The sequence below is a fragment of the Rhizobium sp. RU20A genome (genome assembly GCF_900155885.1).
Classification (GTDB): domain Bacteria; phylum Pseudomonadota; class Alphaproteobacteria; order Rhizobiales; family Rhizobiaceae; genus RU20A.
In genome coordinates this window covers 168,870-223,121 of record NZ_FTMB01000003.1, presented here as the reverse complement: position 1 = coordinate 223,121, position 54,252 = coordinate 168,870, and the positions used below count along the sequence as shown (strand labels likewise).

58 protein-coding genes and 2 tRNA genes (2 of these 60 running past the window's edge) are annotated in these 54,252 nt (G+C 63.8%); 24 read left to right on the top strand and 36 right to left on the bottom strand.

From position 1 onward, the window contains the following. From F3H41_RS11540 to F3H41_RS11520, 5 genes are all read right to left on the bottom strand, one after another. Positions 1–546: the 5' portion of a trimeric intracellular cation channel family protein gene (locus F3H41_RS11540; RefSeq protein WP_149738824.1), read on the bottom strand. The gene continues 90 nt to the left of window position 1, outside the view; the window shows 546 of its 636 coding nt (coding positions 1–546); its start codon is at positions 544–546; the stop codon falls past the left edge of the window. Beyond that, positions 543–1,349 (bottom strand): YdcF family protein, encoded by an 807-nt coding sequence (locus F3H41_RS11535; RefSeq protein ID WP_149738823.1) that lies wholly within the window; start codon positions 1,347–1,349, stop codon positions 543–545. Before F3H41_RS11535 ends, F3H41_RS11540 begins: the two co-directional genes overlap by 4 nt. 51 nt (positions 1,350–1,400) lie before the next feature. Further along, complete coding sequence (locus F3H41_RS11530) at positions 1,401–2,570, bottom strand: TMEM43 family protein (RefSeq protein ID WP_149738822.1); 1,170 nt, start codon at positions 2,568–2,570, stop codon at positions 1,401–1,403. A 144-nt stretch (positions 2,571–2,714) separates the two neighbouring features. After that, entirely contained in the window at positions 2,715–3,047 is a 333-nt protein-coding gene (locus F3H41_RS11525; protein ID WP_149738821.1) for a DUF6665 family protein, read from the bottom strand. 87 nt (positions 3,048–3,134) lie between these two features. Continuing rightward, positions 3,135–4,514, bottom strand: coding sequence for a nicotinate phosphoribosyltransferase (locus F3H41_RS11520; RefSeq protein ID WP_149738820.1), 1,380 nt, complete (start codon positions 4,512–4,514; stop codon positions 3,135–3,137). Positions 4,515–4,834: 320 nt separating this feature from the next. Here F3H41_RS11520 and F3H41_RS11515 point away from each other — a divergent pair, with 320 nt between their 5' ends. Then, positions 4,835–6,637, top strand: coding sequence for a hypothetical protein (locus tag F3H41_RS11515; RefSeq protein WP_149738819.1), 1,803 nt, complete (start codon positions 4,835–4,837; stop codon positions 6,635–6,637). 99 nt (positions 6,638–6,736) lie between these two features. Here F3H41_RS11515 and rpsA read toward each other — a convergent pair whose 3' ends face one another. Further along, positions 6,737–8,440, bottom strand: a complete 1,704-nt coding sequence (gene rpsA / locus F3H41_RS11510; protein WP_149738818.1) for a 30S ribosomal protein S1 — start codon at positions 8,438–8,440, stop codon at positions 6,737–6,739. A gap of 174 nt (positions 8,441–8,614) precedes the next feature. Beyond that, on the bottom strand, positions 8,615–9,244 hold the full coding sequence (gene cmk / locus F3H41_RS11505; protein WP_149738817.1) for a (d)CMP kinase: 630 nt from the start codon (positions 9,242–9,244) through the stop codon (positions 8,615–8,617). Between the two features lie 192 nt (positions 9,245–9,436). Between cmk and F3H41_RS11500 the strand changes: the two genes are divergently transcribed. The 4 genes from F3H41_RS11500 (at position 9,437) to F3H41_RS21265 (ending at position 10,554) form a co-directional block, all read left to right on the top strand. Further along, entirely contained in the window at positions 9,437–9,826 is a 390-nt protein-coding gene (locus F3H41_RS11500) for a TIGR02300 family protein (protein WP_149738816.1), read from the top strand. 28 nt (positions 9,827–9,854) lie between these two features. Continuing rightward, positions 9,855–10,016, top strand: a complete 162-nt coding sequence (locus F3H41_RS21270; protein WP_188129433.1) for a hypothetical protein — start codon at positions 9,855–9,857, stop codon at positions 10,014–10,016. A 1-nt stretch (position 10,017) separates the two neighbouring features. Further along, positions 10,018–10,093 (top strand) — tRNA-Ala (locus tag F3H41_RS11495). 302 nt (positions 10,094–10,395) lie between these two features. Next, the gene (locus tag F3H41_RS21265) at positions 10,396–10,554 is read left to right on the top strand and encodes a hypothetical protein (RefSeq protein ID WP_188129432.1); all 159 of its coding nucleotides are present in this window, start codon (positions 10,396–10,398) and stop codon (positions 10,552–10,554) included. Positions 10,555–10,572: 18 nt separating this feature from the next. On the opposite strand, the gene F3H41_RS11490 is transcribed toward F3H41_RS21265, so the two are convergent. Continuing rightward, a complete protein-coding gene (locus tag F3H41_RS11490; protein ID WP_149738815.1) occupies positions 10,573–11,199 on the bottom strand; it encodes a ribonuclease D in 627 nt (208 codons plus the stop codon). A 115-nt stretch (positions 11,200–11,314) separates the two neighbouring features. Here F3H41_RS11490 and F3H41_RS11485 point away from each other — a divergent pair, with 115 nt between their 5' ends. Then, the gene (locus F3H41_RS11485; RefSeq protein WP_149738814.1) at positions 11,315–11,644 is read left to right on the top strand and encodes a hypothetical protein; all 330 of its coding nucleotides are present in this window, start codon (positions 11,315–11,317) and stop codon (positions 11,642–11,644) included. A gap of 107 nt (positions 11,645–11,751) precedes the next feature. Next, on the top strand, positions 11,752–12,783 hold the full coding sequence (locus F3H41_RS11480) for a hydroxyacid dehydrogenase (protein ID WP_149738813.1): 1,032 nt from the start codon (positions 11,752–11,754) through the stop codon (positions 12,781–12,783). 41 nt (positions 12,784–12,824) lie between these two features. On the opposite strand, the gene F3H41_RS11475 is transcribed toward F3H41_RS11480, so the two are convergent. From F3H41_RS11475 to F3H41_RS11455, 5 genes are all read right to left on the bottom strand, one after another. Continuing rightward, a complete protein-coding gene (locus tag F3H41_RS11475; RefSeq protein ID WP_149738812.1) occupies positions 12,825–13,916 on the bottom strand; it encodes an HD domain-containing phosphohydrolase in 1,092 nt (363 codons plus the stop codon). A 142-nt stretch (positions 13,917–14,058) separates the two neighbouring features. After that, a complete protein-coding gene (locus tag F3H41_RS11470) occupies positions 14,059–16,311 on the bottom strand; it encodes an ATP-binding protein (RefSeq protein WP_244616168.1) in 2,253 nt (750 codons plus the stop codon). Further along, a complete protein-coding gene (locus F3H41_RS11465) occupies positions 16,308–16,820 on the bottom strand; it encodes a molybdopterin-dependent oxidoreductase (RefSeq protein ID WP_149738811.1) in 513 nt (170 codons plus the stop codon). The genes F3H41_RS11470 and F3H41_RS11465 overlap by 4 nt, the downstream gene beginning before the upstream one ends. A gap of 525 nt (positions 16,821–17,345) precedes the next feature. Then, positions 17,346–17,430: transfer RNA gene (locus F3H41_RS11460), tRNA-Leu, on the bottom strand. Positions 17,431–17,562: 132 nt separating this feature from the next. Then, the gene (locus F3H41_RS11455; protein WP_149738810.1) at positions 17,563–17,913 is read right to left on the bottom strand and encodes a SelT/SelW/SelH family protein; all 351 of its coding nucleotides are present in this window, start codon (positions 17,911–17,913) and stop codon (positions 17,563–17,565) included. A gap of 217 nt (positions 17,914–18,130) precedes the next feature. On the opposite strand from F3H41_RS11455, the gene F3H41_RS11450 reads away from it, so the two are divergent. From F3H41_RS11450 to F3H41_RS11440, 3 genes are all read left to right on the top strand, one after another. Continuing rightward, on the top strand, positions 18,131–18,550 hold the full coding sequence (locus tag F3H41_RS11450; protein ID WP_188129443.1) for a DoxX family protein: 420 nt from the start codon (positions 18,131–18,133) through the stop codon (positions 18,548–18,550). A gap of 99 nt (positions 18,551–18,649) precedes the next feature. Beyond that, on the top strand, positions 18,650–19,399 hold the full coding sequence (locus F3H41_RS11445) for a type 1 glutamine amidotransferase (protein ID WP_149738808.1): 750 nt from the start codon (positions 18,650–18,652) through the stop codon (positions 19,397–19,399). Positions 19,400–19,467: 68 nt separating this feature from the next. Beyond that, positions 19,468–20,130: an OmpA family protein gene (locus F3H41_RS11440; RefSeq protein WP_149738807.1), complete on the top strand. Its 663-nt coding sequence runs from the start codon at positions 19,468–19,470 to the stop codon at positions 20,128–20,130. A gap of 42 nt (positions 20,131–20,172) precedes the next feature. Here F3H41_RS11440 and F3H41_RS11435 read toward each other — a convergent pair whose 3' ends face one another. Both F3H41_RS11435 and epmA read right to left on the bottom strand, forming a co-directional pair. Then, on the bottom strand, positions 20,173–21,237 hold the full coding sequence (locus F3H41_RS11435; protein WP_149738806.1) for a lysine-2,3-aminomutase-like protein: 1,065 nt from the start codon (positions 21,235–21,237) through the stop codon (positions 20,173–20,175). Then, the gene (gene epmA / locus F3H41_RS11430; RefSeq protein WP_149738805.1) at positions 21,234–22,292 is read right to left on the bottom strand and encodes an EF-P lysine aminoacylase EpmA; all 1,059 of its coding nucleotides are present in this window, start codon (positions 22,290–22,292) and stop codon (positions 21,234–21,236) included. The genes F3H41_RS11435 and epmA overlap by 4 nt, the downstream gene beginning before the upstream one ends. A 161-nt stretch (positions 22,293–22,453) precedes the next feature. On the opposite strand from epmA, the gene efp reads away from it, so the two are divergent. Further along, positions 22,454–23,023 carry an elongation factor P gene (gene efp / locus F3H41_RS11425; RefSeq protein WP_149738804.1) on the top strand — a complete coding sequence of 190 codons (570 nt, stop codon included), beginning with the start codon at positions 22,454–22,456 and terminating at the stop codon, positions 23,021–23,023. A gap of 143 nt (positions 23,024–23,166) precedes the next feature. Next, positions 23,167–24,159: an iron exporter MbfA gene (gene mbfA, locus F3H41_RS11420; RefSeq protein WP_149738803.1), complete on the top strand. Its 993-nt coding sequence runs from the start codon at positions 23,167–23,169 to the stop codon at positions 24,157–24,159. Positions 24,160–24,231: 72 nt separating this feature from the next. On the opposite strand, the gene F3H41_RS11415 is transcribed toward mbfA, so the two are convergent. Together F3H41_RS11415 and F3H41_RS11410 are read right to left on the bottom strand one after the other, a co-directional pair. Continuing rightward, positions 24,232–24,852, bottom strand: coding sequence for a transglutaminase-like cysteine peptidase (locus F3H41_RS11415; RefSeq protein ID WP_149738802.1), 621 nt, complete (start codon positions 24,850–24,852; stop codon positions 24,232–24,234). A 197-nt stretch (positions 24,853–25,049) separates the two neighbouring features. Further along, complete coding sequence (locus F3H41_RS11410) at positions 25,050–25,850, bottom strand: alpha/beta hydrolase (RefSeq protein WP_149738801.1); 801 nt, start codon at positions 25,848–25,850, stop codon at positions 25,050–25,052. A gap of 234 nt (positions 25,851–26,084) precedes the next feature. Between F3H41_RS11410 and infC the strand changes: the two genes are divergently transcribed. The 7 genes from infC to F3H41_RS11375 all read left to right on the top strand — a co-directional run bounded on the left by infC (position 26,085) and on the right by F3H41_RS11375 (position 32,753). Next, complete coding sequence (gene infC / locus F3H41_RS11405) at positions 26,085–26,621, top strand: translation initiation factor IF-3 (RefSeq protein ID WP_149738800.1); 537 nt, start codon at positions 26,085–26,087, stop codon at positions 26,619–26,621. A 254-nt stretch (positions 26,622–26,875) separates the two neighbouring features. Then, positions 26,876–27,079 carry a 50S ribosomal protein L35 gene (gene rpmI, locus F3H41_RS11400; RefSeq protein WP_102020677.1) on the top strand — a complete coding sequence of 68 codons (204 nt, stop codon included), beginning with the start codon at positions 26,876–26,878 and terminating at the stop codon, positions 27,077–27,079. A 35-nt stretch (positions 27,080–27,114) separates the two neighbouring features. Continuing rightward, on the top strand, positions 27,115–27,519 hold the full coding sequence (gene rplT, locus F3H41_RS11395; protein ID WP_149738799.1) for a 50S ribosomal protein L20: 405 nt from the start codon (positions 27,115–27,117) through the stop codon (positions 27,517–27,519). Between the two features lie 90 nt (positions 27,520–27,609). Then, the gene (locus F3H41_RS11390) at positions 27,610–28,497 is read left to right on the top strand and encodes a serine/threonine protein phosphatase (protein ID WP_149738798.1); all 888 of its coding nucleotides are present in this window, start codon (positions 27,610–27,612) and stop codon (positions 28,495–28,497) included. After that, a complete protein-coding gene (pheS, locus tag F3H41_RS11385) occupies positions 28,494–29,582 on the top strand; it encodes a phenylalanine--tRNA ligase subunit alpha (RefSeq protein WP_149738797.1) in 1,089 nt (362 codons plus the stop codon). Before F3H41_RS11390 ends, pheS begins: the two co-directional genes overlap by 4 nt. A gap of 18 nt (positions 29,583–29,600) precedes the next feature. After that, entirely contained in the window at positions 29,601–32,027 is a 2,427-nt protein-coding gene (gene pheT / locus F3H41_RS11380) for a phenylalanine--tRNA ligase subunit beta (protein ID WP_149738796.1), read from the top strand. 90 nt (positions 32,028–32,117) lie between these two features. Continuing rightward, positions 32,118–32,753 (top strand): hypothetical protein, encoded by a 636-nt coding sequence (locus F3H41_RS11375; RefSeq protein WP_149738795.1) that lies wholly within the window; start codon positions 32,118–32,120, stop codon positions 32,751–32,753. A gap of 291 nt (positions 32,754–33,044) precedes the next feature. On the opposite strand, the gene F3H41_RS11370 is transcribed toward F3H41_RS11375, so the two are convergent. Next, a complete protein-coding gene (locus F3H41_RS11370) occupies positions 33,045–34,040 on the bottom strand; it encodes an aldo/keto reductase (protein WP_149738794.1) in 996 nt (331 codons plus the stop codon). A gap of 156 nt (positions 34,041–34,196) precedes the next feature. Here F3H41_RS11370 and F3H41_RS11365 point away from each other — a divergent pair, with 156 nt between their 5' ends. Beyond that, on the top strand, positions 34,197–35,099 hold the full coding sequence (locus F3H41_RS11365) for a LysR family transcriptional regulator (protein WP_149738793.1): 903 nt from the start codon (positions 34,197–34,199) through the stop codon (positions 35,097–35,099). Here F3H41_RS11365 and F3H41_RS11360 read toward each other — a convergent pair. Further along, positions 35,075–35,524, bottom strand: coding sequence for a GNAT family N-acetyltransferase (locus F3H41_RS11360; protein WP_149738792.1), 450 nt, complete (start codon positions 35,522–35,524; stop codon positions 35,075–35,077). The genes F3H41_RS11365 and F3H41_RS11360 overlap by 25 nt on opposite strands. Before the next feature lie 104 nt (positions 35,525–35,628). On the opposite strand from F3H41_RS11360, the gene F3H41_RS11355 reads away from it, so the two are divergent. Further along, positions 35,629–36,618 carry a Gfo/Idh/MocA family oxidoreductase gene (locus F3H41_RS11355; RefSeq protein WP_149738791.1) on the top strand — a complete coding sequence of 330 codons (990 nt, stop codon included), beginning with the start codon at positions 35,629–35,631 and terminating at the stop codon, positions 36,616–36,618. A gap of 140 nt (positions 36,619–36,758) precedes the next feature. Here F3H41_RS11355 and F3H41_RS11350 read toward each other — a convergent pair whose 3' ends face one another. Both F3H41_RS11350 and F3H41_RS11345 read right to left on the bottom strand, forming a co-directional pair. Then, positions 36,759–36,983 (bottom strand): hypothetical protein, encoded by a 225-nt coding sequence (locus F3H41_RS11350; protein ID WP_149738790.1) that lies wholly within the window; start codon positions 36,981–36,983, stop codon positions 36,759–36,761. Positions 36,984–37,292: 309 nt separating this feature from the next. After that, the gene (locus F3H41_RS11345) at positions 37,293–37,556 is read right to left on the bottom strand and encodes a hypothetical protein (RefSeq protein WP_149738789.1); all 264 of its coding nucleotides are present in this window, start codon (positions 37,554–37,556) and stop codon (positions 37,293–37,295) included. Positions 37,557–37,690: 134 nt separating this feature from the next. Here F3H41_RS11345 and xseA point away from each other — a divergent pair, with 134 nt between their 5' ends. Both xseA and F3H41_RS11335 read left to right on the top strand, forming a co-directional pair. After that, entirely contained in the window at positions 37,691–39,319 is a 1,629-nt protein-coding gene (gene xseA / locus F3H41_RS11340) for an exodeoxyribonuclease VII large subunit (protein ID WP_149738788.1), read from the top strand. Further along, on the top strand, positions 39,319–39,909 hold the full coding sequence (locus F3H41_RS11335; RefSeq protein ID WP_149738787.1) for an NAD(P)H-dependent oxidoreductase: 591 nt from the start codon (positions 39,319–39,321) through the stop codon (positions 39,907–39,909). Before xseA ends, F3H41_RS11335 begins: the two co-directional genes overlap by 1 nt. A 67-nt stretch (positions 39,910–39,976) precedes the next feature. Here F3H41_RS11335 and F3H41_RS11330 read toward each other — a convergent pair whose 3' ends face one another. From F3H41_RS11330 to F3H41_RS11300, 7 genes are all read right to left on the bottom strand, one after another. Further along, positions 39,977–40,801, bottom strand: coding sequence for a hypothetical protein (locus F3H41_RS11330; protein ID WP_149738786.1), 825 nt, complete (start codon positions 40,799–40,801; stop codon positions 39,977–39,979). Between the two features lie 162 nt (positions 40,802–40,963). After that, complete coding sequence (locus F3H41_RS11325; RefSeq protein ID WP_149738785.1) at positions 40,964–41,392, bottom strand: plastocyanin/azurin family copper-binding protein; 429 nt, start codon at positions 41,390–41,392, stop codon at positions 40,964–40,966. A gap of 150 nt (positions 41,393–41,542) precedes the next feature. Beyond that, complete coding sequence (locus tag F3H41_RS11320; protein WP_149738784.1) at positions 41,543–42,796, bottom strand: aminopeptidase; 1,254 nt, start codon at positions 42,794–42,796, stop codon at positions 41,543–41,545. Positions 42,797–42,885: 89 nt separating this feature from the next. After that, entirely contained in the window at positions 42,886–43,359 is a 474-nt protein-coding gene (gene ybaK, locus F3H41_RS11315) for a Cys-tRNA(Pro) deacylase (protein WP_149738783.1), read from the bottom strand. 5 nt (positions 43,360–43,364) lie between these two features. Next, complete coding sequence (locus F3H41_RS11310) at positions 43,365–43,718, bottom strand: ArsC family reductase (protein ID WP_149738782.1); 354 nt, start codon at positions 43,716–43,718, stop codon at positions 43,365–43,367. 80 nt (positions 43,719–43,798) lie between these two features. Further along, entirely contained in the window at positions 43,799–44,443 is a 645-nt protein-coding gene (locus F3H41_RS11305; RefSeq protein ID WP_149738781.1) for a YitT family protein, read from the bottom strand. A 14-nt stretch (positions 44,444–44,457) separates the two neighbouring features. Then, positions 44,458–45,627: an amino acid aminotransferase gene (locus tag F3H41_RS11300; protein ID WP_149738780.1), complete on the bottom strand. Its 1,170-nt coding sequence runs from the start codon at positions 45,625–45,627 to the stop codon at positions 44,458–44,460. 165 nt (positions 45,628–45,792) lie between these two features. Here F3H41_RS11300 and F3H41_RS11295 point away from each other — a divergent pair, with 165 nt between their 5' ends. Beyond that, on the top strand, positions 45,793–46,266 hold the full coding sequence (locus tag F3H41_RS11295) for an Lrp/AsnC family transcriptional regulator (RefSeq protein ID WP_149738779.1): 474 nt from the start codon (positions 45,793–45,795) through the stop codon (positions 46,264–46,266). Positions 46,267–46,368: 102 nt separating this feature from the next. Here the strand turns inward: F3H41_RS11295 and F3H41_RS11290 are convergent, their stop codons facing one another. The 8 genes from F3H41_RS11290 to F3H41_RS11255 form a co-directional block, all read right to left on the bottom strand. Further along, a complete protein-coding gene (locus F3H41_RS11290; protein ID WP_149738778.1) occupies positions 46,369–46,680 on the bottom strand; it encodes a metalloregulator ArsR/SmtB family transcription factor in 312 nt (103 codons plus the stop codon). 754 nt (positions 46,681–47,434) lie between these two features. Then, on the bottom strand, positions 47,435–48,997 hold the full coding sequence (gene guaA / locus F3H41_RS11285; RefSeq protein ID WP_149738777.1) for a glutamine-hydrolyzing GMP synthase: 1,563 nt from the start codon (positions 48,995–48,997) through the stop codon (positions 47,435–47,437). A 225-nt stretch (positions 48,998–49,222) separates the two neighbouring features. Further along, a complete protein-coding gene (locus F3H41_RS11280) occupies positions 49,223–49,870 on the bottom strand; it encodes a 5'-methylthioadenosine/S-adenosylhomocysteine nucleosidase (protein WP_149738776.1) in 648 nt (215 codons plus the stop codon). Then, the gene (locus F3H41_RS11275; RefSeq protein ID WP_149738775.1) at positions 49,867–50,319 is read right to left on the bottom strand and encodes a PaaI family thioesterase; all 453 of its coding nucleotides are present in this window, start codon (positions 50,317–50,319) and stop codon (positions 49,867–49,869) included. The genes F3H41_RS11280 and F3H41_RS11275 overlap by 4 nt, the downstream gene beginning before the upstream one ends. Before the next feature lie 128 nt (positions 50,320–50,447). After that, positions 50,448–50,900: a TspO/MBR family protein gene (locus F3H41_RS11270; RefSeq protein ID WP_149738774.1), complete on the bottom strand. Its 453-nt coding sequence runs from the start codon at positions 50,898–50,900 to the stop codon at positions 50,448–50,450. Between the two features lie 64 nt (positions 50,901–50,964). Continuing rightward, positions 50,965–52,044, bottom strand: a complete 1,080-nt coding sequence (locus F3H41_RS11265; RefSeq protein ID WP_149738773.1) for a DUF1513 domain-containing protein — start codon at positions 52,042–52,044, stop codon at positions 50,965–50,967. Positions 52,045–52,079: 35 nt separating this feature from the next. Continuing rightward, positions 52,080–53,072, bottom strand: a complete 993-nt coding sequence (gene corA / locus F3H41_RS11260) for a magnesium/cobalt transporter CorA (protein WP_149738772.1) — start codon at positions 53,070–53,072, stop codon at positions 52,080–52,082. Between the two features lie 204 nt (positions 53,073–53,276). Beyond that, positions 53,277–54,252: the 3' portion of an imelysin family protein gene (locus F3H41_RS11255; RefSeq protein WP_149738931.1), read on the bottom strand. The gene runs 188 nt beyond the window's last position; the window shows 976 of its 1,164 coding nt (coding positions 189–1,164); its start codon lies beyond the right edge, outside the window; the stop codon is at positions 53,277–53,279.

Genomic DNA, 54,252 nt, shown 5'->3' with positions numbered 1-54,252 from the left:
GGCGGCGATGACACCGGCAAGGCTGGACGGCACCTGCGTGGCGCCGAGTGCCATCAGCACCGTATAGGTGCCGGCGCCGGCCAGCGCCGCGGTCACATAGATTTCCGGCCGCAACAGCACGGAGGGTTCGCCTGCGATGATGTCGCGCAGGATGCCGCCGAAGGTGGCGGTGAGCACGCCCGTGACCACGGCGACAGCCAGCGAGCCCGTCGCCGCAAACCCCTTTGCAGCGCCCATCACGCAATAGGCCGAGAGTCCCACCGCATCCAGCCAGACCAGCACTCGGTAGCGCGATTCCAGAAGGCGTGCCGCGAAAAAGACAGCAAAGCCGACGGCGGCCGAGACCACGAGATATTCGGGGTTGCGCACCCAGAAGACCGGCGTCGCCCCCAGCACGAGGTCGCGCAGCGTGCCGCCGCCGATCCCGGTCACGGAGGCCAGAAACATGTGGCCGATGATGTCGAGCTGCTTTCGCGCTGCCGCAAGCCCGCCGGTGGCGGCAAATACGGCAACGCCGGCATAGTCGAGCCAGTCGAGGATCGTCATGGGGTCTGCCCGCCCTGGTGCGGGAACACCGTATGGGTGCGGCCGGCGAGATAGTAGGCGAGAAGGCCGACCCACTCCCGCGCGGCAGTGGTCGCGAGCTGTGCGTTCAGCGAGGGCTGCGTGAAATCGAAGCCCAGGCGGGCTCGTCCCGTCGTCCGGTAGTCGGTCGGCCAGGCCCGCGCGCCGACGCCCATCTTGCGAAACAGGCCCACCGCACGTGGCATGTGGAAGGCGGAGGTGACGAGCAGGCAGTCATCCAGCCCTTCGCGGCGCAGGAGTTCCACCGTATTGGATGCATTTTCGGAGGTCGTACGCGACGTCCCTTCTTCGATGATCCGGTTGGGATCGATGCCGAAGCGACCGAAGAAATCCCGCGCGACGGCGGCATCGCCCTGATAGGCCCCCGAGAAGGAGCCGTCGCCGCCGGAGACCAGAATGCGTGCGGCCGGATTCTCCCGCGCCAGCAGCACGGTTTCCACGAAGCGGTCGCCTGCCTGGTTGAGCTCGATGCCGCCGCGCGCGGCGATGACTTCATTCTCAAAAGCGCCGCCGAGCACGATGATGCAGCGCTCGCCGGCGGCAAGCGGCGCCTGTCGCTGAAAGCGGTTTTCCAGTGCCTGGAGTGCCACCGTCCCGCTCGTTGTGAAGAGGGTAACGAAGAGAACGAGCGTGGCGAGTACGATGATGCCGACCCCGCTGCGGCCAAGGCCGAGACGCATGAAGATCAATCCGCTGACGAGCAGCAGGAAGACGAGGCTCAGCGGCTGAAGGACCAGCCAGACAAGTTTGGAGATCAGGAACATGCATGGCCCCTGCCGCAGCGGTGGGGCCGTTTTGAGGCATCGTTCATGGTCTTACGCCGGCTTTCCGGCCGGCGCAGCAGCCGGACGGCGAAGCCGCATGATGATGAAGGCGAGCGCCGCCCCGCCGGCAATGAGACCGATCGAAAGGAGCGGCCGATAGGCGAACCAGGCCAGCGCAATGACGGTCGGGCCGATGATCAACGTCAGCGCAAAGGCAATGAGACCCGTGCCGAACCGCACGATGGATCCGACGAAGGGAATGACATCGGCAATCACGCCCAGGATCGACAGGGTCAGCGAAAAGCCGATGTAGAGGCCAACAAGGCCGGCAAACCGCACGAGCCATGTGATGATGGTGTTCTCGCTTTCGGCGGAAGCAAACATGTCGGGTGCCGAGACGATGCCGGCCTCAGCGAGCATCAGGCTGCGGCCATTCGAGGTGGTGTAGGGACGGATACCATTTCCGGACTGGGCCCCGACGAGGCTCGCCTCGCTGACATCCTGTCGCTGGAAGCGGATGCGCAGATCGCCGATGGCAGGTGCGTTGCGGTTTTCGGCAACGAAGAGCGTCGTGCCGTCGGTCGAGACAGGCAGGCCCGTCGCAATCGTCTGCTCGATCTGGCGGACCATGTCCGGCGAGAGCGGCAGCGGTTTCGTCGTGCCGAGATTGGCGATCGTTTCGCCATCCACCACGAAGGCACCGATATGGGCGGAGGGCACGGAAAAATGGTCGCTTTCAAACGGCATGGGCGGATTGGCGTGCCCCTCGGCCTCGCGGAAGCGGCTGGAATCGACCGGACGGCTCTGCCAATCCTTCTTGTAGCTGTAGGTGGTGACGGTCTCTTCGCCGCCGCCGAGGGTCTTCTTCGTCTCGCTCCGGCTTTCTTCCACCCACTGGAACATTTCGACATCGCGGCGAAGCCCCGCGGCTCCGGTTGCGGAAACGGAAAAAGCCGGATCTTCTGGCGTACCGTCCGGGACAACCTTTCCCGACAGATGCACCAGCTTGCCCTCATGTGCAGGGTCTATCACGTCACTCGCCACGGGAATGACAAGACCGGCCCCCTCAATGAGCGCCTCGTAGGTCTTCACCGCGCGCCCTTCATTCCAGGCCAGCAGCACGATCATGCCGACGACGAGGATCAGGCCGACGAAGATCCCGACGACGCCGTTCTTCAGGCGCGTGAACCACGAGGTGTGGGTCGTTTCGCTAAAACTCATGATGTTCCCTCAAGCATCGACGGCCCCCGCCGCCATTTTGCAGCACGGCAGTGTAACGGCTAATCGCGTTTCAGCAACGCCTAGGCAAAAAAGGCCCGTCAATGGTTGGGCTGGAAAGGGACTGATAAGGCAGGTGTTTTGCGCTCAGCGTTTTCGCACCACGCCGAGCCGCGCCATGACTTCCGGCGGAATGCCGTAGCGCTGCACCACATCGCGGCCATTGCGCAGGCCGCAGATTTCCCGCTGGATGAAGAAGGACCAGACGGCGTCGGCCGCCGCCTGCAGGAGATCCTCCCGCCACGAGCCGGTCGCGCCTCCATCAAGACCCTTTGCGAGCGCGGCAAGGGCCGTCTCTACCCTGGTGCCGTGTCGGCCAAGCGAATCGGCCCGTTCCGACATCAGCTCGTATTCGAGAATGCCAAGACCGGTATCCGGCCCCCTGCCAGGCTGCAGCGATTGCGGTGGGCGAAACGACATGGAAAGCCTCCTTGCACCGTCCCGAAACATGGGGCCGACGCCCGTGGCACGCAAGGCAGCCGGCGCCGCAAGGGCTGCCTTGGGGGATCATGAGGCCCGCTGGCGGACCTCGGCGAAGGTGACGGGGGCATGCAATTGTCCGTCGCGCCAAACGAGCCGCATGCGGTTCTGCCGTGCGCCGAGGTCTTCGAGACGCACCGCTTCCAGCCCGTTGAAACTCTCCACCACGGCCTGCCGGCCGGCCTTGGAGGCTTTCAGGCTCATCGTCGCTGGCCGCTTGAAAAGCTCATGCCAGCGGCCGCTCGCATCTTTGCGGGCATTGGCCTTCATCGCGAAGGAGAAGGTGTCGCGGTTGAGCTTCTGCAGCAGGCTGCCGCCGAGGCCGAACATGACATTCTCCGCCGAAAAGCCGAAGGCTTCGAGACGCGACAGAACGAGGCCGATGTCACTCAGCGAAATACCGTCGCCCTGCAACACGCGCACGCAGTCATCCAGCAGTTTGTAGCCCTTGCCGTTCTGCCGCGATCCGAAATGGTAATCGAGCTGGCGCACCGCATGGGTCGGGTTCTCGATCGGATCGCCGCTGTCGGGTCGGATGATCAGCCGCCCGCCGGCGGCGCGCACCTTGTCCTTGAGTTGTTTGCCCCAGATCTCGGAGATCGCGAAATTGATATCGAAACTGTCGGAGACGACCGAGTAGGTCCCGGAGCCAAACCGATCGATCATGTTGCGATAGGCATCTGCCTCGTGATCACCGCCCCAGGCGATCATCGTCGAATGTTCCGATGCCGGGTAGGAGAGGTTCGAGAGTTCCGCCGCGTAGTAGCGCTGCGCAAACAGGATGCCGGTCATCGTATCGGTGCGGTCGAAATGGATGAGATGGGCCGCGCCTCCTAGCCCCGCCTGTTCGAACGAGGCGACACCGCGCGCGCCAAAATCATGGACCGCTTGGCGCAGAACCGTTTCCGCGTTGTCACAGGTCTTCTCGTAGTAGGGACGCAGCGCCTGCTTGACCCGCCGTCCGTGGCTCGCGACGGTCGAGGGATACCAGATCGCCCGCAGCAGTGCGGTTTCGATGAAGCCGGGTAGCCAGAAGCAGGCCGGGTCGGTGTTGACGACCTGCACCATGGGCACGCCGCGCCTGACGCGCGTGCCCTCCGGCAGCGCCCAGATCTCCAGTGGCAGGATACCGTTGTGGCGCTCCACGATGTGCATCCAGCCGGCCTTGTCGAAGGGCTGGCCCTGCGCTGTCACGACGGCCTCCGCCTCTTCGACGTCCGCACGCGTCACGCGGCGCATCATATGGCTGAGGAGAAAGGCCTGCAGCCCGAAGAACACGACATCGGTGAGATCGGAGGAGCCGCGCGTTTCGATATAGGCGGACACGGCAGTGGTCTCCGGCGGATATTGCAGGAAATGGCTGAACTTATAGCCGTCCGTATTGAGGATGGGATTGTCGATCTGCATGCCTGCCTCCCGCCGTTTCGGCGCCATGTGACGGAGGCTAGCGACGCCAGCTTGCGCGGAGACTGCGAGCGGTGTCTGCGCATGCAGGCGTTAACAAATCCTCAACGAAGTGATGCAATTCTACGGGAGCTGAAGCTCGGCCTGCCCGGCATTTGCCTGCGGACCGGACGCCCGCCCAATCATCCGGCAGAAGCATGTCGGCGCGCGCACGCATGATGCGGCTTCACATGAAAGACGTCGATGGAAACCGGACAGGACAACGCCGAGGGGGAGTGCATGAACGGCCGTGCGGTCTGACCGCACCGAGTATGGATGTGAAGATGCTCTCGATCAGCGCACCGGCAACATCTGCGGGCTTGCCGCCGCAGGACGACATCCTGGCGAACGCCGCCATGGAGCGCGGGCAGCCTGTTCTTTCCTTGCCGGGTCAGCGGCCTGTCGAGATCATCGGCCGACTTCTTGACTCCCTCGCCCGCCATGGCTCAGGCGAATATCCCCTGTCCCGCGCCGATCTCATGCGGCTGCTTGTCTCGCTGGCCGCCATGGCCGGTGTTTCCCGCCAGCCGGATGAAGGACTGCGCATTTTCACCCTGCGCATCGCCACGGCGCTGGAGGCCATGCTCCCCGCGATCACCGGACAGGCCGAACGCGGGCAAGTCCGCGCATCTTCCGCTGACGTGACAGACCGACCGGCGCGCCATGGCCTGCCTCCGACGCCGGCCGCCTCGCCTGACAGTCGCGCTGCAAGACCTGCCGTACAACCCGTTGCGCCGCGAACAACCATACCGGCTACCGCGCAAACCGCAGGCGTCCAGACCGCTGGCGCCCAGATGGCCGCTGGTCGTATTCTGCCATCGCAAGGACCTGTGCTGACGCCGGCCATGCTGCAGGCACTGGTGGTCAACAAGCCGATCAGCGATCCCGCCATCCTCCAGGTGAGCCAGATCGCGGAGCCGCGCCGCAAGCAGACAGGCACGTCCGTAGCGTCGATGACGGAAGAGGAAGGCCGTGCGCGCGCAGAGCGAGGGCCTGCCGACATGCGCCAGCCGCGCGCCATTGCCGTGCCAGCCAACTCGGCGGCGCGTCTGCCGCAGCCGCGCGGGGCCGAAAACCTGCCCGTCTTCATCGCAAAGGAGCCGCTGAACGCTGTCGACAAGATCGAGGTCGCGCGCAGACAGTCGCCGCAACCCGTCGCCGAACAAAAAGCAACCCACTCGTTTCAGACTGACGAATCCGTCCGCCCATCGCGTCTTGCTACCACCGATTCCGATCCTGCACCGCACCGGGGAAATGATGCGACTGCGGAGCGGACCGTCGCAGCCGAGCCTCGCGGCGACGTCTCGCCGCGCCCGGATTCCGCTGCAACACGGACAGAGGGGCCGCTGCGCCAGAGCGAAGGGCATGATGCCGCAGAGGCGCGCCAGTCGCATGGCCCCTCCGAGAGGAGCGATGCGCCTGCCCGGTTCGACGCGCCGAGCGATCGCGCGGCAATCGAGCCTGACGGCACCTATCGGATCACCAGCCTGACGGAGGAAATGCTGGCGGAAACGGGTTTGATGGACCTCTTCGTCAGCGAAAGCGGTGCCGCCGAACGGGCAAGGGCGAGCGACTCATTTCCCGTGCTGCCTGCCCTTGCGGAGGACGCGCCAAGCGCCGACGGTGAAGGCGTTTCTTTGCCAGAAAGCGAGAGAGCCAAAACCCTTTCGGAACGGGATCTGACACTGCTGGACGAGGCGGAGCGCGCCGCATCCGCCGAGAGTGATGCCGGCACCGGTGACGCCGCGCGCCGACCGGATGGCTCGACACGCGCCGGGGATGGGCGGCATGAACTTCACGGCGAGGCCCGGCCGGATATGCCGCGACCCGGTCCGCAACTGATGCCGTCCTTCGTACCGATGCCGATGCCCGTGGCTGTCCCTGTGCTGTTGCCGACGGACGATGCCCAGCCGTCAGATGGTGCAGCACGCGCGATCGATGCGACGGACGAAGACGGTGGAGCGGGCGACCCGGACAGGCAAGACAGTCGGGGTGAGTCCGAGGACGAACCGGAGGAAGAGACTGAAGACGAGGCCGAGGCGCCGCGTGCCTATGATCTTTACCGGCTGCTTGCCGATCAGGTCTGACCACTGCCGTCGTTTTCCCGTGCCATGGCCGAGGCATGAAAAAATCCGCGGGAACCGTGAGGCTCCCGCGGATCACAATCAGTCGACGATGTCGAGCGATCAGTCGTTGTTGCGGTTCTTCAAAGCCGCACCGAGGATGTCGCCGAGCGAAGCGCCCGAGTCGGACGAACCGAACTGAGCAACGGCTTCCTTTTCTTCGGCAATTTCCAGCGCCTTGATCGAGAGCTGGATCTTGCGATCCTTCTTCGAGAAGTTGGTGACGCGGGCATCGACGGTCTGGCCGACCGAGAAGCGCTCCGGGCGCTGCTCGTCACGGTCGCGCGACAGGTCGCCACGACGGATGAAGGACGTCATGTCTTCGTGGTTGACGAGACGGACTTCGATGCCGCCATCGTTGACCGCGATGACTTCAGCCGAAACGACGGCGTTCTTGCGCAGGTCGCCGGAAGCGGCAGCTTCGCCAACCGCGTCGCGGCCGAGCTGCTTGATGCCGAGCGAGATGCGCTCCTTGTCGACGTCCACATCGAGAACGACAGCCTTGACGACGTCGCCCTTGTTGTACTCTTCGATGACCTGTTCGCCCGGACGGTTCCAGTCGAGGTCGGAGAGGTGAACCATGCCGTCAACGTCGCCGTCGAGGCCGATGAACAGGCCGAATTCGGTCTTGTTCTTGACTTCGCCTTCAACTTCGGTGCCAGCCGGGTGGCTGTGCGCGAATGCCTGCCACGGATTCTCAAGCGTCTGCTTGAGGCCGAGCGAGATGCGGCGCTTGGTCGGATCGACTTCGAGAACGACCACGTCGACTTCCTGACTCGTGGACAGGATCTTGCCGGGGTGAACGTTCTTCTTCGTCCAGGACATTTCGGAGATGTGGATCAGGCCTTCGATGCCCGGCTCCAGCTCGACGAACGCACCGTAGTCGGTGATGTTCGTGACGGTACCGGAGATCTTCTTGCCGACCGGGTACTTCGTGCCGATGCCATCCCACGGATCCGACTCGAGCTGCTTCATGCCGAGCGAGATGCGGTGGGTTTCCTGGTTGATGCGGATGATCTGAACCTTGACCGACTGGCCGATGTTCAGGATTTCCGACGGATGGTTGACGCGGCGCCATGCCATGTCGGTGACGTGCAGCAGGCCGTCGATGCCGCCGAGGTCAACGAACGCACCGTAATCGGTGATGTTCTTGACGACGCCGTCAACAACCTGGCCTTCTTCGAGGTTCTGCACGATTTCCGAACGCTGCTCGGCGCGGGACTCTTCAAGAACAGTACGGCGCGATACGACGATGTTGCCGCGACGCTTGTCCATCTTGAGGATTTCGAAGGGCTGCGGGTTGTGCATGAGCGGCGTGACGTCGCGGATCGGACGGATGTCCACCTGCGAACGCGGCAGGAAGGCCACGGCGCCGTCGAGGTCGACGGTGAAGCCACCCTTGACCTGGTTGAAGATGACGCCCTCGACGCGCTCGCCGGCTTCGAACTTGGCTTCGAGCTTGATCCAGCTTTCTTCGCGGCGAGCCTTCTCGCGCGACAGAACAGCTTCGCCGAGAGCGTTTTCGATGCGCTCGACATAAACTTCGACTTCGTCGCCGACCTTCAGCGAACCGTCCTTGGCACGGGCGCCGAATTCCTTCAACGGCACGCGGCCTTCGACCTTGAGGCCGACGTCAACGATGGCGACGTCCTTCTCGATGGCCGTGATGATGCCCTTGGCGACATAGCCTTCAGCAAGATCGGTCTTGGCGAAGGATTCCTGCAGCAGGGCTGCGAAATCGTCGCGGGTGGGATTGGCTTGAGACATGGAAACTCCTGATGGATGCCGCATGCGGCATCGGCGCCGGGGGTTGGTGTTGATCAGGTCCTGAGGAGCTGTCCACCTTTCCCCGTGTCTGGCGGAAAGGCAAATCCGGCGCGGGGACGCGCTCCTTGGACGGTTTCATTCTAAAGATATGCAGGTGGAGGCCGAAGCGCTCCGTCAGCGTCCAAGCGCGGCATCAATGATGGCGCGCGCGGCCGAGAACGCGGCCTCTATACTCATTTCCGACGTATCGAGCAAGTGCGCGTCGTTGGCCGGTTTCAGCGGGCTGTCGGCACGGCCCATGTCGCGCGCATCGCGCTTGATGACATCGTCGAGAACGCTCTCATAGACTGCTGTTCCGCCCCCGGTGACGATCTCGTCAAAGCGGCGGCGCGCGCGCACCTCCGCGGAGGCAGTGACGTAGAGCTTCACGGCCGCATCCGGGCAGACCACGGTGCCAATGTCGCGTCCGTCGAGCACGGTGCCGGGCGCGCGCCGGGCAAAGGCGCGCTGCGCCTCGACCAGCGCCCGGCGAACGCGCGGCATCACCGCAATCTTGGACGCGGCCTCGCCGATCTCGTGGCGCGCCAGCACGGCGCGGTCGAGGCCGGCAAGTTCCACCCGCTCCGCCGCTGCCGTCGCCACGGTTTCGTCATCGAGTGGCAGGCCGGCGTCAAGCAGCGCCTTGGCCGTCGCCCGGTAGGTGAGGCCCGTATCGAGGTGATGAAAGCCGTAGGTCTCGGCGATCTTCCGCGAGAGTGTTCCCTTGCCGGCCGCGGCCGGTCCGTCGATGGCGATGGTCAGCATTCGGATCCCTTTTGTAATGACGCCGCTTTGCCGCAAATTCGCCCGGCCGGCAAGGCGCGGCAGGCTCTTCCGGCCCAAGTTAATCTTTGACAGAAGCCGTCAAGACGATATATGGGGCCGCTATTCATCTGATCACTGACATGCCGGGAAACCGGCCGCGCCGGACTAACCGGCCATTGACGAGGCTGCACCGTGGTAAAACCGGAACTTGGAACAAAGCGCATCGACCCGGAAACGGGCAAGAAGTTCTATGACCTGAACCGCGACCCGATCGTGTCGCCCTACACGGGCAAGTCCTACCCGCTCTCCTTCTTCGAGGAGACGTCGGTCGCCAAGGTCCTCGAGAAGGAAGAGGAAGAGGACGTCACGGAAGTCGATACCGAAAACACGGAAGTCGAACTGGTCTCGCTGGAAGAGGCCGACGAGGATGCATCGGGCGGCGATGACATTCCCGATCTCGGTGACGACGACGTGGAAATCGACGGCGACGACGACGACACCTTCCTGGAAGCTGACGAAGACGAAGATGACGACGACATGAGCGGCATCATCGGCGTATCCGACGACGACGACGACGTCTAAGTCCTTATCGGACAAGGGGATTGGCCCTATGCCAATCCCTGCCCGGCTAAAAAACATGGCCGTGGCGAAAAAAATCGGCAAGACGGAATTTTTCGACTTGCCAAGGCCGATCAGCGGCTTTAATGAGACCGCACTTCCCGAGGCGAACGCTTCGGAGGTCACCCGGGCCGGAGAAAAACCGGCACCCTGATGGGGCTATAGCTCAGCTGGGAGAGCGCTTGCATGGCATGCAAGAGGTCAGCGGTTCGATCCCGCTTAGCTCCACCAAATTTACCGAAAAATGCCGTCTTGATTGGTCATTCGCAGGGCAGGATTTTGCGGTGAGGCGGTTTTGCAGCGCTCACGTTTGAGCGGCGCCTTTCCGACGCTGTTTCCTACCAACCGCTATCGAGCTGATCGATTGGAGCGATGTTTTCTGCGCGACGACCGTCGCGATGATGTGCCGGCGCGGGTCGACGGTCGAATCGCTCTGTCAATCCGGTCATTGGCAGTCTGTTGTCCGCGTCTCGACAAAAAATCGTGAGCGGTTGTGAGCATGATCGCGCCGCAAATCACCCTATGTTGCACCTATGCGAATTCAGTATTTCATCATCGCCGCGCTGAGCTGCCTGCTGTTCTGGTCCTGGCTTTTCCAGACCGTCGATCAACTTGTTGCGGGCCATGACGCGCCCAATCCCGAGACCTCGCGCGGCAAGCGGGTCGTCGAGTTGAGTGTGCGCACCGTTTGATCTGCAAGCCCCTCGGGCTCAGCTATGCGCGAAAATGTCGGTTTCTTCCCAGCCCAGCAGGTCGAGCTTGGCGCGCGTGGGCAGGAAGGCAAAGCAGGCTTCGGCCATCTCCTGGCGGCCGTCGCGAACGAGGCGATAGGCGAGCTTGTCGCGCAGGGCATGAAGGTGCAGCACATCGGAAGCGGCATATTCGAGCTGGGCGGACGACAGCGTGTCGGCGGCCCAGTCGGAAGACTGCTGCTGCTTGGAAATGTCGATCTCCAGAAGTTCCTTCAGATTGTCCTTCAGCCCGTGGCGATCCGTATAGGTGCGGGTCAGACGCGAGGCGATCTTCGTGCAGAAGACCGAAGCCGTGGTGACGCCAAAGGTATGATACAGCACGGCGATGTCGAAGCGGCCGAAGTGAAAGATCTTCTGACGGGCGGGATCGGCCAGCATGGCGACGAGGTTAGGCGCGTCCTTCTGGCCGGCGGCGATGCGGATCACATCCGCCGTGCCGTCGCCGGGCGAGAGCTGCACCACGCACAGGCGGTCGCGGCGCGGCACAAGGCCCAGCGTTTCGGTATCGATGGCGATCGCATCGGTATAGCGAGCCGCGTCGGCTGCCGGAATATCGCCTTCGTGGTACCGGATGGTGGCGGTCATGGAAATCCTCGTTCAGTGCATCGTGATTGTCCGCCTATACCCCATTCGTCCCGGGCGGGATATATGAATCAGGAGGATGCCGGAGAGCGGGACACGAGGCAGTGACATTCATATCATGAAGATCGTACGCTATGCTTGCTACGCTGCCCTGGCCGTCGCCTCCCTTGCGCCGGACTTTGCCGGCGCCACGTCGCTGAAAAATCCGCAGCCTGCCCTTGCCGATGCCTTCCGAGATCTCCCCGGTGTGAAGCCGCCGGCGGATGTGCCGCCGCAGGATGCGCCGCCGGTCTGCGAAGAGGTTTTCATCGAGCGCGACTTTCCCTTCGAGCCGACCAACGCCCCGCGCTACGAGCGACGCTACCGCTGCGTGAAGGACGGCGTCACCTTCGAGAGCGATCGCCTGCCGCTGAACCGGGATCGCATCCAGCGCGGCCTTCCCTGGTAGGTCTCTTCCCCGCTGGCGTCGAACGCGATAACCAGAGCGTGAGATGAGGATGCGCGCCTGCAGTGGGCGCGCAGGAGGATGGCCTTCCGGGCCAAGGAGAATCGGAAATGACGCATGCCGTCCGTCCGCTGGTGATCAGCGCCCCGGAACCACGAACGCTGGACCTGATTTTCACGCCCGAAGCCCGCAAGGCTCTCCATGCGAATTATAATGTGCTGGAAGTCGCGGCGGAGGCGGTCGCCGGGCTCGATCCGGCCGTTCTGGCGCGGGTGCGCTATATCATTGGCCAGCCGCCGCTTGACCACACGGCGCTTGACGCCATGACGTCGCTGCGGTGCATCCTGAATGTGGAAAGCAACCTCATCAACAATATGCCCTACGACGTGCTGTTTGCGCGCGGCATTCATGTCGTTACCACGGGGCAGGTTTTCGCAGAGCCCGTCGCGGAACTGGGTCTTGCCATGGCGCTCAATCTGGCGCGCGGCATCGTTGATGCCGACCTCGATTTCCGGGAAGGGCGCGAACTGTGGGGCGGTGAGGGCAATCGCTCCGCGCGGCTTCTCTCCGGCGCCGAGGTGGGCATCATCGGCTTCGGCGATCTCGGCAAGGCGCTGAACCGCGTTCTCGCCGGTTTCCGCTGCCGCACCCGCGTTTTCGATCCCTGGCAGCCGCGTTCGCTGCTGATCGATCAGGGGGTGGAGCCGGCCGATCTCGACACGGTGCTCGCGCAGTCCGATTTCGTCTTCGTCGTCGCTTCCGTCACCTCGGAGAACCAGGGTTTTCTTGGGGCGGATGCCTTTGCCCGCATGCGGAAGGGCTCGGCCTTCATCCTTCTCAGCCGCGCCGGGGTCGTGGACTTCGATGCGCTGATGACGGTGGTGGCTTCCGGGCATATTGTTGCGGCCAGCGACGTCTTTCCCGAAGAGCCGCTGCCGCTCGACCATCCGGTGCGTGGGTTGAGGGGCTTCCTGCGCTCCGCCCATCGGGCCGGCGCCCTCGACAGTGCCTTCTTCAAAATGGGCGACATGGTCCTGGAGGATATGGACCTCATGGATCGCGGTCTGCCGCCGATGCGCTGCAAGCGCGCCGAGAGGGAAACGGTCTCGCGCATGCGCTCCAAGCCCGTCACGGTCAATTAGGATCGGGACACGCGCGTCCCGCTGAGGGACGCCGTGTCGTGTCAGGCCGCCGCGCTCTTGGCGATCGCGATGGTCTCGTCCGTCGGCTCTGCCATCACATCGCGTTCCAGATTGTTCAGCATGATGCTGAGAATGGCGGGCAGGGCACGCTTGAAGGCATCGACGCAGACCGGGTCGAACTGCGAGCCGGCGCGCTCCACAATGTGATGGACGGTCCGTTCCACGCTCCAGGCTTCCTTGTAGGGGCGCGAAGTCGTCAGCGCGTCGAAATTGTCGGCAATCGCGACGATGCGGCCAACAAGCGGAATCTCCTCGGCGGCGAGGCGGCGCGGATAACCCTGGCCGTCCCAGCGCTCATGGTGGCTGCCGGCGATTTCGGCCGCCAGCTTCAGCAGGCTCGACTTCGATTCCTTTAGAATGTCGCAGCCAACGATCGTATGGGTCTGCATGGCCGCAAATTCCTGCTCCGTCAGTTTGCCCTTCTTGAGCAGGACCGCATCGGGAATGGCCACTTTGCCGATGTCATGCATGGGGGAGGCAAGCCGGATATCCGCGGCAAACTCCTTGCTCAGCCCGTATTCCAGCGCGATGGCTTCGGAATAGGCGGCAACGCGCTTGGTATGGCGCGCCGTCTCCGAGTCCTTGTAGCTGGCGGCGATCATCAGGCGCTCGATGATTTCCTCTTCGCGCTCGCGGATCTCGCGTACCGCCTTTTCCACCTCCGTACGCAGCCATTCTGCGCGGTCAGTCAGTTTGTTGCGCGCCTCGACCAGCGCGATCAGATTGCGCACGCGGGCCAGAAACTCCAGCGGGTTGACCGGCTTGGTCAGAAAATCGATGGCGCCGGCATTGAGCGCCGACATGCGCGTTGCTGTATCCGTGTCAGCGGTCACGAAGACGATCGGCTTGTCGCGGTATTTCTCGAAGCGCGCGATTTCCGTCATCAGTTCGATACCGTTATAGACCGGCATCTGGAAGTCGATGATGCCGATATCGAAATCGAGGCCCGGCATGTCGGCAAGGACTGCGTCCGGAGCCTGATAGGGCAGGGGCACGCAACCCGGCAGCTTTTCCACCAGCTTGGTCAGGAAACCGAGATTGGTCTTGTTGTCGTCCACCAGCAGAATGCGCATGGCCTTATCTCCCTGAGAACCGTGAGCGATGGTTCGACCGTTACGGTTGTCGGCAAGTCCTGCCCCTTTTGAAACAAGTCCTGCCACTCTTCCTTCTTATTGCCTTGAAACTCTGAAGAAATTCGGAACACGACGTATCAAACTATGCGGCAAGTCTTTGTTTCATATCGGCAATATCTTCCGATAGTTTCTCGATATCGCCTGCCTGCACGCGCTGGTGGCGCAAGTCCTGGCACCGCTGCGCAAGGCTTTGAAGTCCGATATTGCTGGCCGCGCCCCGCAATGTGTGAAGAATCTGGTCGCCGATGGCCGGGTCGAGCGTCTCGATGTGTGCCAGTTCCTTGAGCAAGGCATCCGCGTCCTCGAAGAAGGAGCCGACGAGGGCGGCGAAGTCTTCCTCGCCGAGCACCGAAATGACCTCGGCCCTCCGTTCCGCAAAGAGCGGCTCTACCGCATCGATGTCGCTGGCCGCGTTGCGCGCCACAGCTGTTTCGGGCGAAGCGTCCGTCACCCCGTCATTCGGCGGTGCCGTCTCCGTGTCAGGCGTGCCATAGCGCCGGAATACAGTCTGCAGGGTCTTTAGAGAAATCGGCTTGGATTGGAAGTCGTCCATGCCGGCTTCGAGGCACAGGTTTCTGTCCCGGTCGGACGCGTTCGCCGTCATGGCAACGATCGGCGTGTGCTGGCCGTCACCAAGGTCGGCCTCGGCAGCGCGGATGCGCCGCGTCGCCTCAATGCCGTCCATTTTCGGCATGTGCATGTCCATCAAAATGAGATCGAATCTTTGCCCGGCCGCCAGTGTCACAGCCTCGGTGCCATCATTGGCAATGGTGACCGTGTGTCCCATGTGCTTGAGATAGCGCATCGCCACGTCCTGGTTCACGGCATTGTCCTCGACAAGCAGAACCTGCATTGGCTGCAGCCGCTGCGATACGGCATCGGCAACCGTGGGACGATAGACCGGGGCGGAGGCCTCGGTCACGGGCAGTTCGAACCAGAAGGTGGAGCCTTCGCCCTTTGTGGAGCGCACGCCGATCCGGCCGCCAAGCGTCTCGACGATCTCCTTGCAGATCGTCAGTCCAAGCCCGGTTCCGCCAAAGCGGCGCGTGATGCTGGCGTCGACCTGGGAAAACGGCTGGAAGAGTTTCGTCAGGCCGTCGGCATCAATGCCGATCCCGGTATCGGAGACATCGGCGCCGAACCAGAGACGGCCATCTTCCCGGAACTCGCGGATCTCCAGCGTGACGCTACCCCCGCGCGTGAATTTCACGGCATTGCTCAACAGATTGAGCAGCACCTGCCGCAGGCGCGTGGCGTCGGACAGAACCCAGGGCGCCGAAAGGCTTTCCGGCGCCAGGAAGCGCATCGTATTGCCGTTTTCGGCCGCCCGGTCGCGGATCATGTCGGCGACATCGGTGGCGAGCGCAAGAACGTTGACCGGATGCAGCTCGATTTCCATCTTGCCGTTCTCGATCTTTGCGAAGTCGAGAATTTCATTGATGATCTCGAGAAGCGACTGGCCCGACCGGCGGATCGTCTGGACGTTGTGACGCGTATCGGCCGGCAAGGCAGAGAGTTCGAGAAGTTCGGCCGTGCCGAGGATCGCGTTGAGCGGGGTGCGCACCTCATGACCGATCGTGGCGAGGAACTGCGACTTCGCGCTGTTGCCGGCCTGTGCATCGAGATAGGCGGCGCTCAGAGCATTCGCCATGGTTTCGAGACTGAGGCCCGCGTCGCGGACCGAGCTCAGTTGCCGGCGCAGCGTGACGATCAGGAAGAGCACGCAGACGACCAGAAGGCCGATCACGACGCCGGCCTTGATCTGGATGGCCAGCAAGTCGTCGCGCGCGTCGGCACGTGCTGTCGAGACGGTCGAGTTGGCCAGCGTCAGCAGGTCTCCGGTCTGGCGCACCATGCCGCGCGCCACGTTCGCGGTGCGAAAAAGCTCGGCATAGGATAGAGATTCGCCTGCCGCCAGACGATCGAAGAAGGGTGTCAGCACGCCGAGGCTCGTCTTCACCGTGGCGATGTTGCCGAGGATGTTGGCATCACTGGCAAAGCTTTGTTCAAAGCTGGCTTGCTCGAGAATCGTCATGCGGGAATAAAGGATGTCGAATCGATTCGACAGATCCTTGCTGGCGACGCGCCAGGTTGCGGGGTGGTGCAGCGTGTCGGACAGCAGTTCGGTCAACTGGCGTGTCTCGCGATCAAGTTGAAAGACCGACCACAGCGAATTTTCCCGAATGCCGTCCTCAAGCGAGGCATAGCGGTTTGAAATCTCGTAAAGGATCAGGCCGAGCAGCAACAGCAGAACGGCCGAAAAACCCTGCAGCAGAACGGTTGCCCTACTGGCTTTCCGGATGATGTCGCCGCTTTGTCGGGACTGCTCGCTCAAGGCTCTACCTCGATCGCCTTGATCTGCCACACCGAGCGGGAGAAATACTTCTCGTTGTAGAGGCTCTTGTCGAGATCGAACGGGTAGATGAGAAAGATCGGACCCTTGTTGCGGACAGACATGATCTCGCCGTTCATCCGCGTGGCAAGCATGGTGTCGAGCGTGTCGGCGTCGCTGATCGGAACTTCTGCGACGTAGTCATTCAGCGCCCGAACCTTCAGCTTTTCGCCCTCAGCGCCGGCGGCCTCCAGCACGGCGCGCAGGAGCGGGCCGGAGAAGGTTGTCTTGCCCTCGGTCCACGGCGTTTCCATCGTGCCGCTGCGCCCGTTCAAGGACTCAAGCATGGCTAGATCGAACTCTGCCGCGCCAGGGGCATTGGGATGCTTGAGGTCCTTGCCGACAATCGTGAGGATGACCTCGCCGGTCGGCTTGTCGAGCGCCATGGCCGGCAGGCTTGTCGACAGAATAACACACGCAGCGAGAATGGCTCGTTTCACCACGATGCACATGGGCGGCTCCGAAACTTGGCGCCGCGACGACGCGGCAGGAACAACTCTGGCATGTCAGGGAAAGGCGACGTTGCGTGGGTGGAGCACGCTCTGTCGAGCGCGCGGCACTGTCCTGAGCACCGGCTTGCAGCGTGTCCTTGCCGAACGGGCAGAAGGGAACGCGCGCCGCCAAGGGGAGCGATTTGCCCTCGCCGCACCAGCCTCATGCCGGCGCATCATCCTGACACGTCGAGCCTAGCGATGTGCCTTTAAACAAGAATGAATCGAGCCATTCAAATTCGTCAGGAGTGACTTAAATAGAAGATATGATGACCGGGAGTGGCAACACAGTGGGGCTGGCGGCACGCCAGGGCTGAGATTCGGCGGGTTGCTTGAGAGTTTCTCGAGCCCGTCATGTTTTCGAAGAAGAGGTTGCCACGCGTGCCCACGGTGGACCTTCCTACAGAAGGCGCCACAACACCATGTCCGTCACGCCGTCGTAAGGCACGAAGGACCGCATGAAGCAGCATCAAACTTGAAGGGAAATGGTGCCCAGAAGAGGACTCGAACCTCCACGCCTCGCGGCACAGGTACCTGAAACCTGCGCGTCTACCAATTCCGCCATCTGGGCGACGGAGCGGGGTGTACGGTTCCGACGCGGAAGTGTCAACACGGAAAATTGGATTTTTGCGTCTGGTGTTGAAAAACCGTCGTAAAGCGGCGAGGTGGGTGTCACGGGCCACCCACCGCGCAAATTTCCGCGCTAGCGGTCAGTGCTGCTGTCCGCCTTATGGGCGCTATCAACGCGGTCGGTGTGGCCGAGATCCCGTTCGGGGTCGATGATATCACGCAAGCGCTGCTTCAACTCCTTCGGTCCCGGAAAGCCCCCGTCCCGCTTGCGCTCCCAGAGCAGCGCATCGTCGACCCGTATTTCGAAAGCGCCGCCGGTGCCGGGAATGAGGGCAACTTCGGCAAGGCTCTCCGGAAAGCTCTGCAACAACTCCTGCGCCATCCAGCCGGCGCGCAGCAGCCAGTTGCATTGGGTGCAAAAGAGGATCGTCACGCGCGGCTTGGCCGCGGCGGGGTGGGCATCGGCAGGCGTGCGGTCTGTCATCTCGTTGGCTCCGGCATAGCAAATGATGAAGCGCCGCCATACCTGACATTCACAGAATTGTTAACCCGTTTTGTCAGGTTTTCTAGCCGCGCCGCTTGTCTCGGGCAGGGATCGCGCCGACAACGTCGCGGCTTCATGCCGGCTTTTCAAGGTCGCCAGACTGCTCGAAAGGAATGCGAACATGGATACCACTCGCCAATCACGCCAACACAATGGCATGTTCGTCCCGGTTCTCGGACCATTGTACGCCCGTCTGACACCCATGGCCGAGGCGATGCTGCGCGTTCTCGCAGGTCTCCTGCTCGTCGTTCACGGTACCGGCAAGATTGTCGATCCCTTTGCGATGGTGGCGATGGTGGAAGGCCTAGGGTTCCACCCCGGCGAGTTCTGGTCACCGCTGTTGGCGGTCACGGAATTCTTCGGCGGCATCCTGATTGCTTTGGGGCTTTTCACACGGCCCGCCGCGTTCGCCGGGGCCATCGTTCTTGCCGTGACAGCCTATTTCCACGGCATGGTGATGGATGAGGGCCTGACAGGCATGGAAAAATCGCTGCTGTGGATGATGATCCTGCTGTTCTTCGCAGTGCGAGGCACAACGGCCTATGGCATCGACCGGCGGCTCAATCGGCAGTTCTGAGCAGAAGAACGTGGCGCGCTCGCAAGACGACAGGCCCTTGCCTGCGGCGAGCGCGCATGATCAAGTCCGCCGAGTGTCAAATCGGAGAACGGTGGCGGCATGCGCATCCTCGTGGTGGAAAACTATCCGGCAACCGATCTCGGCCTGCTCGGCCAGGCCTTGACCGAGGCGGGCGCCACCATCGAACTCAGTCGCCCCCATCTCGGCGAAGCGTTGCCGCAGACCCATGAGGCCTATGATGCGCTTGCCGTGATGGGCGGCGAGCAGTCCGCCCTTGATGATGCCGCCTATCCCCATCTGCCGGTTCTTGTCGACCTCATCCGAACCTTTGCCGATGCGGATAAACCGGTTCTCGGCATCTGCCTTGGCAGCCAGTTGCTGGCACGGGCCTATGGTGGCGCGAATCTGCTCGGCGGCCACCGGGAGTTCGGCTGGTGCCCAATCCGCCTCTTGCCGGCCGGCAAGGACGATCCCGTCTTGTCCGCGGCCGGTGACTGTTTTCGTATCTTCGAGTGGCACGACGACAGTTTCACGCTGCCGGACGGCGCGGTCCATCTCGCCACCGGCGGCATTGCCAACCAGGCATTCCGCATCGGCCGTGCCGCCTATGGCATGCAGTTTCATTTCGAAGCGGGGCTTGAGGTCGTCGAAGGCTGGCGCGCCCGCTTCAGGGCTGCGATTGCTGCAAAGGCGCCGGACTGGCTCGACCACTATGAAAACGAGGTGCGCGCCCATGCAGCCGATGCCGACCGTGCCGGCCTTGCGCTCGCACGTGCCTGGGTCGCGACCATCCCGGCATCGCGAAGGGTCGGCCACACATCTGTGGAATCGCTGTCCATCACGGCTTGACCGCTCTTCATCTTACCGCCGCAATCCATGATCATAGGGCCATTCGGAACCCAGGGGGACACTGACTGATGTTGAAGAAGACCGCACTCATCGGCCTGGCGGCCATCTATCTCGCCGGCTGCACGACCACCGATCCCTATACCGGTGAGCAGAAGACCTCGAACACCGCAGGCGGCGCACTCATCGGTGCCGGTCTTGGTGCGGCTGCTGGCTTGCTGATCGGCGGCGATGCCAAGGAGCGGCGCAATGCCGCGCTGATTGGCGCCGGTATCGGCGCCCTCGGTGGCGGCCTTGCCGGCAACTACATGGACCAGCAGGAATCGGAACTGCGCGCCCAGTTGCAGGGCACGGGCGTATCGGTCACCCGCGCAGGCGATCGCATCATCCTCAACATGCCCTCCAATATCACTTTCCCGACCGATCAGGACCAGGTGATGCCGGCCTTCTATCCGACGCTGAGTTCGGTCGCGATCGTTTTGCGCAAGTTCAACAAGACCCTGATCGACGTCGACGGCCATACCGATTCCACGGGCAGCCCCGGCTACAATCAGGCGCTCTCGGAACGCCGCGCCGCGTCGGTTGCGAATTTCCTGGCCTCGCAGGGCGTCGAAACGCGCAGAATGTCAGCCGTTGGTTACGGACCGGATCGCCCCGTCGCTTCCAATGCGACAGAGGCGGGCCGCGCTCAGAACCGCCGCGTCGAAATCTCCATCGCGCCGATTCAAGAGTAAGTGTAAACGAACATTTAAGCGGGGCCTGTGCATGGCCCCGCTTCAGGTCTCGGGCGTGCCGCTCGGCGGATAGCTATGAAAAGCGCCCTTGCGATCCCGGATCTCGTAGGTCCCATCGCCGCAGTCGCGGATCGCCGCTGAGGATGCCGGGACCTTTCCGTAGCCGCCCGGCAGGTCCAATACGTAAGTCGGTACGCACAGACCGGAAACGCGTTGCCGCAGGCCTTCGACGATCTCGCGTCCTTCCGACAGTGACAGGCGAAAGTGCGCCGTGCCGGGCGCGAGGTCCGGGTGGTGCAGATAATAGGGCTTGATGCGCAGTTCCACGAAACGCCGCATCAGCGCCGCCAGCACATCCGCATCGTCATTGACGCCGCGCAGCAGAACGGTCTGGCTGACAAGCACAATGCCCCCATCGAGAAGCGCGCCAATGGCACGCTCGGCCTCCGGCGTCAGTTCCCGCACGTGGTTGGCATGGATGGCCAGATAGACCGTCTTGCCGCTCGCTTTCAGCGCCGCAACCAAGGCCGCATCGATCGTATGAGGATCGACCACGGGCACGCGGCTGTGCAGGCGCACGATCTTTACGTGGTCGATGGTCGCCAATCTTTCCATCACGGTGGACATGCGCCGTGGCGACAGCACGAGCGGATCGCCACCCGTCAGGATGACTTCCCAGATTTCCGGATGTTCGGAAATGTAAGCTATGGCTTTCTCTATGTCGTCGCCTGCCAGCGTCCCGAGACCTTCGGGGCCCACCATTTCGCGCCGGAAACAGAAGCGGCAGTAGACGGGGCAGACATGAACGACCTTCAACAGAACCCGGTCGGGATAGCGATGCACGATGCCTTCGACCGGGCTGTGGGCGAGGTCCCCGATGGGGTCGCTCCGCTCCTCAGGAGTGGTTTCAAGTTCGCGCAGGTCCGGCAGGAACTGCCGGCCGATCGGATCGTCGGGATCGGTGGGATCGATCAGCGCCTGCATCGCCGGCGTCAGGCCAATGGCATAGCGCGCGCCGACTGCCGCGACCTTCGCGCGCTCCGTGGGTGGTACGAGACCTGCGGCGATGAGGTCGTCGGCACTGCGGACTGCACGGCCGCCGGTCATGCCGCACCCTCCTGTTCCGCCACCGGCGCCCAGATGACCTGTTCGATCCGGCTTGCCCCGGTCGCCAGCATGACGAGCCGCTCGAAGCCGAGCGCAATGCCGCTCGCTTCCGGCATCAGCGCCAGCGCTGAGAGAAAGTCCTCGTCGATCGGATAGGTTTCGCCATAGACGCGGGCCTTCTCTGCCATTTCCAGTTCAAAGCGGCGACGCTGTTCGGCAGGGTCGGTCAGTTCGCCGAAGGCATTGGCGAGTTCGACACCGCAGGCGTAGAACTCAAAACGTTCCGCAACGCGCGCATCATCGGCAGCGGGCCGGGCAAGCGCCGCCTCGCTGACCGGGTAGCGGTCGAGAATGGTGGCCCGGCCGATGCCGAGATGCGGTTCGATCCGCTCGACCAGAACGCGGCTGTACAGATCGGCCCAGCGATCATCGGCCGCCACGCGCAAACCCTTCGCACGCATCTGGGCGGCAAGCCCCTCGCAATCGGTTTCGCCATCCGCGGTAACTGTGGCCAGCAGGTCGATGCCGGCATGGCGCTCGAAGGCGTCCGCCACGGACAGGCGCTCGGGATCGGCAAAAGGATCGACGGAGAGACCGGAAAACGTAAGTTTCGACTGACCCGATGTCTCGGCGGCGAGGGCGAGCAGTTGAGCGGCATCGACCATTAGCGTCTCGTAGCTCTCTTCGGTACGATACCATTCCAGCATGGTGAATTCGGGATGGTGCAGCGGCCCGCGCTCGCGGTTGCGGAAGACATGCGAGAAGGCAAAGAGCCGCCTTTCACCGGCGGCCAGGAGCTTCTTGCAGGCAAATTCCGGTGAGGTATTGAGGTAAAGCGGCTGGCGCCGTCCGTCGGTGCCGACCGCCTCTGTGGCAAAGGCATGCAGATGCGCCTCGTTGCCGGGCGAGATCTGCAGCAGGCAGGGGTCGACTTCGAGAAAATCCAGCGCTTCGAAATGGCGCGCGATGGCACTGCGAAGACGATTGCGCATCGTCAGGAAAGGGCGGCGGTCGTCATGCACATGCGGCATCCACCAGGGTGAAGCTCGTGTCATCAGGGTTTCGTTCCCGATCTATCTGCGCCGTCAGCCGCCATGAGGCTGGCTATTTGCGCGAAATTGCGGTATCGGCGGCGCGAAATTCCGTTTTCGCGCGCCACGACGGGCCCTCTGCCGGCCCGATGCTGTTGCGCCTACCTCTGTTACAAGGACGTTCCATGGTCAAGGTCATCGCTTCTTCCGTGCGCAAGGGCAACGTGCTCGATGTCGACGGCAAGCTCTATGTCGTGCTCACCGCCCAGAACTTTCACCCGGGCAAAGGCACGCCGGTGACGCAGGTGGACATGCGCCGCATCTCTGACGGCGTGAAGGTTTCCGAGCGCTACCGCACCACCGAACAGGTGGAGCGCGCCTTCGTCGAAGACCGCGAGCACACCTTCCTCTATGAAGACGGCGAAGGCTTCCACTTCATGAACCCGGAAAGCTACGACCAGGTCGTCATGTCCGCCGAAGACATCGGCGACGGCAAGGCTTTCCTCCAGGAAGGCATGGCCGTCATCCTGTCAATCCACGAAGGCATCGCGATCGCCATCGAACTGCCGCGCCACGTCACGCTCGAAATCACCGAGACCGAGCCGACGACCAAGGGCCAGACGGCATCGTCGTCCTACAAGCCCGCCATGCTCTCCAACGGTCTGCGCACGCTCGTGCCGCCGCATATCCAGGCCGGCACCCGCGTCGTCATCGCGACGGAAGACACGTCCTATGTCGAGCGCGCCAAGGACTGATCGGTCCACGCAGATTGAAACACACGGCGGGCGTCCTTCGGGGCGCCCGTTTGTTTTTCTGCGTCCATTTTCTTTGCATGGCAGCTGCGCGTTCAGCCTGTTGACAGCGACGCGGAGGATCCTATTTTTAGAATAATTCTAAAATGGGTGTCGCCATGCAGCTTTTTCGGTCCTCTACGCGCCGTTCCTTCGCCTCGCTGAGCGAGCAGGAAGTGCTCGCGCTCGCCATTTCCTCCGAAGAGGATGATGGCCGCATCTATCTCTCCTACGCCGATGCTCTGCGAGCCCAATACCCGGCTTCCGCCAAGGTTTTCGAGGAGATGGCCGAGGAGGAGAGCGAGCACCGCCGCATTCTCATCGAGCAGTTCCAGAAGCGGTTTGGCGAGCGTATCCCGCTGATCCGCCGCGAGCATGTGCGCGAATTCGCGCCCCGCAAGCCGGATTGGCTGGTCGCCAACATGCCCATCGAGAAGGCCCGTGATGAAGCCGAGGCGATGGAAAACGCCGCGCATCGCTTTTACCTTGAGGCCGCCGAGCGCAGTGAGGATGCAGCAACCCGCCGTCTGCTGGGCGATCTCGCCATGGCAGAAAAGGGCCACGAAACGATCGCCCGCCGTCTGAAGGAAGAAAACCTGCCGGACGACGTTCGCGACGAGGAAGACGCCAGTGCCCGCCGCCAGTTCATCCTGACCTATGTCCAGCCGGGCCTTGCCGGGCTCATGGATGGCTCCGTCTCCACGCTCGCGCCGATCTTCGCAGCCGCTTTTGCGACGCAAGATACATGGCAGACCTTCCTCGTCGGCCTCTCGGCCTCGGTCGGCGCCGGCATTTCCATGGGTTTCACCGAAGCGGCACACGATGATGGCAAGCTTTCGGGCCGCGGTTCACCACTGAAACGCGGTCTCGCCTCCGGTATCATGACGGCGCTCGGCGGCCTCGGTCACGCCTTGCCCTACCTCATCCCGCATTTCTGGACAGCGACGGCGGTGGCCTGTGCTGTCGTGTTCTTCGAACTCTGGGCCATCGCCTTCATCCAGAACCGCTATATGGAAACCCCTTTCCTGCGTGCCGCATTCCAGGTGGTCCTCGGCGGCAGCCTGGTTCTCGCCGCTGGCGTCCTAATCGGCAACGCCTGACGACAGGCGACGCTCAAACGAAAACAGGCGGCCAATCGCTTGGCCGCCTGTCACAATCAAACGGAATGTCTCTTACTTGCCGACCGAACCGACGAGGACTTCGCCGCCATTCTCGATCGTGACCCAGCGGCCGGAGTGGAACGCGGCCTGGCGCTTCAGGAAGCGGTAGGGCGTGTCGGTCCAAAGCTTCACCTGATCTTCGAGATTGTCGAGGATGAAGTCGCCCTGGGCGGTGCGAACTGTCAGCACGGCATGACCTTCGCCGTCCGGCTTGCGCACGACGGTCATCAGGAGATCGCTGGCGGAAAAACCCTTTTCCATCAGCATCTTGCGCTTCAGAAGCGCCATGTCTTCGCAGTCACCTGCCGTAGTCGGATAGGCCCAGACCTCGTCCTTGCCGTAGAGTTCCTGATCGGTCATCGGCGTGATGGTGCGGTTGACGGTGGCGTTGACGTCGCGAATGACGGCCCAGCCATGATCGGTCACCTTCGGAGGCATGACCGAACGCGACTTGACCTCGCACTCGTCCTTGTACTTCTGACAGAATTCATAGTGACCGATCGGCTGCGAGGTAATCGCGCCGGTTTGCATCCACAGGGAAGGGCCAGCCTGCGCCGGAATGGCGTGCGACGCCGTCATCATCAGGGCGCAGATTGCACCTGCAACGCCCCAAACCCCCGCAGCCTTCTTCATCCGCATTCCCCTGTCGCCGCGGTCGGAGGCTTCATGCCCCTGTCATCCCGCATTTTGTCCCTGGCTCTGCCGGCGGGATCGGGCGCGCTGCCTCGTCCCTGCTCTGATCGTTAACAAAAGGTTAATCGTCAGGCGCCCGGCAAGTCAATCCAAGGAATTCGCGATTGGTACGTATGGTTAAAATTGCAGCGATTGCGTCAGGCGCGGGTGATTCCCTCAAGCGCGGCCCGCATCCGGGCGATGTCCTCCGGCCGCGATAGGCGGTGATCGCCATCGGAGATCAGCGTCAGGACCACGTTGTCGGCCGGCAGGTGGCTGACGAGGCGCAGCGCGTGCGCGTAGGGAACATCGGGATCCTTCATTCCCTGAAGGATATGGACGGGGCAGCCGGTGTCGATCACGCCCGACAGCACGCGGTTGTTCCGACCATCTTCGATCAGGGCAGCCGTGAAGATGTTCGGGTCGGGGCCGTAGGGCGTCGGCTCCTCGAAGAAGCCGCGCTCGATAAGGGAAGCCCGCTCTGCGTCCGAAAGCGCAGGTTCTATCAGTTCCGAGGTGAAGTCCGGCGCGGGCGCGATCAGCACCAGGCCCATGACGTCCCGTGCCCTGCCGGCCGCCTTCAACGCCTGCATCAGACGCAGCGCGATCCAGCCGCCCATGGATGACCCGACAAGCACGAGTGGCGCCTTCCCGGTCAGGGCCAGAACCGCAAGGCTTTCCTCGAGCCAGCGCGAAATGGTCCCGTCGCGAAACTCCCCGCCGGATTGGCCATGGCCGGAATAGTCGAAGCGCAGACACCCACAACCGGTCTCGCGCGCAAAGCGCTCCAGTTCGATTGCCTTGGTCCCGCTCATGTCGGAGCGATAGCCGCCCAGCCAGACGAGGAAAGGGGCACCCTGCGCGGCCGGTTCAAGCACGATGGCCGCAATGGTTCGGACGCTTTCACCTGTGCCGACCGCGATACTCTCGTTTCGGCTGGCCATCGTATGGTCGCTCATGGAGTGTTCCTTCCGTTCAGATGACGTCTTTTCGTCCGCAAGACCTGTAAAACCGATTCGGATGGTTGACGACAGGTGGTGATTTTCCGTGCGGCCTGTGCTATGGACTCAGTCGCTGACCATCCCACATATGCTTCGTGCCTGTTGTTTCCGCCTCCGTCGAGGCGTAAATGCCAGTCACACCGCACATGAAAACGACGATACGATCTGCAACAGCTCGAGGAGACAACGACCATTCGCAGACCATTCAAATCGGAGGCCCCGACCAGGGACGGCCCCCGTTCCAACAAGGAAATCCGGGTTCCCCGGGTGCAGCTCATCGATGCCGAAGGCAACAACCAGGGCAATGTGCCGACCGATCAGGCGCTCCGCATGGCGGAAGAAGCCGGTCTGGATCTGGTTGAAATTTCGCCCAATGCCGAGCCGCCCGTCTGCAAGATCCTGGACCTGGGCAAGCTGAAATACGCCACCCAGAAGAAGGCCGCCGAAGCCCGCAAGAAGCAGAAGGTCATCGAGATCAAGGAGATCAAGATGCGCCCGAATATCGACACCCATGACTATGAGGTGAAGATGAAGGCGATGAACCGCTTCTTCGAAGAGGGTGACAAGGTCAAGGTGACGCTGAAGTTCCGTGGCCGTGAAATGGCGCACCAGGAACTCGGCCTGAAGCTTCTGCTGCAGGTGAAGGAAGATACGCTTGGCGTCGCCAAGGTGGAAGCCGAGCCGAAGCTCGAAGGACGCCAGATGATGATGGTTCTGGCGCCGAAGTAAGGCTGCCGGCCCGACGCTGCCGGGTCTGGTGACGTGGCAAATCCCATCAGCGCTTCACAAAAGCCGCCACATGTCTGGCGGCTTTTGTTTTGGCGACGATCTTTGCATCGCGACCCGATTCAAGCGTTGCACTTTGGACGCGCTTCGGTTACAAGCCGCCGTCCGAACGGTCCGGCAGGGCATGCCGTGGCCGTTCTTTACGCTGGAGGCGATCTCGTCAATCGCATCCCCCAAGAAAAAAACGGAGTAGCAAAATGCCCAAGATGAAGACGAAGTCGTCTGCCAAGAAGCGGTTCAAGATCACCGCCTCCGGCAAGGTCCTGGCAGCTGCCGCCGGCAAGCGCCACGGCATGATCAAGCGGTCCAACAAGTTCATTCGCGACGCGCGCGGAACCATGGTTCTGGCCGAGCCCGATGGCAAGAAGGTCATCAAGAACTACCTGCCGAACGGTCTGTAAGACCCGGCGCTGTTGGATTTTAAGGAGATCATGACATGGCACGTGTAAAGCGCGGTGTAACCGCTCACGCCAAGCACAAGAAGACGCTCAAGGCCGCCAAGGGTTTCTACGGCCGCCGCAAGAATACCATTCGCGCCGCCAAGGCTGCCGTCGACCGTTCGCGTCAGATGGCAACCGCCGACCGCCGCGCCAAGAAGCGCAATTTCCGCGCTCTGTGGATCCAGCGTATCAACGCTGCCGTCCGCGAGCATGGCCTGACCTACGGCCGCTTCATCGATGGCCTGAACAAGGCCGGCATCGAAGTCGACCGCAAGGTTCTGTCCGACATGGCCATCCATGAGACGGCTGCTTTCGGCGCGCTCGTCGAAGCCGCCAAGAAGGCGCTTGCCTACCTCAAGGATGCCGGCACGGCCAACGAGTTTGAAAGCGCGGTTCGTTAAGCCAGCGCTTCCCAAGCTTTCTGACAATTGAATTGGGAAACCCGCGCTGGCAGGGCTGGCGCGGGTTTTTTCGTTTTGGTGGATCGAGACGTGCAACACACTGAGCCGGAAACTTCGGTTTCCTCACTACCGGGCAAGGACATGGAGCGGGTGCTGGCAGCGCTGGTCGCCGGCCGTTCGCGTGTCGAGCGTCTGGAACTCGGGGAGCGCACGGTCTGGATCAAGCGCTATGCCGGCCGGGAAGGCATGATGCGGATGCGCGCGCAGTCCGTGCTGGCGAGCCTGCTGCGCGAGCCCATCTTGCGCCCCTCTCCGGTGCTGCCGCCCGAGCAGATGATCGAACGCGAACTGCGCAAGATGGCGGCCCTTAGCGCTGCCGGCTTCCGCACCGCGAAGGTTCTTTACCGCGGCCCGCGCGCGCTCGTTCTCGAAAATCTCGGCCGAACGCTCGGCGGCGACATGAGCGATGCCAAGGGCGAGCCCGCCGTGCATGACGGCCTGCTGCTGCGTGCGGCCACCGAGATCGGCCGCCTGCATCGCGCCGGATTGTGCCATGGCCGCCCGCACCCGCGCGATTTCGTCATTGATGCCGATAGCAGCTTCGGTTTTCTCGATTTCGAGGAGGATCCGCAGGCGGTGATGCCGCTTGCGAGTGCGCAGGCGCGCGACATCCTGCTGCTGTTCCTGCAGATTGCAACGCGCAGCCTGCTGCCGCAAACGCCGGGTGAGGCCTATGCCGCCTGGGCATCCCGTGCAACGCCCGCCGCTGTCGCGGAGCTGTCACGCATCGTTGCAAGACTGACGCCCTTGCTGACCGCCATGCGCGCTGTCCAGCGCGTCAAACCCGGCCAGGACGTGGCGCGCTTCATCGCTGCCGTCGAAACCCTCCAACGCTTGGCAGATTCTCCTTCCGACCCCGTTTCCGGGGGCGGTGCCAGCCAAGCCGCCCCTTCACCCAACAAGGCAAAGACCCCATGAGCGACGACCTCTCTCACCTTCAACAGACCCTGCTCGCCGACATCGAGGCGGCGGCCGATGAAGCGGCGATCGAAGCGGTGCGCGTCGCAGCCCTCGGCAAGAAAGGCTCGGTTTCTGAGCTGCTGAAGACGCTCGGCGCCATGTCGCCGGAAGAGCGCCAGACGCGCGGCGCGGCCATCAACGCGCTGAAGAACGAGGTTGGCGAGGCGATCGCCACCCGCAAGACCGCCCTGAAGGACAAGGCGATCGCCGAGCGGCTCGCCCGCGAAACCGTGGATGTCTCGCTCCCCGTGCGCTCCTCGCCGGCCGAGCGCGGACGCATCCATCCGATCAGCCAGATCATCGACGAAATCACTGCCATCTTCGGCGACATGGGCTTCTCCATCGCCGAAGGTCCCGATATCGAGACTGACTACTACAACTTCACGGCCCTGAACTTCCCCGAGGGACATCCGGCCCGCGAAATGCACGACACTTTCTTCTTCCAGCCGGATGAGAAGGGTGAACGCAAGGTCCTGCGCACGCACACCTCGCCCGTGCAGGTGCGCACCATGGAAGCGCAGAAGCCGCCGATCCGTATCATCATTCCCGGCAAGACCTACCGTCAGGACAGCGACGCCACCCATTCGCCGATGTTCCATCAGGTGGAGGGCCTCGTCGTCGACACCCATTCCAACGTCGCCAACATGCGCTGGATCCTGGAGGAGTTCTGCAAGGCCTTCTTCGAGGTGGACGATGTGACGATGCGCTTCCGCCCGTCCTTCTTCCCCTTCACCGAGCCCTCCTTCGAGGTGGACATCCAGTGCGACCGCTCCTCCGGCCCGATCGTCAAGTTCGGCGAAGGCACGGACTGGATGGAAATCCTCGGCTGCGGCATGGTGCATCCCAACGTGCTGCGCGCCGGCGGTCTCGACCCCGACGTCTACCAGGGCTTCGCCTGGGGCATGGGCCTCGACCGCATCGCCATGCTGAAATACGGCATGCCGGACCTCAGAAACTTCTTCGACGCCGACGTACGCTGGCTCAGCCACTACGGCTTCCGACCGCTCGACATGCCGACGCTGTTTGGTGGTTTGAGTGCTTAAGAGACTGGAGACAAGATCATGAAATTCACCCTCTCCTGGCTCAAGGAGCACCTGGAAACCGACGCCACGCTTGAGGCCATCTGTGAGCGTCTCACGTCGATCGGCCTCGAAGTCGAGCATGTCGATGACAAGGCGGCCTACAAGCCGTTCGTCATCGCCAAGATCCTGACCGCCGAAAAGCACCCGCAGGCCGACAAGCTGAAGGTGCTGTCGGTCGATGCCGGCGACGGCAAGCCGGTGCAGGTCGTCTGCGGCGCGCCGAATGCGCGGGCCGGCCTCGTCGGCGCCTTCGCGCGTCCGGGCATGTATGTCCCCGGCATCGATGTCACGCTCGGTGTCGGCACCATCCGCGGCGTGGAAAGCCACGGCATGATGTGCTCGGAGAAGGAGCTCAACATCTCCGACGACCACAACGGCATCATCGACCTGCCGGAAGATGCGCCCGTCGGCACCAGCTTCGCGTCCTACGCCGGGCTCGATGATCCCGTCATCGAGATCAATCTGACGCCCAACCGGCCGGACTGCACCAGCGTCTACGGTATCGCCCGCGACCTCGCCGCCTCCGGCCTCGGCACGCTCAAGACGCGCCCCGCGCCCTCCTTCGCGGTCGAAGGCGAGACCCCGGTGAAAGTGACGCTCGATCTTGGCACTGATACGCATCTCTGCCCCGGCTTCGCGCTCCGCCTCGTGCGCGGCGTCAAGAACGGGTCGAGCCCGCGCTGGATGCAGCAGCGCCTGCTGGCGATCGGCCTGCGCCCCATCAATGCGCTGGTCGACATCACCAACTATTTGACCTTCGACCAGGGCCGGCCGCTGCACGTCTTCGATGCCGCCAAGGTTGCGGGCAACCTCACGGTCCGCCGTGCGGCCGAAGGCGAGACGGTGCTGGCGCTCGACACCCGCGAATACAAGCTCTCGGCCGCCAATGTGGTGATCGCCGATGACAAGGGCGTCGAATCCATCGGCGGCATCATGGGCGGCGAGCATTCCGGCTGCGACGAGAACACCACCGACGTGCTCATCGAATCCGCCCTCTGGGATCCCATGAACATCGCGAAATCCGGCCGTGGCCTCGGCATCATCACCGATGCGCGCTACCGTTTCGAGCGCGGCATCGACCCCGAATATATGGTCCCGGGCCTTGAGCGCGCCACCGAACTCGTTCTGGAGCTGTGCGGCGGCCGGGCGGCGAAGGCGGATGTGGTCGGCTATGCCGGCTACACGCCCAAGGTCATCGACTTCCCCTTCTCGGAAGTGAAGCGCCTGACAGGCCTCGAGGTCTCCACGAACGAGAGCCGCGAAATCCTCACTCGTCTCGGCTTCGCCGTCACGGGCGCTGGCGAGCGGGTAAAGGTCTCCGTGCCCTCCTGGCGGCCGGATGTGGATGGCAAGGCCGACCTCGTGGAAGAGGTGATGCGCATCCACGGCGTCGATGCGATCAAGGCTGAACCCTTGCCGGCCAAGGGCTCGGTCAATGGCCGCATCCTCACGACGCTGCAGATCCGCACCCGCGCCGCAAAGCGCGCGCTCGCCGCGCGCGGCATGCTGGAAGCCGTCACCTGGTCCTTCATTCCGAAGGCTGAGGCCGAGCTGTTCGGCGGCGGCTCGCCATCGCTTGCGCTCGCCAACCCGATCGCGGCCGATATGTCCGACATGCGCCCCTCGCTGCTGCCGGGCCTCCTGACGGCCGCGCAACGCAACGCCGACAAGGGCTATGGCGACGTCGCGCTCTTCGAGGTCTCCGGCACCTATGAGAGCGACCGTCCGGAAGGCCAGCGCCGCGTCGCGGGCGGCGTGCGCCGTGGTACGGCGAGCCTCGCCGGTGCAGGCCGCCTCTGGTCGAATGCGGCCAAGGGCGGCGGCAAGCCGGTCGATGTCTTCGACGCCAAGGCCGATGCCATCGCCGTGCTCGAAGCCTGCGGCCTGCCCATGGCCAATGTGCAGTTCGAGGCGGGCGGCCCTGCCTGGTATCATCCCGGCCGCTCCGGCACCATCAAGCTCGGCCCCAAGGTCGTGCTCGGCGCTTTCGGCGAGTTCCACCCCAAGACGCTCGATGCGCTCGACGTCTCCGGCGCGCTGGCCGGCTTCGAGATCTATCTCGATGCCATGCCGGAGCCGAAGAAGAAGGCGACCCGCACCAAGCCGGCGCTCGATCTCTCCGCCTTCCAGGCCGTGAAGCGCGACTTCGCCTTCGTGGTCGACAAGGCGGTCGAAGCCGGCGCTATCCAGAAGGCCGCGACTAGCGCCGACCGCAAGCTCATCACCGGGGTCAGCGTTTTCGACGTCTTCGAGGGCGCGTCGCTCGGCGAAGGCAGGAAGTCCGTGGCGATCGAAGTGACGATCCAGCCGATCGACAAGACGCTGACGGATGAGGATTTCGACGCGCTGACGAAGAAGATCGTCGCCAATGTCGAAAAGACCACCGGCGGCACGCTGCGCGCCTGAGCGCGCCCTGTCCGCCAAGGACGCCGAAATCGGGTGGCGCGGCCCCGCCGCGCCACCTACTCTCCGCCCTGAGCAAGGGGAGGAGAGACCATGCGCAAACCCGCCAGCATGAAGGGCCTGGAAGATCTCGGCCGCGTCAGGCTCTCGGCAAATTTCTTCCTGCGCGATTTCCTCCAGTCCGAAATCGCCGCCTTTCACGGCCTGCGCAACATCCCCGACGATCCCGACCTTGCCATCGCCGCTGGCCGCAGGCTCTGCGAAGACCTGCTGGAGCCCCTGCAGGCCACCTTCGGACGGCTCGCCATCCGGTCCGCCTATCGCTCGGCCGAGGTCAACGCCTTCGGCAACCGCCACGGCCTCAACTGCGCCTCCAATGCCGCAAGCGCCGCCGGCCACATCTGGGACGTGAGGGACGCCGAGGGCTGCATGGGGGCGACGGCCTGCGTGGTCGTGCCCTTTGTGGCGGATCGCTTCCGCGAGGAGGGCGACTGGCGCCGGCTCGCCTGGTGGATCCATGATCACCTGCCCTATGCCAGCCTCGAATTCTTCCCGAAACTCTGGGCCGTCAACATCCAGTGGCACGAGCGCCCGAAGCGCATCATTTCCAGCTTCGCCGCCCCGCGCGGCATCCTGACGCGACCGGGTATGGCAAACCATGCGGGCAGCCATGCGGCTGAGTATGAAGGGTTTCCCGCCCCAGCCCCGCGCCCGGCCGCGGCACCCTGATCCCTGCCGGTGCAGTCCCTTGCGGTGCGGTCGCTTGCGGAAAGGTATGGGTCGGGCCGGCATGCGGACGCCCAAGCGACCGACCCGACCCGCCCCCGTCGCCGGAGGGAGACCCGTTGAGGGATCCGGAGCCTGGGGCCTTGCGTCCTTCCCCCAAACCCCTAACCGGCCCCGCATAGCTAAGCTCATCTTGCCCTCTCCCTTCTCCCCAGCGGGGAGAAGGCGCCCGGAAGAGCGGATGAGGGGGCCTTGCCGCAAGCGATGCCGCCGCCCCCTACCGCGCCCCCGCCTCTACCGCCCCGTCAACCCCTCCTGCGCCGCCGAATACCGTCCGCCCGCCACCTTCTCCGGTGCCAGCAGCGCCCCCAGCTCCGCAGCCTCTTCCGCGCTCAGGCGGATATCGGTGGCGGCGAGGTTGGTTTCGAGGTTTGGGATTTTGGTGGTGCCGGGGATGGGGACGATGAAGGGGGCTTGGGCGAGGACCCAGGCGAGCGCGAGTTGGCCGGCGGTGATGCCGCGGTCCCGGGCGCGCTCTTCGAGGAGGGTGATGAGCGCGCGGTTGGCGTCGAAATTTTCGGCGTCGAAGCGGGGCAGGCCCCGGCGGAAGTCTGTCGCGCCGAGGGTGGAGATGTCCTTCAGCGCGCCGGTCAGCATGCCGCGGCCGAGCGGGGAGAAGGGCACGAAGCCGATGCCGAGGGCGCGGCAGGTTTCGAGCACGCCATTGGTCTCTGGCTCGCGGGTCCACAGCGAATATTCGCTCTGGATGGCGGCGATGGGGTGGGTGGCATGCGCGCGGCTGAGCGTTTCGGCGCCGGCTTCCGAGAGGCCGAGCGCGCGCACCTTGCCTTCCTTGACGAGATCCGCCATGGCGCCGACGGTCTCCTCGATCGGCACGGCGGGATCCACCCGGTGCTGGTAGAAGAGATCGATGACCTCGACGCCGAGCCGCTTCAGCGAGGCTTCGGCCACGGCCCGCACATGCTCAGGCCGGCTGTCGACGCCGGAGGGGCGGACGGCGCTGGCCGCTTCGCCGATGGTGAAGCCGAACTTGGTGGCGATCTGCACGCGGCCGCGATGCCGCTTCAGGCCCTTGCCGACCAGCTCTTCATTGGTGAAGGGGCCGTAGACTTCGGCCGTATCGAAAAGCGTGACGCCAAGCTCCACGGCGCGGTCGAGAAGCGCGAAGGCATCCTTTTCCGCAAGCGGCGTGCCATAGGCATGGCTCATGCCCATGCAGCCGAGGCCGAGGACGGATACGGTGAGGGGCCCGAGTGTGCGGGTGTCCATGGGGTGTCTCCTTGGGTCTCTTGTGGTGGGGTAGGCGTCTTGGGGGGCCGGTGTTGGGGTGCATATGTCTCGACGTCGATGGGGGCATCATAGGGCGGGGCGGCGTCGTTCGGGAATTGACGAAATGCGGCATCCGGTGTTCTAAATGATGGAACAATGAACCGTACCCAACTCGCCCAGCTTGCTGTTCTCGCCGCCGTGGCCCGCGCCGGAAGCTTTCGCCAGGCGGCGGCCGATCTCGCCATCGCGCCATCCGCCGTCAGCCATGCGGTGCAGGCGCTGGAGGCAAGCCTCGGCGTGCGATTGATGGCGCGCACCACGCGCGCCGTGGCGCCGACGGAGGAGGGACGCCTGCTGCTCGCGACCCTCTCGCCGGCGCTCGCCGACATTGCCGGTGTCCTGGAGGACCTGCGCGAACGGCGGCAGAAGCCGTCTGGCCCCTTGCGCGTGACCATGCCGATGATGGCGGCGGAGGACGTGATCGCCCCGCGTCTCCCCGCCTTTCTCGATGCTTATCCGGATATCGAATTCGACCTCAGGATTGACGACCGCTTCGAGGATATCGTGGAGGCGGGGCTGGATGCGGGGCTGAGGCTCGGCGAAAACCTGCACGCGGACATGATCGCGGTGCGCGCCAGCGGCCCTTGGCGAAGCCTCATCGTCGGCGCGCCCGCCTATTTCGAGCGGCATGCAAAGCCCGCCCATCCGCGCGCGCTGACCGGCCATGACTGCATCCGCCGCCGCTTCGCCTCGGGCCGGCTCTATCGCTGGGAGCTGGAAAAGGACGGCCGGGCGCTCTCCGTCGACGTGACGGGGCGGCTCATCCTCGCCGATCAGGGGCTGATGCACCGCGCCGCGCTCGACGGCGTCGGCCTCGCCTTCCTCTTCGAACACCGCGTGGCCGACGACATCGCGGCCGGCCGGCTGGTGCCCGTGCTGGAAGACTGGTGCCCGGCCTTCGAGGGCTTCCACATCTATTACCCCTCGCGCCGGCAGATGCGCCCGGCGCTCAGGGCCTTCGTGGATTTCTTCCGCTACCCCTCGACCGTCACCGTATAGCGCACGAAGCCATCGGCCGGGCCGTAGCTGTCGTAGAGCGCGCGGGCGCGGGTGTTGGTTTCGTTGGTGTGCCAGTAGAGCCGGTTCCAGCCGCGCGCCTTGCAGAGCGCCTTGAGATCCTCGATCAGGGCGCGGCCGACGCCGTGGCCGCGGGCGGTTTCGTCCACGTAGAGGTCTTCGAGGTAGCAGTCGTGCGCAATGTCCCAGGTGCTGTCGTGGTGGTGGTGGGTGGCAAAGCCGACCAGCCGGCCATCGAGGAGCGCGACGCGCATGGCGAGCCGCTCGGCGGGATCGAGGATGCGGGCAAAGGTGTGGCGGGTCACCGCTTCCGGCACGTTCGCTTCGTAGAAGGTCAGGTAGCCCTGCCAGAGCGGGCGCCACTGCGCCTCGTCGGCAGCTTCGGCAAAGCGGATCTCGAGGGTCATGGCCGTCGTCCCGGTGTCATCTACGCGCTTTTGTAGAATCTTCCGCGCGTGAATTCCAGTCAGGGCGCGACTGGGGTAGGGTTCGGCCGCAACAGGAGGAAGCCATGCTTCGATTTGGAATTTTGTCGACGGCCAAGATCGGCCGCGAACTCGTCGTGCCCGCCATTCAGGACGCCGAAAACTGCGTCGTCACCGCCATCGCCAGCCGCGATGTGGCCCGCGCCCGCCAGATGGCCGACCGCTTTTCCGTGCCGCACGCCTTCGGCTCCTATGAGGAGATGCTGGCCTCCGACACGATCGACGCCGTCTATATCCCGCTGCCGACCGCCCAGCACGTGGAGTGGACGGTAAAGGCGGCCGATGCCGGCAAGCATGTGCTCTGCGAAAAGCCGATCGCGCTGAAGGCCGGCGAGATCGACCAATTGATCGCCGCGCGCGATCGCAACAAGGTGCTGGTCTCGGAAGCCTATATGGTGACCTATGCGCCGGTCTGGCGAAAGGTGCGCGATCTCCTGGCCGAGGGTGCCATCGGCACGCTGAAGCACGTGCAGGGCGCCTTCACCTATTTCAACCGCGACCCGAACAACATGCGCAACATTCCCGAACTCGGTGGCGGCGGCCTGCCGGACATCGGCGTCTACCCGACCATCTCGACCCGCTTCGTGACGGGCGCCGAGCCGCTGCGCGTCGAGGCGGCGGTGGAGCGTGACAAGGACTTCGGCACCGACATCTATGCGAGCGTGCGTGCCGATTTCGGCAGCTTTGAGCTCAGCTTCTACATCTCCACCCAGATGGCGGCGCGCCAGGTCATGGTGTTCCACGGCGACAAGGGCTTCATCGAGGTGAAGTCACCCTTCAATGCCGATCGCTACGGGGCGGAGGAGGTGGAACTGACCAACCAGAACCACAGCCAGTCGCAGCTCTTCCGCTTCCAGGATTCGCGCCAGTACCGCCGCGAGGCCGAGGCCTTCGCAAAAGCCGCGCTCAGCGGCGACCACGGCGATATCGTGTCGCTGGAAAGCTCGAAGAACAACCAGAAGGTCATCGACGCCATCTATCGCGCCGGCGAAAGGGGCGGCTGGGAAAACGTCTGAGGCGCTTCTAGCCCCGGCAGAGGTCGGCTCCCGCGGCCGGCCTCGCCTTTACGGGTTGGAGGGATGGCGTCCGTCACGCCATTCCCCGCAAGCGCGGCAGTTCAGCCGCCTGCCGTGTGCCCACCTCAGTGCCCGACAGTTCAGGCAGGCTCCGTCGCCAGGGCAAGGCCGAGCATCGTCATGACGCCCGCGTTGAAACAGCCGACGGCCAGCACGACCGTAAACCATCCAAAGGCGCCATTGCTGAGCGCAACACCCGCCGTCACCGTTGCGAGAACGAGAATACCGGCGATGACGCAGCCCAAAACGGACCGCAACTGCGCAGCCGCAATCCCAATCGAATAGGCGACAATGAAAGCAAGCATTCTGAGTATCTCCTCCAGTTGAAGAGTATACCCAAAATTTAACGCCTGGCGATTCGGAAATTACAAATTTATGAAATAAGCGACATCAACGTCTGCTTCCCTCCCGAATTATAGGGGTTTCCCGCGTGTTCGTCGCTGTCTCGCCTGTGGAAGCCCGCGGCGCGGGCTGAATGAGCGGGGTTGGCCAGGGGGAGCGCTGATTCGCTGCGATGCAGTATTATGTTGCATAAGCGAAAGTAACGCCGACTTCACGCAGCGCATGAAGCGCCACCGTCAGCGGGCGTTGCCTGCGGTTTTACGAGGTCAAGCTCACAGAATGCCGACGAGACTTCCTGCCGTCGTTCCGGACTGCAAAATGCGCTCGCAGCGCAGCGGCAGAAGGGTGGCGGCCGGCACATTGGCGAAGGTCACGGTCGCGCCCGAGGAAAGCCGCACGACAAGCGTGCCCGCCGCGCCGACATAGACCGCGCGGGTGGTCTCGGGCAGGTCGGCCGTGTCGCTCGGCGTGATGGCAAAGCCGTGGCTGGCTGGTGCGGTGAGGGAGGAAGCATTGCTGGCATAACGATCGGGCATGGGAGGTCCTTTCTGTTGCGTCGCCCCATCTTCCAGCCGCCGTGCCGGAGGGGGATGAAGGGGGATCAAAAAACCTCTGTTGACCCGTCGCCCCGGCACTGGCCTCGCGCGCCCGGGAGCGCCACAGTGGCGGCATGAGTGCGCTGTTCGATGCTGATTCGCCGACCAACCTGACGGAATATTCGGTCTCCGAGCTTTCCGGTTCCATCAAGCGGACCGTGGAGCAGGCGTTCGATCAGGTGCGCGTGCGCGGCGAAATCTCCGGCTATCGCGGCCCGCATTCCTCGGGACACGCCTATTTCGCCCTGAAGGACGACCGCTCCCGCATCGATGCGGTGATCTGGAAGGGTACCTTCTCGCGCCTGCGCTTCCGTCCGGAAGAGGGTATGGAGGTGATCGCCACCGGCAAGGTCACGACCTTCCCCGGCTCCTCCAAATACCAGATCGTCATTGAGACGCTCGAGCCGGCCGGCGCGGGCGCGCTGATGGCGCTGCTGGAGGAGCGGCGCCGCAAGCTCGCGGCCGAAGGCCTGTTCGATACCGCGGCCAAGCGCCCGCTGCCCTTCCTGCCGCGTGTCATCGGCGTCGTGACCTCGCCGACCGGCGCCGTCATCCGCGATATCCTGCACCGCATTGCCGATCGCTTCCCCGTGCATGTGCTGGTCTGGCCCGTCCGCGTGCAGGGCGACGGCTCGGGCGACGAGGTGGCCAATGCCATCGCCGGCTTCAACGGGCTGGACGGTAAGATGGGCATCCCGCGGCCGGATGTGCTGATCGTGGCGCGCGGCGGCGGCAGTCTGGAAGATCTCTGGGGCTTCAACGACGAGGCCGTGGTGCGCGCCGCGGCCGCCTCCACCATCCCGCTAATCTCCGCCGTTGGCCACGAGACGGACTGGACGTTGATCGACCACGCCGCCGACCGCCGCGCCCCGACGCCGACCGGCGCCGCCGAAATGGCCGTGCCGGTCAAGGCGGAACTCGACGCGCAGGTGGCGGCCCTCGGCGCACGGCTGCAGGCAGCCGGCTCGCGGCAAATGGAGATGCGCCGGCAGGCCGTGCGTGCGCTCGCCCGCGCGCTGCCCTCGCTCGACCAGTTGCTCGCTTTGCCGCGCCGCCGCTTCGACGAGGCGGCTGCCGGGCTCGGACGCGGCCTGTCGCTCAACACGCTCAACAAGCGCCGCAGCTTCGAGCGCGTCGCCGCCCACGTGCGGCCGGACATCCTTGAAACGCAGCTCGTGCGTCGGCGCCAGCGCGTCGCCGATGCCGTGACGCGGGTCGATCGCTCCACGGAGCGGCTTGTCACGCGGCTCGGCACGCGGCTCGCCGGCTCGGCCGCTGCGCTGCGCGCCTTTCCGCCCCGCCTCGAAGGCCAGATCGGCCGCCAGCGCGACCGCCTGCGCAGCCTGGATGCGCGCGGCCAGACCGCGATCGTAGCTTTCCTGAGCCGGCGAAACGACCGCGTGAAGGCGCAACTGCGCATGCTGGAATCGCTCTCCTACAAGAATGTGCTGAAGCGCGGCTATGCGCTGGTGCGCGACGTGGCCGGCCATCCCGTGAAGGCCGCCGCAAGCGTGACCGCCGGCGACCGGCTTGCCATCGTCTTCCATGATGGAACGGTAGAGGCGGTGGCCGGTGAAAGTGGTACCGATCCCGTGCCCGGCGCGCCCTCGGTGCAGGTGGCCGCCAGCGCGACGACGGCGCCGGCCGCCCGGCCGAAGAAGCCGAAGACGGCAGGACCGACCGACCAGGGCAGCCTCTTTTGATGCGGGTGCTGATCGTGCTGGCCCATCCGCTGGAAGATAGCTTCGCGGCTGCCGTTGCGGCGGAGGCCTGCGCGGCGCTGACGGCCGGCGGCCACATGGTGGATCTCCTCGACCTTTATAGCGAGGGCTTCGATCCACGCCTCTCCGTCGGCGAGCGCGCAAGCTACATGACGCCGAGCTACCGGCCGGACGGGACGGAAGAGCTGATCGCGCGGCTCCGGGCCGCTGACGGGCTGATCCTTGTCTTTCCGCAATGGTGGTTCAATCTGCCGGCGATCCTGAAAGGCTTCATCGACCGGCTCTTCGTGCCCGGCGTGGCCTTCGATCCCGATCCGCAGGCCGGGCGCATTCGCCCGAAACTCGACAACATCCGTTTCTTCCATGCGCTGACGACGACCGGCTCGCCCTGGTGGATTGTCCACCTCTATATGGGCAATCCGGTCCGCCGCCTGTTGAAACGTGGCCTGGCCGCCGCCTGCATGAAGAACGCCCGCTTCCGCATGCTGACCCTTCACGACATGGACCGCGCCAGCGCGGCAAGGCGCGCTGCGCACCTTGCCCGCGTGCGGGCCCTGGTCTCCCGGATCTGATGGGGCACGCAGAAGAGAGCGCCGACCCATCCGCGTCAGCGCTCTCCGGGCCGTGCCATGCGGGCCTTTACTGTCCGATCCACACTTCCAGAACGCCCGGCACGATCACCGGGTTCGGCGTTGCTTTTACGCCGGCCTTAATGCCGGTCTGGTTGATGTCACTGGCCAGTAATTCGGCCGCCGCCTTGTCGGCCTCGCCCGAATAGCGCACCTGCGACAGGCCCGCCGCGGCCGCAAGGCGTTCGCCCCCTTGCGCGGCGCCGACGACCTTCCAGCCGGCAGCCTGAAGCGCCTGCGCCGCCTTGACCACCGTCTCGCGTGGATAGCCGGCAAACTGGACGTAGATCGTGTATTTTGACTTGTCGACGGCAGCGGCAGGTGGAGTTGCCGTAGCGGCGGCCTCCTCGACCGGTTTGATGACTGGCGCCGTCTCGGAACTGGCGATGGCATCCTGGACCTCGGTGCAGCTTTCAAGCGGGCGAACGAGGCATTCGATGCCTTTCAGCCACGAGACGACGCCCCTGTCCTCTTCCTTGCTGTTCGCAGCGCTCGTCGCCGTCTCGACGGGGTTGACGGCGACGGGAACGATGCCCGTTCCCGGATTGAAGATCCCGCCAACCACGGCGGCGATCAGGAAGAGGAAAAGTAGGATGATGACGCCCCAGCCGATCAGCCATCGGGTGTTCGTGCCCGAAAAGACTTTTGCAACAATGACGAAAAGGACGGTGAGCAGGAGAACGACGAGCCCATACCGAAACAGTGTTCCCGGATCGACCTTAAAGGCGATCGCGGCACCGATGACGGCCAGGATCGCCTGGCTTGCGAGCAGAAATTTCGCGGTGGAGCGATCGACGTTGAGAAGTGCCCTCACACTTTCCAATGCATTTTCCATGACAAGGTCCCCCAATGACAATACAATCATTGGGGTTATTCTAAAAAATATCAACTGATAATTGAGAGAAAATTTATGCGCCGATCGCGCGAGGCGTGCAGATGCGCGGCACGCGACGCCGCCCCCGACGACAGGTCGCCGGGGACGGAAGTAGAGGCTTGCTTACTTCGTGACCGTCAGCTTGTTCTGCATGCCGGCCTCGTAGTGGCCCTTGATGTTGCAGAAGACGAGGTAGGTGCCGGGCTTCAGGTCGACGCTGAGCTCGCCGTCCTTGCCGGGTTTGAGGTCGGCGACTTCGCCGAGGCTCTTCAGCTTCTTCTCGTCGACGCGGTGCTTGGCGGCGTTGAGCGGGATCTTGTCGTCCGGCGACTTTAGCTTGACGACGATCATCTCGTGCTCTTCCGTCATCGCATCATTGTGGACGTGGAAGGTCGCCGGACCGGCCTTCACGCTGGCGGGCTCGAGCTTGAGGCCCATGGACTGGCCGCCTTCGCCGGTTTCGACGACGTTGATCATCATACCTGCGGCAAAGGCCGGGGCGGCGACAGCGGCGAGCGCAGCGGCAAGCACAAGGGAAGCAATCCGTTTCATGGTGACAGTGCCTTTCCGTGGGGCGTGGCGATGGTGCGTTTCTGACGACCAAGGCTGACTCCCCGCTGAATGCGCGTGTGTGGTCGCGCAAACAGGAAAACCCCGTCCGGAGTGGACGGGGTCGGATCGTTTCCGTGGGGCGTTGATGGCTTACGCCCACTCGCCCTTGCGCATCACCGGCACGCGGTTGCCGTCGGCGGCGATGCCGTCGATGTCGACCTTGTCGGATCCGATCATCCAGTCGATGTGGATCAACGAGGAATTGCCGCCCTGCGCGGTGATCTCATCCTGCGAGAGGTTGGCGCCGTCGAGGAAGCACTTGGAATAGCACTGGCCGAGCGCGATGTGGCAGGAGGCGTTCTCGTCGAAGAGCGTGTTGTAGAAGAGCACACCGGAGGCCGAGATCGGCGAGGAATGCGGCACCAGTGCCACTTCGCCAAGGCGCCGCGCACCCTCGTCCGTGTCGAGCACCTTGTTCAGCACTTCCGCGCCCTTGCTGGCCTTGGCTTCCACGATCCGGCCGCCCTCGAAGCGGACCTGGATATTGTCGATCAGCGTGCCCTGGTGCGAGAGCGGCTTGGTGGAGGAGACATGGCCCTCGACCTTCAGCGCATGCGGCGTGGTGAAGACTTCTTCGGTCGGAATGTTCGGGTTGCAGGTGATCCCATTCTTGGCGGTGGAAGCGCCGCCATGCCATTCGTGGCCATCCGCAAGGCCAACTGTCAGGTCCGTGCCGGGGCCGGTAAAGTGCAGGGCGTCGAAGCGCTTCTCGTTGAGCCAGGCGGAGCGGCGGGCAAGCTCGCCATTGTGCTCGGCCCAGGCCGCGACCGGATCATCGCGGTCGACGCGCGAAGCCGCGAAGATCGCTTCGGCGAGCTTGGTGACGGCGACATCCTCCGGATCGTTCGGGAAGACGAGCTTGGCCCAGGTCGGGTTCGGATAGGAGCAGATGTTCCAGTTGATGTCGAAATTGGAGATCTTTTCGAGCGCCGGCTTGTAGGCGACCGACATGGCGCGGTTGGCGCGGGCAACCTTTGCCGGGTCCTGCGCAGCCAGCATCATCGGATTGTCGCCGGAAATGGCAAGGCGCGCCGCGCCGTCGGCATAGGCCTTCGCCATGCCCTCGTAGAGCCAGGCGCTGGCCCGGTCGAAGCTCTCCTCCGGCGCATGGGCATAGCGGGCAAGTGTCGCATCCTCATCGGCGTAAAAGGTGGTCACGAGGCCGGCGCCGGCGAGATAGGCGTGTTTGGTGATGAGGCGCGCGAGCGGCAGGGCGGCGATCGGCGCGGTCATGACGAGATCCTGACCGCGTGTGAGCCCGAGGCCCACCTTCACGGCCACTTCCGCCAGTTTCTCGAGCTTGACGGAATCGACGGGCGGTTGCTTCTGCGGCTGGAATGTCATCATGGCCTCTTGCGGATTGAAGGAAGGAAAAAACATGCGGTCGTGCTGATAGATAGGGCGCTTTTGGGCGAAAATGAAGCTCTGTAGCCTCAGGCGACCAGAGGCGCGATGATCGCGCCGAGCGCGGTTGCCGCATCTCGAGGGGCTAGCCGCACCTGAAGGCCGCGCTGGCCGCCATTCAGGCACACGCAATCATGCGCCATCGCCTCGGCTTCGATTGCCGTCGGCACCTTTTTCTTCTGGCCGAAGGGGCTGATGCCGCCGACGACGTAGCCTGTCACCTTCTCCGCCGCTGCCGGTTTCATCATCGCGGCCGACTTGCCGTGAAAGGCGTTTGCGAGCTTCTTCATGCTCACCTCACGGTCGGAGGGTACGACCACGCAAACCGGCTTGCCATCCACTTCCGCCATGAGGGTCTTGAGGACACGCGAGGGGTGTTCGCCGATCGCTTCTGCCGCCGCAAGGCCGATACGATCGACGTCAGGATCGTACTCATAAGCCAGCACCGTATAGGAAACGCCGGCGGCCGTGAGGGCCAGCGTGGCGCGCGTGCTCTTCGACATGGGGCTCAGACCTTGCCGAACAGGCCAGCATAAATCTCCGGCTTGAAGCCCGCCGTCAGCGCCCCGTCCCGATCAAGAATCGGGCGTTTGATCATCGATGGCTGGGCCGCCATCAGGCGAATCGCCTTGTCAGCGGTCATGTCCTGCTTGTCGGCCGCGTCAAGGTTGCGAAAGGTCGCCCCGGCGCGGTTCAGCACCGTCTCCCAGCCGAGCGTGGCAACGAAGCGGGAGAGCTCCTCGCCTGAGATGCCCTCTGCCTTGTAGTCATGGAATTGATAGGCAATGCCCTGTCCGTCCAGCCAGGCCCGCGCCTTCTTCATCGTGTCACAGGCCTTGATCCCGTAGATGGTCACCGTCATCGCAGACTCCTTCATCTTTTCGCAGGCAGGAATACCCCCGCTTGGCGACCGGGGAAAGACAGGACGTATCGATGGCTGCTTCAGGTAATGCCGATATAGCGCTCCGGTCGGTGGTTGATGGCGAGCGTCATGTTGACAATGGCGGCGCCGAGGACCGACAGCGCGATGTTTTCCGGCGCCAGCACCAGCATGGATGCGGCGAGGATCGCCAGATCGACGGCAAGCTGGAAATAGCCGGCGCGGATGCCGAAGTGATCCTGCAGGTAGAGGGCGAGGATATTGATGCCGCCAAGCCCGGTGCGGTGACGGAAGAGAATGAGAAGCCCCGTGCCGGAGAGGCACCCGCCGATGATGGTGGCGTAGAGCGGATCGAGTCGCGCCACATCGATCCACCCCGGCGTGAAGGCCGAAAACAGCGAGACGAGGCTGACAGCCGCGAAGGTGCGCAGCGCAAAGCGCCAGCCCATGCGCTTCACCGCGAGGACATAGAAGGGCAGGTTGACGAGCGAGAAGATCACCCAGAAGCCATGGCCGCTCATATATTGCAGCAGCAGCGACAGCCCGGCCGTGCTGCCAACGAGCAGCATGGCCTTGGAATAGAGCGTCATGCCGAGCGAGACGAACAGCGTCCCGACCAGCATGGCAATGGCGTCTTCATAGAGCCGGTGGCGCGATGGCCGGCTGTCCGGCTCGACGGCGGCTGCATCGGGAGCGGTCGTGGCCATGCCCTGGACCTTCCTCAGAGTGCGGCGATGCGTTGGACGACATCGGCCGCCCGGGCCGTTGCAAGGCCGGCAATGTTGATGCGTCCGGATGTCGGCATGTAGATGCCGTGGTCGTGGCGGGCGGCGAGCACCTGTGCCTCCGTCAGCGGCAGCAGCGAGAACATGCCCTCCTGTTCGGCGATGGCGCCGAGCGCCTGCCAACGGCCGCGCAATCCTTCAGCCAGAATACGGCGCAGACCGAGAATGCGCTGGCGCATTTCCTCCAGTTCCGCCTTCCAGTCGGCCGTCAGTGCCGCATCGGCAAGGATGGTGCGCACCACGGCGGCGCCATGGTCCGGCGGCATCGAATAGCTGGTGCGTGCAAGCGCGCCGAGATGCGTGCGGGCGACCGCCACGGCCGTGTCCGATTTGCCGATGGCAAAGGCAGCGCCGGTGCGGTCACGATAGATGCCGAAGCTCTTCGAGCAGGAGACGCAAACCAGCGCCTCATCGACGGTGGCGATCATCGTCCGCAGCCCGGCCGCATCCTCCTCGAGCCCGCGGCCGAACCCCTGATAGGCGATGTCGATGACCGGCAGCAGGCCACGTCGCGCCACCACCTCGGCAATGGCCGCCCAATCCGCATCCGTGAGCGCAGAGCCGGAAGGATTGTGGCAGCTGGCATGCAGGAGAACCGCATCGCCCTTCTCGGCCTTTTCAAGTGCTGCCACCATCTCCTCGATCAGCACGCGCTGGGTGGGAATGTCGAAGAAGGGGTAGGTTGCGACGGCAAGCCCGGCGGCCTTGAAAATGGCCGCATGGTTGGGCCAGCCCGGCAGACCGAGATGCACGCGCCGGCTGCCGAGCCGGGCGGCCAGATCGGCCGACAGCCTGAGAGCGCCGGATCCGCCCGGCGTCTGCACGCCGGCAAAGGTCCGCACCCGCGCCTGCGGCCCGGCCACCAGCGGCCAGAGAAGGTCGAGAAAGACAAGGTCGCCTTCCAAGCCCAGATAGGATTTGCTCTCCTGCCCCTCGACCAGCCGCTGCTCGGCGGCCTTCACCGCGCGCATCACCGGCGTGCGCCCCGCCTCGTCGCGGTAGACCCCGACGCCGAGATCGACCTTGTCGGTGCGCGGATCATTGCGATAGAGCCCGATGAGGGCGAGAAGCGGATCGTCGGGCAGGGTTTCGAGCGTGTCGAACATGGGCGGGTCCTCAGTCCTGATGGCAAGATGCGGGCATTGCGTCCCCTCCGGTCTACGCCCGCCGCGGCGCAAATTCATCACCAAACTTGCTGCGGTGACCAAATTCTCTTGAAGAGAATTGCGCACCCGTCAATCATGGCGAGGAGAATTTGCGGGGGGAGGGGTATGGTCGCCACGGAAGAGATCAGTCTGGATGCGATTGACCGCCGCATCATACGCCTCTTGCAGGCCGACGCCGGCCTCAGCAACAATGCGCTTGCCGAACGCGTCGGCCTCTCGCCCGCGCCGCTGTCACGCCGGCTGCAACGTCTCTACGAGAGCGGGGTGATCCGCCAGAGTGTGGTGATCGACCCGCGCAAGGCCGGCATCGGCCTGCAGGCCTTTCTGGAAGTGACGCTGGAGCGCTCGGAAAAGCGGGTCGGCGAACGCTTCATCGAGGCGATCGCGCGCATGCCGGAGGTGGTGGAATGCCACACGGTGGCCGGTGATTTCGATTTTCTGCTGAAGATCGCGGTACGCGACGTTGCCGACTACAAGCGGCTTTTATGGGAAGGCTTCGACAGCATCCCCGAGGTGAAGACGCTGCGTTCCACCATTCTCATCGATACGCCGATGTTGAAGACCGGACGTTTGCCGTGACCGCGCGCTTCTTCTGGCGGCGGCGAAGCCCCCTCGGGACAGACGGCCTTTCGCGAAAGGTCGTGGCCACCGCCACCGCGGTGACCAGAAGGCGCTCCAATGTCAGGAAGCCAGCGAGTGGGAGAATGAGGCCGCCAGGAGGCTGACCACGGTCCGCGCCAGATCGCTTTCCAGGCGGTACCAGATCGTCTGTCCATCGCGCCGTCCGACGATGATTCGGTCGCGCCGGAGCACTGCCAGGTGCTGGGAAACGGTCGAGTCCCGGATGCCGAGAAACTCGGCCAGTTGGCCGACGGAACGCTCCTGTTTGCTCAATTCGCTCAGAATGAGAAGCCGGTGACGATTTGCCATGGCCTTCAGCAGGTCGCAGGCCTGGTCCACGGACTTTTCGAGCTTATCTCGCGCAACGCTCATGCACAGCCTACATATATATTATTGGGGTTCAAGATATTCTCGCCTCGGTTGTGTTCGCCGATGGGTGTGGCCGACATCAAATCATTTTGATAATGCTATAATAACCGGCGCAAGTGTCAAATCAATACGGACGCATCTGATACGAAGATAGAATTCCTCTTATGTCGTATGAAAATAGATGCGAAATCGCGTCTATGCATAATAGGCAGTGATGAAATATTGCGTCGGGAAGCTTCGAACGACAAATCACTACAGTCCAGAAACATTCTGGAAATAAAAATATGCCACTTGTCAATTTCAAGTGTTGGCTTCCGCTTTCCATTGTGCCGTCTTGGGAGGCTTTACATGGCGCTTGTCAAAAACGACCAGCGGGCCGTCGATGGGAAAAGAGCTGAAAATGCGCCCTAGCCACAACCCAGACTCCCTGCGGCGGGCTTGCGCGGCTTGACGATTGCAGTGTGTCCGCAGAGCGCCGGACAGGCATCGCTCTGCCTATCTGAACACCCGAAAAATGCGCGGATATGGGGAAGGCACACGCCTGCCGCGGCACTGCCTTGGCGTGCCGCGTGTCTGCGCTGGCACTGTGCTATGGTCCGCTTGCGGTGAGGACCCGGCTCCGACCAGAGGCGGAAGGTCGCTCTATGCTTTGCGTCTTGCTGATGTGCCCAACACCGAAGCGATCACGCTTTGGCTGGATGTCCTATCGAGGCCGAGACGAACGTGACAACTCCCGTCCGCTTGGGATTCCGCTCGCTCACTCCCACTCGATTGTGCCAGGCGGCTTCGAGGTTACGTCATAAACGACGCGGTTGATGCCGCGCACCTCGTTGATGATGCGGGTGGCGGCGCGGCCGAGAAATTCCATGTCGTAGTGGTAGAAGTCGGCCGTCATGCCATCGACGGAGGTAACGGCGCGCAGAGCACAGACGAATTCGTAGGTGCGGCCGTCGCCCATCACGCCGACGGTCTGGACGGGAAGCAGCACGGCAAAGGCCTGCCAGATGGCGTCGTAAAGGCCGGCCTTGCGGATTTCGTCGAGATAGATCGCGTCCGCCTCGCGCAGAATGTCGAGCTTCTCGCGCGTCACGCCGCCCGGGCAGCGGATGGCAAGGCCGGGGCCGGGGAAGGGGTGGCGACCGATGAAACTGTCGGGAAGTCCCAGCTCGCGGCCGAGAACGCGAACTTCATCCTTGAAGAGCTCGCGCAGCGGCTCAACGAGCTTCATGTTCATGCGCTCCGGCAGGCCACCAACATTGTGGTGGCTCTTGATTGTGACCGAAGGGCCGCCGGTGAAGGAGACGCTTTCGATGACGTCGGGATAGAGCGTGCCCTGCCCGAGGAAATCGGCGCCGCCGAGCTTCTTGGCTTCTTCCTCGAAGGTCTCGATGAACAGTCGGCCGATGATCTTGCGCTTCGTCTCCGGGTCCGCAACGCCTTCGAGCTCGCCGACGAACCTGTCGACCGCATCCACATGGATGAGATGCAGATTGTAGTGCTCCTGGAACATGGCGACGACGTCGGCCGCCTCGTTCTTGCGCATCAGGCCGTGGTCGACGAGGATGCAGGTCAGCTGGTCGCCGACGGCCTCGTGGATGAGGAGGGCGGCAACCGAGGAATCCACGCCGCCGGAAAGGGCGCAGATGACGCGCTTGTCGCCGACCTGGGCGCGGATTTGCTCCACCGCCTTCTGGCGATAGGCCTGCATGGTCCAGTCGCCCTTCACGCCCGCGACATTGTGGACGAAATTCTGGATGAGCTTGGCGCCATCGGGCGTGTGCACGACCTCGGGGTGGAATTGCACGGCGTAATATTTGCGCGCTTCGTCGGCGATGAAGGCGAAGGGGGCGTTGGCGGAGGTGGCGAGCACCTTGAAGCCTGGCGGGATCTGAGTGACGCGGTCGCCATGGGACATCCAGACCTGATGGCGCGAGCCGACCGACCAGAGGCCGTCGAAGAGTTCGCAATCCTTCTCCACATCCAGGAAGGCGCGGCCGAACTCGCGGTGATGGCCGCCTTCCACCTTGCCGCCGAGCTGGGCACACATGGTCTGCTGCCCATAGCAGATGCCGAAGATCGGCAGGCCGCTGTCGAACAGCGCCTGCGGTGCACGCGGGCTTCCCTCATCCAGCGTCGAGGCCGGGCTGCCGGACAGGATGATTGCCTTCGGCTGCAGCCGCTTGAACCCCTCTTCCGCCGACTGGAAGGGCACGATCTCGCAATAGACGCCGGCCTCGCGCACGCGCCGTGCGATGAGCTGCGTCACCTGGCTGCCGAAATCGACGATGAGAACCGTATCGGGATGCGCTGCCTGTGTCATGCCGGACCTTTTTCGACTGCAGCAATACCCGGAAAAGTATGAAGCGGCTTTCCGTCGGGAATTGCGTGAAACAAACCACCGGAAACTCTCCGGAAGAGGGCGGCAGCATCGACGGACTGGAAGGGGCCCGTGGCGCTGCGGGTTGGCGTGGCTTTAATCAAAGGCGCTGATCGGTGCAACGGTTGAATTGCATCCAGACAATCGCGCGCCTCCAAAGTCGGACGATTACGCCGAAAAACCCGGCAGCGTATCGGTCGCCAGCGCTGCTTCGATGCGATCGACGACCGCAGCGAGCTTCTCATCGATGACGTGGAGATATTCCGTCCAGTCCCCGACATGCTTGACCTCCGCCTTGCCATCGGAGATGCCGCGCAACCCGATGAGGGCGACGCCGAAGGCCTGGCAGGCGCGCAGCACGGCAAAGCTCTCCATGTCCACCATGTCGGCATCGATCGCGGCATAGGCGGCGCCCGAAACGACATTGGCGCCGGTCGAAAGCCGGGCGGCGGGCACATCGGGAATGCGGATCGGCAGGGGAACGGTGGCGGGCAGGTCGAGGAAGGGCGTCACGCCCTTTTCAAAGCCGAAGGCCGAAGCGTCCATGTCGCGATAGGAGAGGGAGGAGGCCTGATAGACCCCGGTCTGCTCCAGCGTTGCGGAGCCGGCCGAGCCGAGCGAGACGACGAGATCGGGCAGATGTCCCGAAGCCTCCAGCCCGGCAAGCGCACGGGTCAGCACCACGGCCGCCTCGACCGGGCCGACACCCGTCATCAGCGGCGCGATGCGGGTGCGAAGATGGGCGCCATATTCGGCATCCACCGCCATGACGTAAAGCACGCGGGTGCTGCCGATGATCCTGGTCTCGATCGTCATCCCTCGATCCCTTCGCGTCCGCGGATCACCATCATCGTGGCCGTCATGGAGGCGATCAGCTTGGCCGGCCCATCCGGCGAAATGGAATAGCCGCGCCCGTCCGACACGATGATCGTGGTGCCGGGCTTGGTCACCTCGCCGCGAAACAGGAAGCGTTCGCCGCGGCCGGGCGACATGAGGTTGACCTTGAACTCAATCGTCAGGATCGAGGCTTCCGGCTCGATCAGCGAATAGGCGGCATAGGTGCCGGCGCAGTCGAGCGCGGCCGAAATCACGCCGGCGTGCAGAAAGCCGTGTTGCTGGGTCAGTTTCTCGTCGAAGGGCAGCTCGATTTCCACCGTGCCTTGGTTCACCCGCGTCAGCTCTGCGCCGATGGTGCGCATGGCCGCCTGCCGGGCGAAGCTTCTTTGGATACGGGCGCGGAAATCCGCGGGTGCGTGCTCTGTCATCGGTTCGGGTCGGTTTCTGTCGGGTCGTCGCCGAGCCGGATGCTGCAGCGCACGGGCAAACAGTTGCACGCCCGCGCGCCCGAAACAAGCAAAAGGCAAACGCGGTTGCGTGCCCCGCCGCCCGGTCGTCAATTGAGGTAAAGAATCGAGCCGTTGAGCAGGCTCGCAAAGGCCACCCACGCCGCATAGGGCAGGAACAACAAGGCCGAGAGACGGTCCTGATGCCAGCTGGCGCGGATGAAGAGCAGGATGGCGATCAGCATGGCGATGACGATGATAAAGGCGCCGAGGATCTGTTCGGCGCCGAAGAACATCGGCGACCACGCGAAATTCAGCACCATCTGCGCCACCCACAGCCGCATGGCCTGGCTGTGGCGATGATCGAGGAAGGTGCGCGCGCCGGCAACGCCGATAAAGGCGTAGAGCACCGTCCAGACGGGGCCAAAAATCCAGTTGGGCGGATTGAAGGCGGGTTTTGCAAGGCCCTGATACCAGGGGCCCGGCATGTTGAGGAGGCCGATGAGGCTGCCGAGAGCGACGACGCCGGCGACGAAGAGCAGGGTGACGAGGGTTCGTTTCATGGCGACACTATATAGCGCCTGATGCTTCCGCTTCCAGCAGGCAGGATCGGCGCGGCAAGGGCACTTACAGCCGAACGATATGCTGGTCCCAGGCAACCGGGCTCGACTTGCCGGCAAAGCCGCCGCGATAGTCCGAGACTGCGAAATCCTGCGGCCCGGCTGCAATGCCCGCGACCTGATCGACGCTAGTCTCGCTGAGGACACGGCTGCTTTTGGCATCGACGACGACAAAGCTGTTTCCGATGGGAGAGGTGAGGCCGACGAGATCGCGCTGCCGGTCGATGGCGACGGCGCCGATGTAGTTGGCAAGCCGGGCGGTCGTGTCCTCGGGCAGGGAGAGGAAGGTGAGATCCTCGCCGCGGCGGAACGAGCCGGCAAGCGGCGGGGCGGCATCGCGCGCGCCCTCCCACTGGCAGGCAAACCAGATGCGCCCCGCCGCATCGATATCGAGATGCCGGGTGGAGAGCGCCTTGAGAGAGGCAGGCAGCGTATGGCGCTCGATGAGCGCGCCGCTTGTCGCATCGATCAGCGACAGTGACGGATCCATATGATCGAGATTGAGCTTGGTGCGGCCGAAATCCGGATGGGTCTCGATGCCGCCATTGGCAACGGCCAGCAGCGTGCCATCGCCCGACATCGTCATGTCGTGTGGGCCGATGCCGAAGGTCTGGAACTCGCCGATACGACGATAGCCATCCGTGCCGTCATAGACGCCGATCATACCGCGATTGGCATCGAAATCGTTCTCGGTCGCATAGAGCAGCCGGCCATCGGCGGAAAAGCAGCCATGGCCGAAGAAATGCCGGCCCTCAGCCGCGCTGATCGTCACCGGCGCGAAGCGGCGGTCGGGGCTGAAGACCAGTGCGAAGGTGCCTGGTCGCCGGGCAAAGGCGACCGCGCGGCTGCCATCGGCGCTGGCGGCAAGCCCGTGGGCGCGGGCCGGCAGCCCCACGCGCTCGATGATCTCGCCGCGCTCGCTGATGGTGGCGATGCCATAGGCGCCGCTGCGATCCATAAAGGCGGAGGCGTAGACCGCTTCGGCGCGCGCCAATGCCTCGGTGCCCTGAGGCGCAAGGCCGAGAGCCCAGGCGGCCCCCGCCATCTTCAGAAAACTGCGGCGTTCGAGCAGAGACTTTACCGGCATGCGGTGCATCATCGCAGAAACCTCGATGTGGTCGGTCAGAGCCAGCCCTTGCGCTTGAAATAGAGATAGGGAAGCAGCGCCGACAGCATCATCAGGCCGATGGCGAAGGGATAGCCGAACTGCCAGGAGAGTTCCGGCATCAGCTGGAAATTCATGCCATAGATGGACGCAACCAGCGTCGGCGGCAGGAAGACGACGGCGGCAACCGAGAAGATCTTGATGATCTGGTTCTGCTCGAGATTGATAAGGCCGAGCGTCGCGTCCAGCAGGAAGTTGATCTTGGCGGAGAGGAACTGCGCGTGATCGCCGAGCGAGGCGGCGTCGCGCTGCACGAGCTTCATGCGCTGGCGGCTGTCCTTGCCGCTTTTGCGCAGCGCCTTGCCCTCGACCGCCATGTAATAGGCAACCATGCGGGCGATGCTGACCAGGCTTTCGCGCGCCGTGGTCAGCACCTCGCCCTTGCCGCCGATCTGGGCGATCAGCTGTTCGAGATTCCGGGTCTTCTTCGTCACCGTCTGCTTCTTCCGGCTGAACACCTCGCGCGAGACGGCGTCGATATCGTTGCCGACACGCTCCAGCACATCCGCCATCCGATCCACTGTCGCCTCAATGAGACAGAGCAGCACCTGTTCGCCGCTGTCGCACAGCGTACCATTCTGGCGCTGCAGGCGGGCAGCAAAAAGCTGAAAGGGTTTGGGATCGGCATAGCGCACCGTCACCAGCGTGCCGTCCTTCATGATGAAGGAGATGGGCGCCTTCACCGGCTCGTCGCCGTCGAGTTCGGTCGCCACCGTCACCGTCATGAATTCGGCGCCTGCCTCCTGGTAGAGCCGGGCGGACAGCTCGATTTCCTGCATCTCGTCGCGCGTCGGGATCTCGATGCCGAGATGGGCTTCCACCTCGCGCGTTTCCGCAGGCGTCGGGTTGAGGAGGTCGAACCAGATAGGGCGGGCACCGGATGCCATCCCGGCCGGCGTCTCGTCTGGCTGGGCGGAAAGGACCGGGCGGCTCGAATAGGTCTGCAGCATGTCGGGCTCCAATCGGGCGTGTCATCCTGCAAGGACCGGAGCCCTGATCCTCAAGGGCCAGCCGATACAGGGCACCTCTAGCGAGGTGGACTGACGGGGTTCGGTGCGGTTGGACCTTGTGGTGAAGCATGCCGGTGCGCGCCGGCATGGCCTTGAGATGAGCCGGTTGCAACGCAAAGTCAATCCTTCGCGACTGCAGCGATGTCAGTCGCCGTCGGCGAAGGAAAATCCGGCGCCCAGCCCGATCGCGCCGCCGAAATCGTGGTTCAGCCGGTCGACGAGATCGTTTGTGTTCAGCTCAAGAAAGGTGATCTTGCCGCGCAGGTCCGGGTCGGCAAGCGCCGCGTCCACGGGCGCGTTGATGGCCCGGGCAGCGGTCGTGGCGGACCTGAACACGAAGGCAATGGAGCCGGCGATCGAAGCGTCGCCTTCCGGCAGCAGCGTCGCCATGTCGGAGATCGCGAAGAGGTCGGACAGGCCCTGAAGATTGTCGGCGATGGAGGGAAAGGTGTTGGCCGAGCGCCAGTAGGGCGCCGACTTCGGCTTGTCACGGATCGGATCCTTGCCGGTAGCATTGGGCTCAGCCGAAATCGGCGTGGCGCCGCCGCCGAAGAACACGCGGATGCGCTGGTCCTGTACGGTCTCCGCGCCGTGAACGAGGACGCCGAGCAGCGCCCCGGCCGCTTCCTGCGGGGTGCGGAACACGGGATTGTTGGCGCCTGGCTTCATCCAGGCATCGCCGATCCCCCCGGGCGCCTTCCAGGCCGCTTCAAACTCCGAAGCGATGGAGCCGAGATTGGCGGCGATCGCCATCGCGTAGCGGCAGCGGAAATCATCGCCCGTCGCCAGCGTCTCGTTGCCGGTGCCGTAAAGCAGATATTCGAGCGGGCCGAGCCCCTGAATGGCGACGCTCTTGCCCTTGAGGCCCTCGGCCGTCAGCGCTGTCTTGTCTTTGGTCGAGAGGATCGCCTGCAACTGCTTGAGGGCAAGGCCCTTGCGATCAGGGAAGAACAGGAAGCGCTCGAAACGGTTTTCTTCGAGCGCCGGGCCGACGCGCAGGATCTCCACGCGCGACCATTTGGCGACCACATCGTTAAAAGCCTTGCGGGCCGCGTTGAGATTGTCCTTTGACGGAGACGCGCACAGCGTTTGGGTCGCGGTGCCGAGGGCCTGCGTGGAG

What these genes read in the sequence shown, in the direction of transcription:
- F3H41_RS11535 (WP_149738823.1), bottom strand. Translation starts at nt 1,349, where the DNA reads ATGTTCCTGATCTCCAAACTTGTCTGGCTGGTCCTTCAGCCGCTGAGC.
- F3H41_RS11530 (WP_149738822.1), bottom strand. Translation starts at nt 2,570, where the DNA reads ATGAGTTTTAGCGAAACGACCCACACCTCGTGGTTCACGCGCCTGAAG.
- F3H41_RS11525 (WP_149738821.1), bottom strand. Translation starts at nt 3,047, where the DNA reads ATGTCGTTTCGCCCACCGCAATCGCTGCAGCCTGGCAGGGGGCCGGAT.
- F3H41_RS11520 (WP_149738820.1), bottom strand. Translation starts at nt 4,514, where the DNA reads ATGCAGATCGACAATCCCATCCTCAATACGGACGGCTATAAGTTCAGC.
- F3H41_RS11515 (WP_149738819.1), top strand. Translation starts at nt 4,835, where the DNA reads ATGCTCTCGATCAGCGCACCGGCAACATCTGCGGGCTTGCCGCCGCAG.
- rpsA (WP_149738818.1), bottom strand. Translation starts at nt 8,440, where the DNA reads ATGTCTCAAGCCAATCCCACCCGCGACGATTTCGCAGCCCTGCTGCAG.
- cmk (WP_149738817.1), bottom strand. Translation starts at nt 9,244, where the DNA reads ATGCTGACCATCGCCATCGACGGACCGGCCGCGGCCGGCAAGGGAACA.
- F3H41_RS21270 (WP_188129433.1), top strand. Translation starts at nt 9,855, where the DNA reads ATGCCAATCCCTGCCCGGCTAAAAAACATGGCCGTGGCGAAAAAAATC.
- F3H41_RS21265 (WP_188129432.1), top strand. Translation starts at nt 10,396, where the DNA reads ATGCGAATTCAGTATTTCATCATCGCCGCGCTGAGCTGCCTGCTGTTC.
- F3H41_RS11490 (WP_149738815.1), bottom strand. Translation starts at nt 11,199, where the DNA reads ATGACCGCCACCATCCGGTACCACGAAGGCGATATTCCGGCAGCCGAC.
- F3H41_RS11485 (WP_149738814.1), top strand. Translation starts at nt 11,315, where the DNA reads ATGAAGATCGTACGCTATGCTTGCTACGCTGCCCTGGCCGTCGCCTCC.
- F3H41_RS11480 (WP_149738813.1), top strand. Translation starts at nt 11,752, where the DNA reads ATGACGCATGCCGTCCGTCCGCTGGTGATCAGCGCCCCGGAACCACGA.
- F3H41_RS11475 (WP_149738812.1), bottom strand. Translation starts at nt 13,916, where the DNA reads ATGCGCATTCTGCTGGTGGACGACAACAAGACCAATCTCGGTTTCCTG.
- F3H41_RS11465 (WP_149738811.1), bottom strand. Translation starts at nt 16,820, where the DNA reads ATGTGCATCGTGGTGAAACGAGCCATTCTCGCTGCGTGTGTTATTCTG.
- F3H41_RS11455 (WP_149738810.1), bottom strand. Translation starts at nt 17,913, where the DNA reads ATGACAGACCGCACGCCTGCCGATGCCCACCCCGCCGCGGCCAAGCCG.
- F3H41_RS11450 (WP_188129443.1), top strand. Translation starts at nt 18,131, where the DNA reads ATGTTCGTCCCGGTTCTCGGACCATTGTACGCCCGTCTGACACCCATG.
- F3H41_RS11445 (WP_149738808.1), top strand. Translation starts at nt 18,650, where the DNA reads ATGCGCATCCTCGTGGTGGAAAACTATCCGGCAACCGATCTCGGCCTG.
- F3H41_RS11440 (WP_149738807.1), top strand. Translation starts at nt 19,468, where the DNA reads ATGTTGAAGAAGACCGCACTCATCGGCCTGGCGGCCATCTATCTCGCC.
- F3H41_RS11435 (WP_149738806.1), bottom strand. Translation starts at nt 21,237, where the DNA reads ATGACCGGCGGCCGTGCAGTCCGCAGTGCCGACGACCTCATCGCCGCA.
- epmA (WP_149738805.1), bottom strand. Translation starts at nt 22,292, where the DNA reads ATGACACGAGCTTCACCCTGGTGGATGCCGCATGTGCATGACGACCGC.
- efp (WP_149738804.1), top strand. Translation starts at nt 22,454, where the DNA reads ATGGTCAAGGTCATCGCTTCTTCCGTGCGCAAGGGCAACGTGCTCGAT.
- mbfA (WP_149738803.1), top strand. Translation starts at nt 23,167, where the DNA reads ATGGGTGTCGCCATGCAGCTTTTTCGGTCCTCTACGCGCCGTTCCTTC.
- F3H41_RS11415 (WP_149738802.1), bottom strand. Translation starts at nt 24,852, where the DNA reads ATGAAGAAGGCTGCGGGGGTTTGGGGCGTTGCAGGTGCAATCTGCGCC.
- F3H41_RS11410 (WP_149738801.1), bottom strand. Translation starts at nt 25,850, where the DNA reads ATGAGCGACCATACGATGGCCAGCCGAAACGAGAGTATCGCGGTCGGC.
- rpmI (WP_102020677.1), top strand. Translation starts at nt 26,876, where the DNA reads ATGCCCAAGATGAAGACGAAGTCGTCTGCCAAGAAGCGGTTCAAGATC.
- rplT (WP_149738799.1), top strand. Translation starts at nt 27,115, where the DNA reads ATGGCACGTGTAAAGCGCGGTGTAACCGCTCACGCCAAGCACAAGAAG.
- pheS (WP_149738797.1), top strand. Translation starts at nt 28,494, where the DNA reads ATGAGCGACGACCTCTCTCACCTTCAACAGACCCTGCTCGCCGACATC.
- pheT (WP_149738796.1), top strand. Translation starts at nt 29,601, where the DNA reads ATGAAATTCACCCTCTCCTGGCTCAAGGAGCACCTGGAAACCGACGCC.
- F3H41_RS11375 (WP_149738795.1), top strand. Translation starts at nt 32,118, where the DNA reads ATGCGCAAACCCGCCAGCATGAAGGGCCTGGAAGATCTCGGCCGCGTC.
- F3H41_RS11370 (WP_149738794.1), bottom strand. Translation starts at nt 34,040, where the DNA reads ATGGACACCCGCACACTCGGGCCCCTCACCGTATCCGTCCTCGGCCTC.
- F3H41_RS11365 (WP_149738793.1), top strand. Translation starts at nt 34,197, where the DNA reads ATGAACCGTACCCAACTCGCCCAGCTTGCTGTTCTCGCCGCCGTGGCC.
- F3H41_RS11360 (WP_149738792.1), bottom strand. Translation starts at nt 35,524, where the DNA reads ATGACCCTCGAGATCCGCTTTGCCGAAGCTGCCGACGAGGCGCAGTGG.
- F3H41_RS11355 (WP_149738791.1), top strand. Translation starts at nt 35,629, where the DNA reads ATGCTTCGATTTGGAATTTTGTCGACGGCCAAGATCGGCCGCGAACTC.
- F3H41_RS11350 (WP_149738790.1), bottom strand. Translation starts at nt 36,983, where the DNA reads ATGCTTGCTTTCATTGTCGCCTATTCGATTGGGATTGCGGCTGCGCAG.
- F3H41_RS11345 (WP_149738789.1), bottom strand. Translation starts at nt 37,556, where the DNA reads ATGCCCGATCGTTATGCCAGCAATGCTTCCTCCCTCACCGCACCAGCC.
- xseA (WP_149738788.1), top strand. Translation starts at nt 37,691, where the DNA reads ATGAGTGCGCTGTTCGATGCTGATTCGCCGACCAACCTGACGGAATAT.
- F3H41_RS11335 (WP_149738787.1), top strand. Translation starts at nt 39,319, where the DNA reads ATGCGGGTGCTGATCGTGCTGGCCCATCCGCTGGAAGATAGCTTCGCG.
- F3H41_RS11330 (WP_149738786.1), bottom strand. Translation starts at nt 40,801, where the DNA reads ATGGAAAATGCATTGGAAAGTGTGAGGGCACTTCTCAACGTCGATCGC.
- F3H41_RS11325 (WP_149738785.1), bottom strand. Translation starts at nt 41,392, where the DNA reads ATGAAACGGATTGCTTCCCTTGTGCTTGCCGCTGCGCTCGCCGCTGTC.
- F3H41_RS11320 (WP_149738784.1), bottom strand. Translation starts at nt 42,796, where the DNA reads ATGACATTCCAGCCGCAGAAGCAACCGCCCGTCGATTCCGTCAAGCTC.
- ybaK (WP_149738783.1), bottom strand. Translation starts at nt 43,359, where the DNA reads ATGTCGAAGAGCACGCGCGCCACGCTGGCCCTCACGGCCGCCGGCGTT.
- F3H41_RS11310 (WP_149738782.1), bottom strand. Translation starts at nt 43,718, where the DNA reads ATGACGGTGACCATCTACGGGATCAAGGCCTGTGACACGATGAAGAAG.
- F3H41_RS11305 (WP_149738781.1), bottom strand. Translation starts at nt 44,443, where the DNA reads ATGGCCACGACCGCTCCCGATGCAGCCGCCGTCGAGCCGGACAGCCGG.
- F3H41_RS11300 (WP_149738780.1), bottom strand. Translation starts at nt 45,627, where the DNA reads ATGTTCGACACGCTCGAAACCCTGCCCGACGATCCGCTTCTCGCCCTC.
- F3H41_RS11295 (WP_149738779.1), top strand. Translation starts at nt 45,793, where the DNA reads ATGGTCGCCACGGAAGAGATCAGTCTGGATGCGATTGACCGCCGCATC.
- F3H41_RS11290 (WP_149738778.1), bottom strand. Translation starts at nt 46,680, where the DNA reads ATGAGCGTTGCGCGAGATAAGCTCGAAAAGTCCGTGGACCAGGCCTGC.
- guaA (WP_149738777.1), bottom strand. Translation starts at nt 48,997, where the DNA reads ATGACACAGGCAGCGCATCCCGATACGGTTCTCATCGTCGATTTCGGC.
- F3H41_RS11280 (WP_149738776.1), bottom strand. Translation starts at nt 49,870, where the DNA reads ATGACGATCGAGACCAGGATCATCGGCAGCACCCGCGTGCTTTACGTC.
- F3H41_RS11275 (WP_149738775.1), bottom strand. Translation starts at nt 50,319, where the DNA reads ATGACAGAGCACGCACCCGCGGATTTCCGCGCCCGTATCCAAAGAAGC.
- F3H41_RS11270 (WP_149738774.1), bottom strand. Translation starts at nt 50,900, where the DNA reads ATGAAACGAACCCTCGTCACCCTGCTCTTCGTCGCCGGCGTCGTCGCT.
- F3H41_RS11265 (WP_149738773.1), bottom strand. Translation starts at nt 52,044, where the DNA reads ATGCCGGTAAAGTCTCTGCTCGAACGCCGCAGTTTTCTGAAGATGGCG.
- corA (WP_149738772.1), bottom strand. Translation starts at nt 53,072, where the DNA reads ATGCTGCAGACCTATTCGAGCCGCCCGGTCCTTTCCGCCCAGCCAGAC.